Here is a 57,671-nt window from a genome sequence, read left to right on the forward strand (position 1 = left end):
CGGTGCTGGTGCCCGACGTAGAGGCGGCCGTCGAACTACTCCGGGGCGAACTGGCCCCGGGCGACGTCGTACTGGTGAAGGCGTCCCGAGGGGTGGCCCTGGAACGGCTCGCGGCCGCGCTGTTGGCGGACGCCGCCGGGGACGACGTGAGCAACGCGGAGGTGCACGGGTGAGGGCCATCCTCATCGCCGGCGGCATCGCCCTGGTGCTGTCGCTGATCGGTACGCCGCTCGCGATCCGGATCCTGGTCAAGCGTGGCTACGGCCAGCTGATCCGGGACGACGGTCCGGCCGGACACCACAGCAAGCGCGGTACGCCCACCATGGGCGGCGCGGTGATCATCCTGGCGGCGCTGGCGGGTTACGGCGGGGCCAAGGCGATCACGTTGGAGACACCGAGCGCGTCCGCGCTGCTGGTGCTGTATCTGATGGCGGGCCTGGGCCTGGTCGGCTTCGTCGACGACTTCATCAAGATCGTCAAGCAGCGCAGCCTGGGTCTGCGGGCCAAGGCCAAGCTGGCCGGACAGTCCTTCGTGGGCATCTCGTTCGCGCTCCTGGCGATCCAGTTCAAGGACGCGCGCGGGTTCACGCCGGCGTCGACGCACCTGTCCTTCGTGCAGGACACCGCGCTGGACCTGACGCCGGTGTTCTTCGTGATCTGGGCCTACATCCTGATCGCCGGGCACTCCAACGGCGTCAACCTCACCGACGGCCTGGACGGTCTCGCGACCGGCGCCTCGGTGATCGTCTTCGGCGCGTACACCTTCATCGGGGTCTGGCAGTACGGCCAGTCCTGCCTGAACGCGCCCGGTGTGGGCTGCTACGACGTGCGCGATCCGCTGGATCTGGCGATCGTGTCGGCGGCGATGATGGGTTCGTGTTTCGGCTTCCTGTGGTGGAACACGTCGCCGGCCAAGATCTTCATGGGCGACACCGGTTCGCTCGCGCTCGGCGGCGCGCTCGCCGGGCTGGCCATCCTCACCCGCACCGAGTTGTTGTCCGCGCTCATCGGCGGCCTGTTCCTGATCATCTCGCTGTCGGTGATCATCCAGGTGGGCTACTTCAAGATGACCGGCAAACGGGTGTTCAAAATGGCGCCGCTCCAGCACCATTTCGAACTCAAGGGCTGGACCGAAGTACTCATCGTGGTTCGGTTCTGGATCATCGCCGGCCTGTGCGCCATTCTCGGGATCGGCATCTTCTACGCGGGCTGGGTTACGGGAACGTAAAGAGACGTGAGTACCAAAGACCTGAGCACCTTCACCCATCACGGTGCGCCGTGGGCCGAGTTGTCGTTCTGTGTCGCGGGCACCGGGGTCACCGGCGCGTCCGCGGCCCGGGCGCTGCACGGCCTGGGCGCACGCGTCGTGGCCATCGACGGCTCCGACGACGACAACGCTCGGCGGCGCGCCGAGGAGTTGCGCGCACTGGGCATCGACGTGCGCCTGGGCGACGACGAGAGCCTGCCGGCGCGGGTGGACGTGCTGATCGCCTCACCCGGACTCCGGCCCACCAAGCCGCTGTTCGCCGCCGCGCGTGCGGCCGGCGTGCCGGTGTGGGGCGATGTGGAGCTGGCGTGGCGGCTGCGTCCGCGGGAGAACCCCGCGCCGTGGCTGGCGATCACCGGCACCAACGGCAAGACCACGACCGTGCGCATGCTCGCCTCGATCCTGGAGGCGTCCGGCAAACGGGTCGCGGCGGCCGGCAACGTGGGCACCCCCGTGGTGGACGCGGTGCTCGCCCGCGACGGGGACGGCGAACCCGCCTACGACGTGCTCGCGTTGGAGTTGTCCAGCTTCCAACTGCACTGGCTGCCGACCTGGGAGGAAAGCCCCAAGGACGACGCCGGCGCGCCGCGGATGCTGGCCGCGGCGGTGCTCAACATCGCGCCGGACCACCTGGACTGGCACGGCTCGCCGGAGGCGTACGCGGCGGACAAGGGCCGGATCTACGGCGGTTGCCAGATCGCCTGCGTGTACAACCTGGCCGACCCGCAGACCGAGCAGCTCGTGCACGAGGCCGAGGTCGAGGAGGGTTGCCGCGCGGTCGGCTTCGGACTCGGCCCGCCGGGGCTGTCGAACTTCGGCGTGGTCGACGACCTGCTCGCCGACCGGGCGTTCGTGCCCGACCGGCACAGCACGGCGGCCGAACTCGCCACGGTGGGCGATGTGAACCCGCCGGCGCCGCACAACGTGGCGAACGCGCTGGCCGCCGCCGCCCTGGCCCGGGCCTACGGCGTGCCGCCGGTGGCGGTGCGCAACGGGCTGCGCGCGTTCCGACCGGACGCGCACCGGATCGCGCACGTGGCCACCGTGGCCGGCGTCGACTACGTGGACGACTCCAAGGCCACCAACGGGCATGCCGCGGCGGCCTCGCTGGCCGCCTACCGGGACATCGTGTGGATCGCGGGCGGCCTGGCCAAGGGCGCCTCGTTCGACGACCTGGTCTCCGGCGCGAAGAACCGGCTGCGCGCGGTGGTGCTGATGGGCGCCGACCGCGCGGTGATCAGGGACGCGCTCGCGCGACACGCCCCCGATGTCCCCGTCGTCGAGGTGGCCGCGACCGACACTGGGGCCATGGAACTGGTCGTGCGGGAGGCGGCGGCGCTGGCGCGGCCCGGGGACACCGTGCTGCTCGCGCCCGCGTGCGCGTCGATGGACATGTACGCCAACTACGGAAAGCGCGGCGACGCCTTCGCCGACGCGGTCCGCGGACTCGACACAGCGGCCGGCTGACCGGGCGAGCGATGGCCGCCGGTCCGCAGACTCGCGAGGCACGCCCCACGCCCACCGCCGACAAGCGGCGGCCGTGGGGCGGTTCGCGGTTGCCCAAACCGCGGCCCGGCGCGTCGCGTCCGGCCGGATCGGCGCGCCGCGAACTGCGCCGGGCGCTGGACAGTCCGCTCACCGCCTACTACCTGCTGCTCGGCTCGGGTCTGCTGCTCACCGTGCTGGGCCTGGTGATGGTGCTGTCCGCGTCGCAGATCACCTCCCGGACGATCTACGGCTCCTTCGACGAGATCTTCACCAAGCAGCTGATCGCGGTCGCGATGGGCTTCCCGCTGATGTGGATCGCGTCACGTCTGCCGCTGCGCTGGTATCGCCGGCTGGCCTACCCGTTCCTGATCGGCTGCGTCGGTGCGCTGTGCCTGGTCCTGGTGCCCGGGCTGGGCATCGAGGTGAACGGCAACCGGAACTGGATCGGTTTCGGCTCGTTCCAGATCCAGCCCTCCGAGTTCGCCAAGCTGGGCCTGGTGTTGTGGGGGGCCGACGTGCTCACCCGCAAGCGCCGGCTGCTCGGCCGATGGCGGCACATGTTCGTCCCGCTGCTGCCCGGTGCGCTGGTGATCCTGTTCCTGGTGCTGCTCGGCGGCGACATGGGCACCGCGATGATCATCACCGTGCTGGTGCTCGCCCTGTTGTGGATCGCCGGTGCGCCGGGCCGGCTGTTCGCCATGGCGATCGCCGTGGTCTCCGTGCTGGCCACCGTGCTGATCGTGCTCAAGCCGCACCGGGCCGCCCGGTTCGCCGGATTCCTCGACCCGTTCTCCGACCCCAACGGCAGCACGCTCCAGGCCGCCCAGGGCATCTACTCGCTCGCCACCGGCGGCTGGTTCGGCAGTGGAATCGGGACGAGCTACGGCAAATGGGGCACTTTGCCCGAGGCGCATACAGACTTCATCTTCGCCGTCATCGGCGAGGAATTGGGTCTCGTGGGGACGCTGTCCGTACTCACCCTCTTCGCGGCCCTAGGCTATGCAGGTATCCGCGTCGCGAGTCGCACGAAAGACCAGTTCGTACGGCTCGCCGCGGGTGGCGCGACCGCGTGGATCATGGCCCAGGTCATGATCAACGTCGGGGCGGTGCTCGGCCTGCTGCCGATCGCCGGAGTGCCGTTGCCATTGGTGTCCTACGGAGGTTCCGCCCTGCTTCCGACCATGTTCGCCGTGGGCATGCTGTTGTCCTTCGCCCGAGGTGAACCAAAGGCCGAGGCGGCGCTCGCCGCACGCGGGCCCGGGGCGGTTCGTCGAGCGTTCGCGCGGATCCTGCCGCGCAGGGATGGGTGAATCAGGTGCATGTCGTCCTTGCCGGCGGAGGAACCGCCGGGCACATCGAGCCCGCTCTGGCATTGGCGGACGCGCTGCGCCGCCAGAACCCCGATGTGGGCATCACGGCGCTCGGCACGGCCAAGGGCCTGGAGACCAAGCTCGTTCCCGCTCGCGGCTACGAACTCGCGTTGATCCCGGCCGTGCCGTTGCCGCGCAAGCCCACGCCCGAACTGATGACCGTCCCCGGGCGACTGCGCGGCACCATCCGCGAGGCCGCGGCCGTGCTGGAGCGCACCAACGCGTCCTGCCTGGTCGGTTTCGGCGGCTACGTCGCCCTGCCGGGCTACCTCGCGGCCAAGCGCCAGGGTGTGCCCACGGTGGTGCACGAGGCCAACGCCCGGCCGGGCCTGGCCAACAAGATCGGCGCCCGCTACACCCGATTCGTCGCGGTGAGCACGCCGGACAGCAAGCTGCGCGGGGCGCGCTACATCGGCATCCCGCTGCGCCGGGCGATCGCCACCCTGGACCGCAACGCGCTGCGCGACGAGGCCCGCGCGATGTTCGGCCTGGACCCGATGCGCCCCACCCTGCTGGTGTTCGGCGGCTCGCAGGGTGCCCGGCGGCTGAACGAGACCCTCGCCGCCACCGCCCAGCAGCTGCTCGCCGAGGGTGTCCAGGTGCTGCACGCGGCCGGGCCCAACAACGAACTCACGATCAGCTCGCCGCCCGGCGGCCCGGCCTACGTCGTGGTGCCCTACCTCGACCGGATGGACCTGGCCTACGCGGCGGCCGACATGGTGCTGTGCCGGGCGGGCGCGATGACCTGCGCCGAGCTGGCTGCGGTCGGCCTGCCCGCGGCCTACGTCCCGCTGCCGATCGGCAACGGCGAGCAACGGCTGAACGCGCAGCCCGTGGTCAAGGCGGGTGGCGGCCTGCTGGTCGACGACGCCGACCTGACCCCGGACTGGATCCGCTCGTCGGTGCTGCCGGTGCTCACCGACGCACGCAAGCTGCACGACATGGGCAAGGCGGCGGCCGAGTTCGGTCGGCGCGACGCCGACGAGGAACTGGTCCGGATGGTCCACGAGGCGATCGCCGCCGCGCGGTTGCCCCAATAGGCGCGGGCCCAGGGAGCGTTCTTGCCCAAGACGAAGGAGCGCGCGCCGGGACGTCCGGCGAAGGCCGGGCGCGGTCCGCGGCGACGCTGGACCAACCTGCGCCCGCTCCTGGTCCTGGTGCTCCTCGTGCTGCTCGCGGTGACCGGATGGGGAATCGTCTACCACTCGCCGCTCCTGGACACCCGAACGGTGGCCGTCGGCGGGTCGGGCACGCTGCCCCGGGATCAGGTCGCCCGGGTCGCGGCGGTGCCCGTCGGTGAGCCGTTGGCCGGGATCGACCTCGACGCGATCCGGGCCCGGGTGGCCGCGATCCCGCGCGTGGCCTCGGTCCGGGTCGAGCGGGATTGGCCGCACACCGTGCGGATCTCGGTGCGCGAACGGGTGACCGCGCTGGTCGTGCCGGACGCGGGCCGCTACGCGGAGATCGACAAGGACGGCGTACGGTTCGGTACGGTGGACGCCGCACCGGCGGGCGTGCCGGTCGTCAAGGCCGACGCCGACACGGTGAGTCGGGAAACGCTACGGGGGGTGGTTCAGGTGGTAGCGGCATTGCCACCGCCGGTCGCCCAACGTGTACGGGACATCACCGCACGAACGCGCGACGACATCGTGCTCGTGCTCGACAAGGGCGAGACCGTGTTGTGGGGTGGGGCGGAGGCGTCCGACCGCAAGGCACTCGTGCTCGCGGCGCTGTTGCCGCGACCGGCGAAGTTCTACGACGTCAGCGCGCCCGACGCGCCGGTGACCCGAACCCAGCCGTTCCCCTCGGTCGCGCCGCCGGCGCCCGCCCAGTCGTTACCACCGGTCGCACCCGCCGCGGCGGTTTCGACCCCGACCACGCCGTGACAGGGGGCGGAAGCACCCCGCCACTGCGATAAAACAATAGGGACAGGTTCGGCGTGTTCGTTGAACCGTGTCCGATGGGGACCTAGTGTCGGCCTAGCCCCAGGTTGACAAAGCAGTAATCCGCACCGTTCGCATCGGCGGCGTTCGATGCGAATCGGTGTAACTCTATACCTGAGGGTGAGGGTTTTGGTGGCTCGCGGAAATCGCGTCCCGACCTCCCCAAGTCGGCAAATGTCGGCATGCCGGAACCACGGCACGCCGACCGGAACTCGAGGCGAGAGGCCTTCGACGTGGCAGCACCCCAGAACTACCTCGCAGTCATCAAGGTGGTCGGTATCGGCGGTGGCGGTGTCAACGCCATCAACCGGATGATCGAGGTCGGTCTCAAGGGCGTCGAGTTCATCGCGATCAACACCGACGCCCAAGCCCTCCTCATGAGCGATGCCGACGTCAAGCTCGACGTCGGCCGGGAATTGACCCGCGGCCTCGGCGCCGGCGCGAACCCCGACGTCGGCCGCAAGGCCGCCGAAGACCACCGCGAGGAGATCGAGGAGGTCCTCAAGGGGGCCGACATGGTCTTCGTCACGGCGGGCGAGGGCGGCGGCACCGGTACCGGTGGCGCCCCCGTGGTGGCCAACATCGCCCGCTCGCTCGGCGCGCTCACCATCGGCGTGGTCACGCGCCCGTTCACCTTCGAGGGACGGCGCCGCGCGAACCAGGCCGAGGACGGCATCGCGCAGCTGCGCGACGAGGTCGACACCCTGATCGTCATCCCCAACGACCGACTGCTCTCCATCTCCGACCGGCAGGTCAGCGTCCTGGACGCGTTCCGCTCGGCCGACCAGGTGCTGCTGTCCGGTGTGCAGGGCATCACCGATCTGATCACCACCCCCGGCCTGATCAACCTGGACTTCGCCGACGTCAAGTCGGTGATGTCCGAGGCCGGTTCGGCGCTGATGGGCATCGGTTCGGCGCGCGGCGACGACCGGGCGGTGGCGGCGGCCGAGATGGCCATCTCCAGCCCGCTGCTGGAGGCGTCCATCGACGGCGCCCGCGGCGTGCTGCTCTCCATCTCCGGCGGCTCCGACCTCGGCCTGTTCGAGATCAACGAGGCCGCGCAGCTGGTCAGCGAGGCCGCGCACCCCGAGGCGAACATCATCTTCGGCGCGGTCATCGACGACGCGCTCGGCGACGAGGTGCGGGTCACCGTGATCGCGGCCGGCTTCGACGGCGGCCAGCCGCCGTCCAAGAGCGAGTTGGGCAAGCCCGCGACCACGACCGCGGCCTCGCGGCCGGAGCCGGTGGGGCGGCCGACCCAGAACCAGGGTCCCGGTGTGCTGCACGAGCCCACCCCGCCGCCGACCACGTACCCGGCGCCGACCACTCCGAGCCCGCGCGCGCCGTTGGTGCCGGAGCCGATCAAGGACGACCTGGATCTCGACATCCCGCCGTTCATGAAGTCGTAGCATTCGCGGCAATATCCGCGAACGGCACGACAACGCAGAAAATCGACACAAGGGGTGGGTCCGACGTGTTCACGCGAAGGGCCGCTTCCGACGGCGCCCGTTTCGCCTTCACCGACCGGTGGGGCGGCACGGGCGCCGCGCCGTATGACGAGTTGAACCTCGGCGACCACGTGGGCGACGACCCGCGCGTGGTCGCCGCGAACCGCGCACGCACCGCCCGGGCGCTGGGCCTGTCACCCGAACGGGTGGTGTGGATGAACCAGGTGCACGGCAACACGGTCACCGTCGTCGACGCCGCGTCCGCCGAGCCGTTGCCCGCCACCGATGCCCTGGTCACCGCGACCGCGGGGCTGGCGCTCGCGGTTCTGGTCGCCGACTGCACTCCGGTCCTGCTCGCCGATCCGCAGGCCGGCGTGGTGGCCGCCGCGCACGCGGGCCGGCCGGGCCTGGCCGCGGGGGTCGTGCCGGCCGCCGTGCGGGCGATGTGCGAGCTCGGCGCCGATCCGGCCCGGATCGTGGCCCGGACCGGGCCGGCCGTCTGTGGCGCCTGCTACGAGGTTCCCGAGGCGATGTGCGAGGAAGTGTCCGCAGTTGTCCCGGCGGCCCGCGCACGCACCCGCGAGGGCACTCCAGGGCTCGATATCCCGGCCGGCGTGTGGGCGCAACTCGCCGCGCAGGGGGTTGCGTCGGGTGAGAAATCGCACATCTGCACGCGCGAGTCGAGCGACCATTTCTCCTATCGCCGGGACCGGAGCACGGGTCGGATCGCCGGCTACGTGTGGCTCGCCGAGGGCTGACCCCGCCCGGGCGTGTCCGGTCCCCGTCGGCGACGATGGACGGATGGAAACGCACGCTCAGCCGACCGCAGACGGTGCCCGTCGAGGTGCCGAACTCGCCGCCAACCTGGCCGCCGTCGAGGGCCGGATCGCCGCCGCGTGCGCGAGCGCCGGCCGCCCGCGCACGGACGTCACCCTCGTGGTGGTGACCAAGACGCACCCGGCGAGCGACGTGCGACTGCTCGCCGGACTCGGTGTCCGCGACGTCGGCGAGAACCGCGACCAGGAGGCCGCGCCCAAGGCGAAGGCCACCGAGGACCTCGACCTCACCTGGCACTACGTCGGCCAACTGCAGACCAACAAGGCCAAATCGGTGGCGGGTTACGCCGATGTGGTGCATTCGCTCGACCGGGTCAGGCTCGCCCGTTCGTTGTCCGCCGCGGCCGAGCGGCAACAGCGCACGATCACCGCGCTGTTGCAGGTCAGCCTGGACGAAGACCCGGCTCGCGGCGGGGTGTCCGCGGCCGATCTGGCCGAACTCGCGGACGTGGTGGCCGGTGCGCCGAACCTGATCCTCGGCGGTGTGATGGCGGTGGCCCCGCTCGGCGTCGAACCCGCTCGGGCGTTCGCCGGGTTGCGAGAAATCGCAACCCGCCTACGCGAAGCCCATCCGACTGCAAACATGGTTTCCGCGGGGATGAGCAACGACCTCGAAGCGGCCATCGAGGCCGGGGCGACACATGTACGCATCGGTACTGCGGTGCTCGGAGTCCGGCCTTCCCTCCGGTAGCGTCGCCGTGAAGTGGATCGCACGACCCACGGTGACCTCAGCCGATCCACCGTGAGACCGGAGGAAGCGGAACATGGCCGGCGCAATGCGCAAGATGGCGGTCTACCTCGGCCTCGTGGAGGACGATGTCTACGAGTATGACGATTACGATGAGGACGACATCGGCCAGGACGGCCGCGACCGGGTCGAGCGCACCGATCGTCGCGAGGAGCGGCGGGACGAGCGTCGTGAGGAGCCACGTGAAGTACGCGAGCCGCGTGGGGAATCGCGGGAACGTCGCGAGGATCTCGTTCGTGGAGCTACTGCCCTTCGCGAAGCGGGGGCCCTTCGCGACGAAGGCCGCCTTGAAGAACACCGCGCAACAGTGTCCGCCATGCCCGAACGCCGTCCCGAGAGCAGCACACCGGTGACCGTACACAAAGTCGTCAGCGAACGTGAGCCCTACCGCATCACGACGCTGCACCCGCGTACCTACAACGAAGCCCGCACGATCGGCGAGCACTTTCGCGAGAGCACGCCCGTGATCATGAACCTGACGGAAATGGAGGACACCGACGCCAAGCGCCTGGTGGACTTCGCCGCGGGTCTCGTGTTCGGCCTGCACGGCAGCATCGAGCGGGTCACCCAAAAAGTCTTCCTCCTGTCGCCTGCTAACGTCGATGTGACAGCCGAGGACAAGGCCCGCATCGCAGAGGGCGGGTTCTTCAATCAGAGCTGAGGTGTGCGAAAACTGAGGCTAGGTGCGGTCCTGACCAGAGGGACGGCACACGAGGGGGCAGGTAAATGAGCATCGCGCTGGAGATCATCCGCATCGTGCTCTACTGCTTTTTGATCGTGTTGTTCTTCCGCTTGGTGATGGACTACGTGTTCCAGTTCGCGCGGTCGTACGAGCCGCGCGGGGCCATGGTGGTATTGCTGGAGGCCACGTACTCCATCACCGATCCACCGTTGAAGTTGCTGCGCAGGTTCATTCCTCCGCTGCGCCTCGGGGGTGTAGCACTCGACCTGTCCTTCTTCGTACTGATGATCATCGTCTACATCCTGATCTCCGTCGTGGGCAGGCTGTAAGCGGTACCGTCTGTCCGATGCCGACGATCACGCTGAGGTGAAGAGATGCCGTTGACCCCCGAAGACGTGCGTAACAAGCAGTTCACGACCGTCCGTCTCCGTGAGGGCTATGACGAGGACGAGGTCGATGCGTTCCTCGATGAGGTCGAGGGCGAACTGACCCGACTTCTCCGGGAAAACGAGGACCTGCGAGCGAAACTCGCGGCGGCGACCCGTGCCGCCGCGCAGAGTCAGCAGCAGGCTCAGCAGCGCAAGGAGCGCGAACGCCCCGACGCACCCGTCCCGGCAGCCATATCCGGGCCGACCCCGGTTCCTCCGCCGCCCCAGATGGGCGGGCCGCAGGGGATGCAGGGCGGCCAGCACCAGATGCAGGGCGGCCCGCAGCAGCTCGGTCCCGGTGGACCGCAGCAGCACCCCATGGGGGGACCGCAGCAGCTTGGTCCGGGCATGAGCGGTCAGCACCAGCTCCAGGGCCCGCCGCAGCACCAGCTGCAGGGTGGCCCCGGCATGAGCGGTCAGCACCAGCTGCCCGGTCAGCAGCAGCACCAGCTGCAGGGCGGTCAGCACCAGATGCAGGGCGGCCCCGGGATGGGCAACCCCGGCATGAGCGGTCAGCACCAGCTCCAGGGCCCGCCGCAGCACCAACAACAACTTCAGCAGCACCAGTTGCAGGGCGGCCCGCCGCAGCTCGGTCCGGGCGGACCGCAGCAGCAGATGGGCAACCCCGGTGGCGACAGCGCCGCTCGGGTGCTCGCGCTGGCGCAGCAGACGGCGGACCAGGCGATCGCCGAGGCCCGCTCCGAGGCGAACAAGATAGTGGGCGAGGCGCGCACCCGCGCCGAGGGCATGGAGCGCGACGCGCGCTCCAAGGCGGACGCCCTCGAGCGGGACGCGCAGGAGAAGCACCGCGTTGCGATGGGCTCGCTCGAAAGTGCCCGCGCCACGCTCGAGCGCAAGGTCGACGACCTGCGTGCGTTCGAGCGGGAGTACCGCACGCGCCTGAAGTCGTACCTGGAGAGCCAGCTGCGCCAGCTGGAGTCGCAGGCCGACGACTCGCTCGCACCGCCGCGTACGCCGGCCACGGCCTCGTTGCCGCCGGCCATGTCGTCCGCGCCGGTACCGATGTCGCAGTCGATGTCGCAGCCGTCGTCGATGTCGCCCGCGATGACGCCGTCGATCGGGCAGCAGATGAGCCCGGCGATGACGCAGCAGATGTCGCCGGTGCGTCCGCAGGCGCCGCAGCCGCAGCAGATGCAGCAGCCCTCGCCGATGCGCGGGTTCCTGATCGACGAGGACCCCGACAACTGACCGGCCACTGAGCGTCGGTCGGCACATCCGAGAAGCGCCCGCCCCCTTCGGGGGGACGGGCGCTTCTCGGGTTTCCGGGCAATTCGCGCCGGTCTGGGGTGAATCGGGCAAGTCGGGGGACTCGGGGGCGGGACGGCCGAGACCGTCCCGCCCGCCGACTCACACCTTGCGCAGCCAGAACCGCAGGCCGAGCACCGGGTCGCCGTGCTCGAACAACTCCTCGTCCTCCGGCGCGCCCTGGGTGAACTGCGTGGCCAGCACCTCGTCGGCGACCTGCACGCCGTGCGCCAGCAGCGCCGACGTGGTCTCCTCCGACTCGTCCGCGGCCCACCACACCAGGATCCGGTCGGACACCTCCAGGCCGCTGTTCTTGCGCGCCTCCTGGATCAGCCGGACCACATCGCGGGCCAGGCCCGCGAGCCGCAGTTCGGGTGTGATGGTCAGGTCGAGCGCGACGGTGGCGCCGTCCTGGCCGGCCACCGTCCAGCCCTCGCGCGGGGTCTCGGTGACGATGACCTCCTCGGCCGCCACCTCGACCTCCTCGCCCTCGACCACGACCACCGCGGTGCCCGACTCGCGCAGCGCGGCGGACAGCGCCGACGCATCGGCGGCGGCGATCGCCGCCGCCACGATCGGGGTGCGCTTGGCGAACCGCTTGCCCAGCGCCCGGAAGTTGCCCTTCGCGCTGTACTCGACCAGGTCGCCGCCGGCCTCGGACAGCGCCGCGACGGAGACCACGTTGAGCTCCTCGGCGATCTGCTCGCGCAGTTCCCCGGACAGCTCGTCCCAGCCCGCCGCGCCGATCAGCGCACGGCCCAGCGGCTGCCGGGTCTTGACCCCGGAGTCGGCGCGGGTGGCCCGGCCCAACTCCACCAGGCGCCGCACCAGCGTCATCTGCCGGCCCAACTCCGGGTGCACCAGCGCCGGATCCGCCGTGGGCCACGCGGCCATGTGCACCGACTCGGGCGCGTCGGCGGTGACCGGGCGGACCACGTCCTGCCAGACCCGCTCGGTGATGAACGGCACCAGCGGCGCCATCAACCGGGTGACCGTCTCCAGCGCCTCGTGCAGCGTGGCCAGGGCGGCCGGCTCCGCGTTCCAGAACCGCCGCCGGGACCGGCGCACGTACCAGTTCGACAGGTCGTCCACGAACGCGGTGAGCGCCTTGCCCGCGCGTTGCGTGTCGTAGGCCTCCAGGGCCGCGTCCACGTCGCCCACGAGGGTGTTCAGCTCGGACAACAACCACCGGTCGAGCAGCGGGCGCTCGGCCGGGGCCGGGTCGCTCGCGCTCGGCGTCCAGCCGCCGGTGCGCGCGTACAGGGCCTGGAAGCTGACCGTGTTCCAGTAGGTCAGCAGGGTCTTGCGGACCACCTCCTGGATGGTGCCGTGCCCGACCCGACGGGCCGACCAGGGCGAGCCGCCCGCGGCCATGAACCAGCGCACCGCGTCCGCGCCGTGCCGGTCCATCAGCGGGATGGGCTCCAGGGTGTTGCCCAGGTGCTTGGACATCTTCCGGCCGTCCTCGGCCAGGATGTGCCCCAGGCACACCACGTTCTCGTAGGACGACTTGTCGAAGACCAGCGTGCCGATCGCCATCAGCGTGTAGAACCAGCCGCGGGTCTGGTCGATCGCCTCGGAGATGAACTGCGCCGGATAGGACTGCTCGAACAGCTCGCGGTTGCGGTACGGGTAGCCGAACTGGGCGAACGGCATCGAACCCGAGTCGTACCAGGCGTCGATCACCTCGGGCACCCGGGTGGCCCGCCCGCCGCACGCCGTGCCGTCGCCGGCCTTGGCCGGACAGTCGAAGACCACCTCGTCGATGAACGGCCGGTGCGGGTCCAGCCCGGACAGGTCGCGTCCGGTCAGTTCGGACAATTCGCCCAGCGAGCCGACGCAGGTGAGGTGATTCTCGTCGCAGCGCCAGATCGGCAGCGGCGTGCCCCAGTAGCGGTTCCGGGACAGCGCCCAGTCGATGTTGTTGTTCAGCCAGTCGCCGTAGCGGCCCCACTTGACCGTCTCCGGGTGCCAGTTGGTCCGCTCGTTCTCGCGCAGCAGCGCGTCCTTGACCGCGGTGGTGCGGATGTACCAGGACGGCTGCGCGTAGTAGAGCAGCGCGGTGTGGCAGCGCCAGCAGTGCGGATAGCTGTGCTCGTACTCCAGATGCCGGAACAGCAGCCCGCGCTCGCGCAGGTCCGCGACCAGCGCCTCGTCGGCCTTCTTGAAGAACTGCCCGCCCACCAGCGGCAGCTCCGGCTCGAAGGTGCCGTCCGGGCGGACCGGATTGACCACCGGCAGGCCGTACGCCCGACAGGTCTTGAGGTCGTCCTCACCGAAGGCGGGCGCCTGGTGCACGACACCCGAGCCGTCCTCGGTGGTGACGTAGTCCGCGAGCACGACGAAGTTCGCGTCCTCCAGCGGCAGCAGGTCGAACGGGCGCCGGTAGGCCCAGCGTTCCATCTCCCGGCCGGTGAACCGCTCGCCGGTGACCACCCAGCCCTCGCCGAGTGCCTTGCCCACCAGCGGCTCGGCGACCACCAGGCGCTCCTCGCCGTCGGTGGCCACCACGTAGGTCACGTCCGGGTGCACCGCGGCGGCGGTGTTGGAGACCAGCGTCCACGGCGTGGTGGTCCACACCAGCAGCGCGGCCTGCCCGGCCAGCGGCCCGGAGGTGAGCGGGAAGCGCACGTAGACCGAGGGGTCGACGACCGTCTCGTAGCCCTGGGCGAGTTCGTGGTCGGACAGCCCGGTGCCGCAGCGCGGACACCACGGCGCGACCCGGTAGTCCTGGGTCAGCAGCCCCTTGTCGAAGATCTGCTTGAGCGACCACCACACCGACTCGACGTACTCGGGATCCATCGTCCGGTACGCCTTGGACAGGTCGACCCAGTAGCCCATCCGGGTGGTCAGGTCCTCGAAGGCGCCCACGTGGGTCATCACCGACTCGCGGCACTTCGCGTTGAACTCGGCGATCCCGTACCGCTCGATGTCCGACTTGCCGGCGAAGCCGAGCTGCTTCTCGACGGCCAGTTCGACCGGCAGGCCGTGGCAGTCCCACCCGGCCTTGCGCGGCACGTTGTACCCGCGCATGGTGCGGTAGCGCGGGAACACGTCCTTGAACACGCGGGCTTCGATGTGGTGCGCGCCCGGCATGCCGTTGGCGGTCGGTGGGCCCTCGTAGAAGACCCAGCGCGGGCCGTCGGCATTGCGTTCGAGGGAGCGCTCGAAGATGTCGTTGTCCCGCCAGAACGCGAGGACCTCGTGCTCCATGGCGGGCAGGTCGACCTGCGCCGGTACCGGGCGGTACATGTGGCTTCCTTCCGCGGGCTGTGATGCGTGCCTACCGAAGGGACGAGACCGCCGTGTGCCGGCCCCGCGGTACCACCCTTCTTGGCCGCGCCCCCCGGTACGGCAACCGTGCCGGGGCGGGCACAACCCACTCGTATGCGCGAGGGCCGGTTCTACGGGCCGATCCGGGATCGCATCGACCTTTCCTCCGGCAGCTCCGGGGTGATCTTCACGGCGCGCACACCTCCGGGCTCACACCGTCCCCGGATCGCTGATGGCTGCGTGCGTCGCTACTCGTCCCCATCGACACCGTCTCGCTCTGCGGATTGTACGACCCGAACGGGTCCGTGCGCCGCCGAGTCGATCCGCCGCCAAGTGCGTAACGATCCGCTCGGGAACCGGTAACGAACGGGACACGTAGAAGAGGGATAAGCGTGGTTGCGTCTGGGCACAACCGATTTACGTCGCCGCCCCGGCGCAATCAGTGACGGGACGGCGCGTCCGGTTGTCCGGGGCGACCCATCCCTAAGCGAAACAAGGGGGCCGTGACCATGACGGATACAGAGAAGGCCAGTGGCGGGCGGACGCGACGTGCGACCGCGACGACGACGCCGCGAGCCTCGGTACGGGGAGGAACGGGACGCACCGTGAAGGCACCTGCACACGTGACTGCCGCGACCGCGACGACGCTGGCCACGCCGCCCGACGGCTTCCATGCGCCGGCGGTCTACATCGTCCGGCCCGGTGAGGATCCGTGGGACGACGCGGAATTGCGCGAGGTGCGGGAGGGGCTGATCGAGACCGCGCACGAGTTGCGGGCCGAGATCGCCGTCTCCGAGAACGGCATCGCCGATCTGCTGCGCGATTCGGGGGAGGGCGCGGGCGACGATCAGGCGGACACGGGGACCAAGAACTTCGAGCGCGAGCACGAGATGTCCCTGACCAACAACGCGCGTGGCATGCTGCTCCAGTCGGAGAAGGCGCTGCGTCGTCTCGCCGACGGCACGTACGGGGCCTGCGAGTCGTGTGGTTCGGCCATCGGCAAGGCGCGCCTGCAGGCGTTCCCGCGTGCGACCCTGTGTGTGACCTGCAAACAGCGCGAGGAACGCCGGTAACCGTCGAGGCGGCCGGCGGCGCGTCGAAGGACTGGAGCGAGCCATCGGCACCGGAGCGGAACGACGGGACGAGGCGGAGTCGCAGGCCCCCGCTGGGGAGCCGGACACCGAGGCGACCGAGAGCGGGGCGGGCGGCGAGGAGCCGACCGCGCCCGCCGGTTCGCGCACCCGTCGATACATCGCCGTCCTGCTCGGCGTTGCGGCCTTCGCCTACGCCCTGGACCTGATCAGCAAGCTGATCGTGGTGGCCAGACTCGAGTACCACGCGCCGATCGACATCCTCGGCGACTGGCTCCAGTTCCGGGCCACCCGCAACGCGGGCGCCGCGTTCGGCATGGGTCAGGGACTGACCATCGTGCTGACCGTGATCGCCGGCGCCGTGGTCGTGGTGATCCTGCGGCTCGCGCGCAAGCTGAACAGCCTGCCCTGGGCGATCGCGCTCGGCCTGCTGCTCGGCGGCGCGTTCGGCAACCTCACCGACCGGATCTTCCGGGCGCCCAGCGTGTTCGAGGGCCACGTCGTGGACTTCATCGCGCCCAAGCACTTCGCGATCTTCAACCTGGCCGACTCGGCCATCGTGATCGGTGGGTGTCTGATCGTGCTGCTGTCCTTCCTGGGCCTGCAGCCGGACGGCACCCGCGAGGGCGACGACGGGGACGAGACGACCGAGGACGAGACGGCGGCCGAGGCGGACCCGGCCGGCGAGACCTCGGCCGACGACGCCAAGGCGGACGACCGGGCCTCCTCGCCCGCGCCGGCCGGTGCCACCAAGGCCGTGGTCGAGCCGGTCCGGACCGAGCCCGCGCCGGCCGCGGAGCGGGCCGCCGAAGACCACGCCGTCGAGTCCGGCCCGGATGCCGGGCATACTCGTATCTCGTGACTGTCAATCCCGGCTCGCCCGAAATCCGTACTCTTCCCGTTCCCGATGGCCTCGAAGGCGAGCGGGTCGATGCCGCGCTCTCGCGGATGTTCGGCTTCTCGCGCACCAAGGCGGCCGAGCTGGCCGCCGCCGGGAAGGTGCAGCTCGACGGTCGGGCGGCCGGGAAGTCCGACCGCGTGAACGGCGGGGCCTGGATCGAGGTCGAGATGCCGGGGGCGCCCAGGCCCGTGCAACTCGTCGCCGAACCCGTGCCCGGCATGCGGATCGTGCACGACGACGACCACATCGTGGTGATCGACAAGCCGGTCGGCGTCGCCGCGCACCCCAGCCCGGGCTGGACCGGCACCACCGTGGTCGGCGGCCTCGCGGCGGCCGGCTACCGCATCTCCACCTCCGGCGCGGCCGAGCGCCAGGGCGTCGTGCACCGCCTGGACGTGGGCACCTCCGGGCTGATGGTGGTGGCCAAGTCCGAGCGCGCCTACACGCTGCTCAAGCAGCAGTTCCGGGACCGCACCGTGGACAAGCGCTACCACGCGCTGGTCCAGGGCCACCCGGACCCGCACACCGGCACCATCGACGCACCGATCGACCGACACCCCACCCACGACTACAAGTGGGCCGTGGTGATGGGCGGCAAGCCCAGCGTCACGCACTACGACACGATCGAGGCGTTCCGCGCCGCGAGCCTGCTGTCGATCAAGCTGGAGACCGGGCGCACCCACCAGATCCGGGTGCACATGGCGGCCCTGCGGCACCCGTGCGTGGGCGACCTGACCTACGGCGCGGACCCGACGCTGTCCAAGCGGCTGGGCCTGGAGCGGCAGTGGCTGCACGCGGTGAGCCTGGCCTTCGAGCACCCCGGCGACGGCACGTGGGTGCAGTACGAGAGCGGCTACCCGGCCGACCTGACCGCCACCCTGGAGCGGGTCACCGACAGGTGACACCGATGTCCGCCGATCGGTGATTCGGCGGCGATTCGGGGAACGCTCCAAGATCGAATCGCGGTCGATCGGTCTGGGGGCGGAGTGGGTCAGCTCACGCTGCTGTTCCTGTTGATGTTCGGCACGGTCGTGGTCGTGCCGCTGGCGGGCCGGTTGCGGCTGCCGTTTCCGGTGCTGCTGACGCTGTACGGCGTGCTGCTCGGGTGGCTGCCGTTCGTGCCGACCCTGCGGATCGATCCCGACCTGCTGCTGCCGTTGCTGCTGCCCCCACTGCTGTACGCGGCGGCACAACGTTCGAGCTGGCGCGAGTTCGCCGCCAACGCCCGGCCGATCCTGCTGCTCGCGGTCGCGCTCGTGTTGGTCACCACGGCCGCGGTGGCGGCGGTGGTGAACGCGATGGTGCCCGGACTGCCGCTCGCGGGCGCGGTCGCGCTGGGCGCGCTGGTCGCGCCGCCGGACCCGGTCGCGGCCACGGCGGTGGCCGGGACCCTGCGGCTGCCTCGGCGCCTGGTGTCGATCCTGGAGGGCGAGGGGCTCTTCAACGACGTCACCTCGCTCGTGCTCTACCAGGTCGCGGTCGCCGCCGCGGTCAGCGGGACGTTCTCGCCGGCCCGGGCGGTGGGCATGTTCGCGCTGTCCGCCGTGGTCGGCGTCGGGATCGGCCTCGCGGTCGGCCTGGCCGGTCGGCTGCTGCTCGGCAGGTTGGACGAGCCCAACCTGCAGACCCTGCTCACCCTGCTGGTGCCGTTCCTGTCCTACGTGGTCGCCGACGAACTGCACGGCTCCGGCGTGCTCGCGGTGCTGACCACCGCCTTCTACCTGGGCTCGGTCGCCGAGGACGCGGACAACGTGGTCGGCCGGCTCACCGGGCGCTCGTTCTGGGAGGTCGTGGACCTGGTGGTCACCGGCGTCGCGTTCGGGGTGATCGGCCTGGAGATGTGGGAGATCTTCCACGACCTGCACGGCGACCGGGTCCGGCTGTTCTGGGAGGCCGGCGCCGTGGTCCTGGTGCTGATCGTGGTCCGCGGCCTGTGGCTGTTCCCGGTCGCGGCGCTGGCCCGCCGATTGCACAACCGGCTGCCGACCGCCGGCGAGACGCAGACCCCGGACCCGCGCGAGACCGTCGTGGTGTGGTGGGCCGGGATGCGCGGCGTGGTGACCATCGCCCTCGCCCTGGCGCTGCCGCTGACCACCGACGCCGACGAGGCGTTTCCCGAGCGGCAGCGGCTGATCGCGATCGCGTTCTGCGTGATCGTGGTGACCCTGCTGCTCCAGGGGGTCAGCCTGCCCTGGCTGGTGCGCCGGCTCGGGGTCTCCGAGGCGGACGACGTGGACAGCCGCGAGGAGCGCCGGATCGCGGCCACCGCGACCAAGGCGGCGCTGCACCGGCTGCGCGAGCTGGAGGAGGAGCGCGACCTCCCGGACGAGATGGTGCAGCGGTTGCGGGCCCGACAGAAGGCGCTGCTCGCCGAGCTGAAGCCGGAGGGCGCGCCCGAGGAGTTGGCCGACACGGTCGTCGAGCGCTCCCGGCGGATCAAGCTGCTGCACGAGATCGAGGCGGAGATGACCGCCGCCGCGCGCCGCGAGGTGATCGCGGCCCGGGGGCGACGCGGCGTGGACCCGGCCGCCGCCGACCGGGTCCTGCGCCGTCTGGACCTGCGCAGCATGCGCTGAACCGGGCCGCGGCGGACGGTACCGTTGACCCTTTGTCCGATCCTTCGGCCGTCCGATCCCCTGTCGCATCCCGTCCTCGGAAGGACCCCCACGTGGCCCGCATCGTGCTCTTCCACTCCGCCTACGGGCTGCGCCCCGCCGTTCACGCCGCAGCGGAGCGGCTGCGCGCGGACGGGCACGAGGTGACCGTGCCCGACCTGTACGACGGGCGCGGCACCGAGTCGATCGAGGAGGGCATGGAGATCAAGGACGAGATCGGCGCGGACGAGCTGATCCGGCGCGCCGTGAAGGTCGCCGCCGGGCTCGGCCCGGGCCTGGTCTACGCGGGCTTCTCGCTCGGCGCCTCGATCGCCCAGAACGCCGCGTTCGCGGACCCCGCCGCGGCCGGGCTGCTGATGTTCCACGGCACCTCCGACCTGCGCGAGGACGCCGCGACCGAGGTGCCGGTGCAGTTGCACGTGGCCGAGCCGGACCCGTTCGAGACCGAGGACTGGCTCGGCACGTGGTACCTGGGGATGCGCCGGGCCGGGGCGGACGTGGAGATCCACCGCTACCACGGCGCCGGTCACCTGTTCACCGACCCGGACCTGCCGGACTACGACCGCGAGGCCGCCTCGCGGGCCTGGGCGATCGCCTCGGACTTCCTCAGCGAGATCGACTCGGCCGCGGCCGCCGCGGAGGCCAACGACTGAGGCTTCTTGGCCAGGTCCACGTACCTGCGCGGACCGGTCTGCGCGGGCACCTGCGGAGCCGGGCGCGCCTTGGCGAAGCGCCCGTTGCCGCTGTACGGACCCACCGCCTCGTTGCCCAGCGGCGCGGGCGCGGTGGCGATCCGGGGCAGGGCGTACGGGTGTTCGCAGCGCAGGTAGTCGAGCAGCTTCTCGCGCACCTCGCAGCGCAGCGTCCACAGGTCGTCGGAGTCGCGCGCGGTCACCACGGCCCGGACCAGGATCGTGGTCGGCGTGGTGTCGGTGACGTACAGGCTCCAGCCCTGGCCGTCCCACAGGCCGGTGTCCTTGAGGATGCGGTGCAGTTCGTCGCGCAGCTCGCCGACCGGCGCCGAGTGGTCCAGGTGCAGGAAGACGGTGCCGGTCATCCGGGTGTCGGTGCGCGACCAGTTCTCGAACGGCCTGGAGGTGAAGTAGGAGACCGGCATCACGATCCGGCGCTGGTCCCACGTGTTGACCACCAGGTAGGTCAGGGTGATCTCCTCGATCGTGCCCATCTCCTCGTTGACCACGACCGAGTCGCCGATCCGGACCATGTCGCTGAACGCGATCTGCAGGCCCGCGAACAGGTTGGCCAGCGCGCTCTGCGCGGCCAGACCGGCCACCACGCCGAGCAGACCGGCGGAGGCCAACAGGCTGGTGCCGATGGTCTTCATGCCCGGGAAGGTCATGATCATCGCGGCGAAGGTGATGATTCCGACGATGGCCACCGCGGTCCGGCGGATCAGCGCGATCTGGGTCTGGATCCGACGCACCCGGCCGGTGTCCGTCGCGTTCGCCGCGTAACGCTCGAAGGAGGTGTTCACCAGCAGGGTGACCGCGTGCACTATCAGCCACGCGCAGGCGGCGATCACCGCGAGCACCAGGATGTGCCGGATCATCCCGCGGCTGCGTTCGGGCAGGCCGGCGGCCGGTTCGGCGAGCAACAGAACCGATGCGCCGAGCGTGGCCACGATCGAGGCGCGTCCGCGCCGCATCATCGACCAGAGGGGTCCTGTCAGCGGCTTGCGGGTCTGTACTTCGCGGGCCAGGCGAGCCATTCCCCAGGTCACCAGACCCGTGAAGACGATCACCGAGACGAGCACGATCAACGGGCGAAGTATGTGCCACACGTCCACGTCGAGAGCCTCCTAGGGGGCTTGTGGTCAAACCCGTACCGTACCCGAGCAGAACGAGCCCACCCACGCGTCCGGTCCGCGCCGGCCGCGCACCGCAGCCCGCACGGGGCGCTAACGTGCGGGTCAGGCAGCGGACGGTACGGAGGACGCGCGATGTCCAAGTGGACCAGGATCGGCAAGGCCGGATTCGGCGCGCTGCGCCGCGGACAGCGCTTCCGCAGCGCGTCCCGGGCGGCGGCGGAACGTTCCGCCAACCAGGGCGCGACCGCCTTCGACCCGGACCTGGACACCCGGTTGACCCCACGCCAGGCCGCCCTGCTGATCCGCTATCTGGTGGGCAAGGTGGTGCTGGGCCGGTTGGAGTTCGTCTTCCTGCTCAAGTACCTGCTGCTCGTGACGGGCGTGCCGCTGCTCCTGCTGTTCCCACCGGCGGGCGTCGTGCTGCTCGTGCTCTTCGGCCTCGCCGCACTGGTGCAGTGGGTGATCGCGCGCGCGATCGGCCGGCTCGCCGCGTTCCACCGACTGGGCGCGGCGGAGAACGAGTTGACCGACGCGGCGACCGTGTGGTGGCCCAACCTCAAGCGGGAGAGTGCCCGGGTGGGCCTGCCGACCCGGCCGCTCGCCCTGCTCAAGGTGGCCGCCGCCCGGGCCACCCGGCGGTTGGACCCGGAGCGCGAGGCCGCGTTCGGGGCGATCGACTGGCGTGCGGTGATCCCGCGCGAGCAATGGCAGCGGGCCCGGGTCCTGCTCGCCGAGGAGGCGGGCGGCCGGCCGGGCGACGCGACCGCGTAGAGTCGTCCCGTCGTGTGTCACCCCACTCGGCCACTTGGCGCGAGGCGCGGGTCGAACGCCATCTCCACCACCTTCAGGACGACGCGCGGGGTCGGATGTACAAGCTGCCCGGAACGGACGAGCGGAGCGTGACCATCCCCGGCGAGCCCACGGCGGCCGATCCGTGCTTCACGGTGCGCGGACTGACCAGGACGTATCGCACCGGGCGTCGGCGGGATCGGCACGTGGTGACCGCGAACGACGCGATCGACCTGGACGTGCGCCGAGGCGAGATCTTCGGCCTGCTCGGCCCCAACGGCGCGGGCAAGTCCACCCTGGTCCGCCAACTCACCGGCCTGCTCCGGCCGGACACCGGCACGATCGACCTGCTCGGCCACGACCTGGTGCGCCGGCCCGAGATCGCCGCCCGCCTGGTCGCCTACCTCGGGCAGGAATCCGGCGCACTGGACGAGTTGACCGTCGCGCTGGCGATCGAGACCACCGCCCGGCTGCGCGCGCTGGACGCAGCCCGGGCCCGGGCGGAGCGGGACGCGGTGCTCGACGAACTCGAACTGGGCGCGATCGCGGACCGACCACTCAAGAAGCTCTCCGGCGGGCAGCGCCGGCTCGCCTGCGTGGCCACCGCACTGGTCGGCGCCCGCCCGGTGCTGGTCCTGGACGAGCCGACCACCGGCATGGACCCGGTCGCGCGCCGCGCGGTGTGGGCCGCGGTGGATCGCCGGCGGGCCGAGCAGGGCGCCACCGTGCTCCTGGTGACGCACAACGTGATCGAGGCGGAGACCGTGCTGGACCGGGTCGCCGTGCTCGACGAGGGCCGGGTGATCGCATGCGACACGCCCGGCGGACTCAAGGCCATGGTCGGCGACGAGGTCCGGCTGGACCTGGTCTGGCGGGCCGACCCGCCGATGGACGACCCGGCGGTGAGCATGCTCGCGCAGACCGCGGTGCGCACCGGCCGGCGCTGGAGCACCCGGATGGAACCGGGAGTGGCCCGCGAACTGCTCGCCGGCGTCACCTCCGGGCCCGCGTTCGAGGCGCTCGACGACTTCACGCTGTCCACGCCGAGCCTGGAGGACGTCTACCTCGCGCTCGGCGGGCGCCACCAGGGACTGGTCAAGGGATGAGGGTGTCGACCCAGTGAGTGCAGTGAGCATCGAGTCCGCGCCGGCGCGCCCGGTCGAGGCGGTTGTACCCGCGCCGGCCACATCGCTGGGCGCCGGGCTGCTGACCGTGTACCGCGCGCAACTCTCCCGGGTGCGGGTCTCCCGGGTCCCGCTGCTGTTCGTCGCGGTGTTCCAGTCGGTCGGGATCATGATCCTGATGCGCGGCGTGGTGGACACCGGCAGCGACAGCGCGCGCGAGGCGGTGGTGGCCGGGTCCAGCGTGCTCGTGGTCGCCTTCGTCGCGCTCAACCTGCTCGCCCAGCACTTCGGCAACCTGCGGGCGGCGAACGCGCTCGACTACTACCTGACGTTGCCGGTCCGCCCGGCCGCGGTGGTGCTGGGCATGGCCGCCGCGTACGCGTCCTTCACCCTGCCCGGCACGGTCGCCACGGCCGTGATCGGCGCGCTGATGTTCCAGCTGCCGCTGGCCAACCTGTGGGTGCTGCTGCTGGTCGTACCGCTGTCCGGCGCGGCCCTGGCGGGCATCGGCGCGGTCTTCGGCCTGCTCGCGCCGCGCCCCGAACTGGCCACCCTGCTGGGGCAACTGGGCATGTCGGCCGCCCTGTTGCTCGGCGTGCTGCCCGAGGACCGGATGCCCGAGGTGATCGTGCTCGCCCGCGACCTGTTGCCGTCCTCGTACGGGGTGGACGCGTTCATCGCAAGCTACGGCGATCCCGACTGGGCGGCGGTGGGGGGCAACCTCGCGGTCTGCGCGGGGGTCGGCGTGGTGATGCTCTCGCTGGCCACGTGGTCCTTCCGGCGCAGCACCCGGGCGTAGTCGCACGGCTTGTGTCGTGCCTTTGTCTCGGACCGCTGCCTTGTCTCGGACCCTGCCCTGTCTCGGACCGCTGCCTTGTCTCGGACCCCTGCCTTGCCTCGACCACCGGAGGTCCTGCGTGGACGACCGGAGGTCTTGCCTCGACGACCGGAAGTTTTCCTCGACCACCGGACACACCGCCGCGCGGGGTCACGCCGCCGGCTCGATTCGCACATGGGACGCTGACCAGATGACGTCTGCCGGGGATTTCGACCCCTACCCGTCGCCCGAGGGCGCGCATGTGGGCTTCGCGCCCGGGCCCGACGCGCCTCCCACGCTGTGGCAGCGCTACCGCACCGACGTGGTGGCCTTCGCCGTCGTGGTTGCGGCGTGCCTGGTCGTGGGCGCGATCGTGGGCGTGGTCTGGGAGCAGGTGACGCCGCGCGTACCGCTGCTCGCGACGAAGGAGGGGGTCTTCCAGACCTCGCCCGAGACCGAGACCTCGATCGCGCTGGACGGCTGGTTCGCGGTGTGCGGTGTGGTTGCGGGCATCGTGCTCGCACCTCCGGCGTTCTGGCGCTTTCGCCGCCAGGGAGTGGCGACGGCGCTCGCGCTGACGGTCGGCGGGCTGGCCGGGTCGTACCTGGCGTTCAAGATCGGCGTGCGGTTGGGCCCGGACGGGATCATGGAGCAGGTGAAGCGGATCGGGCTGGGCAAGCGGTTCGACCAGCCGCTCGATCTCAAGGCCAAGGGCGTGCTGTTGTTGTGGCCGATCGCGTCGATGGTGATCTTCCTCGGTCTGTCCGCGGGGTTCGCTCCGGCGGACAAGGAGTCGACGGCGGGGCCGTATGGGTGGCAGCCGGGGCAAGAGTTGCCGTGGGCGCAGCAGCAACCGGCTTCTCCTCCGGTCGATTTGACGAAGCGGGGGCGGGAGGAGGGGTGACGCACTCGGTTGGGCGGGGCTGGGTTGGCCTCAAGCGCCGGCCGGGCTGGTGTGCTTCAGGCGCCGCACGGGCTGGGTTCGCCTCAAGCGCCGGCGGGGCTGGGTGTGCTCAGGCGCCGCACGGGCTGAGTGGCCTCAAGCGCCGGCCGGGCTGAGGGTTTTGGCTGACCTTGGGTGTCGGTCGGGCTGGGTTGGCCTCAAGCGCCGGCCGGGCTGAGGGTTTTGGCTGACCTTGGGTGTCGGTCGGGCTGGGTTCGCCTCAAACGCCGGCGGGGCTGGGTGTGCTCAGGCGCCGCACGGGCTGAGGGGTTTTGGCTGACTTCGGGTGCCGGTCGGGCTGGGTTGGCCTCAAGCGCCGGCCGGGCTGAGGGTTTTGGCCGGCCTCGGGTGTCGGTCGGGCTGGGTTCGCCTCAAACGCCGGCGGGGCTGGGTGTGCTCAAGCGCCGCACGGGCTGAGGGGTTCGGCTGGGTGGGGGTCAGGTTCGGCTGAGGGGTGCTGTGGTGGCTTGGGTTTGGTGGATCAGGTCGGTGGGGGCTAGTTCGATTTCGAGGCCGCGGCGGCCGGCGGAGATGTAGATCGTCGGGTGGGTGCGGGCGGATTCGTCGACGACCGTGGGGTGCCGGCGCTTTTGGCCCAGGGGGCTGATTCCGCCCAGTACGTAGCCGGTGGCCCGTTCGGCCGCCGCGGGGTCGGCCATTGCCGCGCGCTTGCCGCCGACCGCCGCCGCGAGGGCCTTCAGGTCGAGTCGGCCCGCCACCGGGACCACCGCGACCGTCAGCGTGCCGTCCACGTCCGCCAGCAGCGTCTTGAACACCCGCTCGGCCGGGACACCGAGCACCGTGACGGCCTCCTCGCCGTAGGACGCCGCGTCCGGGTCGTGGGTGTACGCGTGCACCGTGTACGTGATCCCCGCGCGGGTCAGTGCGACCGTCGCCGGCGTGCCCTGCCCACCCTTGGCCCTGCTCTTCGCCATCTCGGCGGCCCCTCGATCGCTGGTCAGTTGGGTTCGATGCTCTGCCGCAGCAGTTCGACGGCGGGCAGCGACGGCAGATGGTCCAGCAGCGCCGCCTCCCGACGCAGCAGCTCGACCTCCGCGGTCAGCCGCACGGTGGCGTCCTCGGCCTCCAGGAGCCGCTGCTTGTCGTGCGGGTCCAGCACCACCGCGGCGGCCACCAGATAGGACAGCACCACCGGGTCGTCGGGCAGCTCGGGCAGGCTCATCGGGGTGCGCTGCTGGGCCGAGAGCAACCGGCGCTGATACTCGGCGAACGCCCGGGTCGCGGCCAGGCCGAGCACGTCGGCCCGCTCGCCGGGCGGGTCCTCCAGGTATTCCACCTCGGCGTACAGGTAGGGACCCGAGTCGTCCACGGACACCAGCCGGAACCGGGTCGCCCCGGTGGCCACCAGGTCGTAGCGGCCGTCCTCGTGCGTCTTGATCGTGGCGATCTCGGCGGTACAGCCCACCGGATGCAGGATCTCCAGCGGATCGCCCTGGATGTCGCCGACCTCGCGGCCGGTGCGCAGCGCGACCACGCCGAACCGCTGCTCCGCCTGGGGCAGCACCTCCAGGTCCCGGACCAGCGTGCGGTACCGCTCCTCGAAGATGTGCAGGGGCAGCACCAGACCCGGGTAGAGCACCGAGTTGAGCGGGAAGAGCGGAAGCCGGTCGGTCACGGTGACCAAGAGTAGGGCCTGACCGCCGGACCGCGTCGACCATTGATCTCAAGCGCGGTTGAGCACCCGACCGGCGCCCGCGGCGGCGGCACCGGCGAGCACCCAGCCGAGCAGGATCAGCGTGTAGGCGAGCCACTGGCCCACCCCGGTCGGCTTCCACGCGCTGTCCTGACCGAGCGTCACCACCGGCAGCAACAGGTCCAGGGTGTACCAGAACGGATTCCAGTGCGGCGCCTCGCCGGCCTTCAGCGGTGCGGGCGGGTCGGCCGCGAACACCGCCGTGCCGACCGCGACCAGCGCGACCAACCAGCCCAGGGCCCGCGCCGGGCGGTAGCCGTAGCCGATCGCCGCGTCCTGCACGTGGCCCCACAGCCGACCCGCCGGGCCCAGCCCGGCGCGCCGGCGCCGCTGCTTGGCGAGCAGCACGGAGCGGGCGTGCTCGTCCTCGCCGGCCGCGCGGTAGGCGCCGGCGAGTTGGTCGTAGGGCTGCGGGGTGTACTCCGGGGTGCCGCGCTCGACCCAGTCGATCCGCCGGCGCACGCTCACCGCCACCTCGGAGCGCAGCACCGTGTACCGGGTCCCGGCCAGCACCAGGTCACCGGGCGCGGGCCAGGTGTCCGGCGCGTCGGTCAAGGTGCCGATCGTCGCGTTGGCCAGCACGATCCGCCCGCACGGGGGCCGGGACAGCGCCATGTGCAGGCCGTCCGCGACCACCCGCCACATGGTCAACTGCTCGCCCGGGTTCGCACACACCAGCGCCCGGCTGAGCACGATGCCGCCGCCCACGCGGGCGTCGTTCATCCGGATCGAGCCGGTCGCGGTGAATCCCACACTCAGGTGCAGCGAGTGCTCGATCGTGATCCGGCCGAGATCCATGGCCAACTGCCCCGGGCGCTCCACCGTCGAGCCGTACAGGGTCACCCGACCGCCGAATCGACCGCCGTACAGGCTCACCTGCCCGGCGAAGACGGTGTTGTCCAGCGACGCGTCCGCGCCCACCTGGAGACCGTTGGCGTGCAACGCGCCGCCGCGCGGGTCCGGCCCGATCACGCAGTCGTCCATCCGCAGGTCGTTGTCCACCCGCGAGTCCAGGATCCGCACGCCGCCCGCCACCTCGCAGTGCCGCAACACCAGGTCGCCGTCCACCCGCATGTTGCGTCCGTGCAGCGCGGCGAGCACGCAGTCGCGCAGGTTGATCGTCCGGGTGGAGGCCACGTTCAGCACGATCGGGTCCTCGAAGCGGCAGCCGATCATCGAGAGGTAGACGTCCAGGCGCGCGCCGCCCAACTCCAGCGCGCCCACGATCCGGGCCCCGGTGATCCGCAGCGCGGTGCTGTGCCCGGGTTCGGCCTCCGGCGGCTGGAGCAGCACCTGCGCGAGCACCTGGGCCCGGACCGTGCGGTCCGGCCCCCAGGCCGCGCCCAGACGCGGATCGTCGTCCGCCGGCACGCCCGTGCCCAGATCCAGTCGTTCGCCCCGCCGATACGCCTCCCACACGCGTATCTCGGTCGCGCTCAGATGCCCCGGCGGTGTGCTCATCCGTGGTCCCCCGACACTGGAAGGCTGTTTCGTCCCGCCCATGATCGCGTGTCTCACTGTCCGACACACAGGGACGGCTTCGTCCGGGCCGTCTCTACACTGGGGCAGGTGATCTCCCGTATCGACCTGCGCGGTCCCGCCTCGCGGGCTGTCCTGGACAGCCCCGCCGCACTGCGCGACGTGTTGCCCCGAGCCGAACTCGACGTCGAGGCGGCCCTGGAGAAGGTGCGCCCGATCTGCGAGGACGTGCGTCATCGCGGCGTCGAGGCGCTGATCGAGATCACCGAGCGCTTCGACGGTGTGCGACTGACCGACATCCGGGTGCCCACCGAGGCGATCGCCGCGGCGCTGGACACCCTCGCGCCCAAGGTGCGCGCGGCCCTGGAGGAGTCCATCCACCGGGCCCGGCTCGTGCACCGCGAGCAGCGCAGGCGCGACGTCACCGTGCAGGTCGTGCCGGGCGGCACGGTCACCGAGCGGTGGGTCCCGGTCGAGCGGGTCGGGCTGTACGTACCGGGCGGCAAGGCCGTCTACCCGTCCTCGGTGATCATGAACGTGGTCCCCGCGCAGGAGGCCGGCGTCGCCTCGATGGCGATCGCCTCGCCGCCGCAGGCCGACTTCGGCGGGCTGCCGCACCCGACCATCCTGGCCGCGTGCGCGCTGCTCGGGGTGGACGAGGTGTACGCGGTCGGCGGCGCCCAGGCGGTCGCGATGTTCGCGTACGGCGCGGGCTCGTGTGCGCCGGTGCGCCTGGTCACCGGTCCCGGCAACATCTACGTCGCCGCCGCCAAGCGGCTGCTCAAGGGCCGGATCGGGATCGACGCCGAGGCCGGCCCGACCGAGATCGCCGTGCTCGCCGACGCCACCGCGGACGCCGGGCACGTCGCGGCCGACCTGATCAGCCAGGCCGAGCACGACACGCTGGCCGCGTCGATCCTGGTCACCGACTCGGAGGCGCTGGCCGACGCGGTGGTCGCGGAGCTCAAGCGTCGGGTGGACGCCACCCGGCACCGCGAGCGGGTCACCGAGGCGCTGGCCGGCCGGCAGTCCGGCATCGTGCTGGTCGACTCGGTGGACGACGGCCTGCGAGTGGTGGACGCGTACGGCGCCGAGCACCTGGAGATCCAGACCGCGGATGCGGCCGGGGTCGCCGCGCGCGTGCACAACGCGGGCGCGATCTTCGTCGGCGCGTTCGCGCCGGTCTCGCTCGGCGACTACTGCGCCGGGTCCAACCACGTGCTGCCCACCGGCGGTTGCGCATGCCACTCCTCGGGCCTGTCCGTGCAGTCCTTCCTGCGCGGCATCCACGTCGTGGACTACTCGCGCGCGGCGCTGGCCGACGTCGCCGAGCACGTGAGCGTGCTCGCCGACGCGGAGGACCTGCCCGCGCACGGCGAGGCGGTGCGGGCCCGGTTCGGGACGGGCGAGCTGGCCGGTCTCGCCGCCTGGGAGGAGGGCCGATGACCGACCTGGACAGCCTGCCGATCCGGGACGAACTGCGCGGTCAGTCGCCGTACGGCGCACCGCAGTTGAACGTCCCGGTCCGGCTGAACACGAACGAGAACCCGTATCCGCTCCCGGACGCCCTGGTGGCCCGGATCGCCGAGCGGGTCGCCGTCGCCGCGCGCGACCTGAACCGCTACCCGGACCGGGACGCGGTCGAGCTGCGCACCGCGCTCGCCGGATACCTCTCCCGGACCGGCGGCCACCCGCTGACCGCGGACCGGGTGTGGGCGGCCAACGGCTCCAACGAGGTGCTCCAGCAACTGCTCCAGGCGTTCGGTGGCCCGGGACGCACCGCGCTGGGCTTCGACCCGTCCTATTCCATGCACGCGCTGATCGCGCGCGGCACCGGTACCGGGTGGATCTCCGGCATGCGGGACGGGGACTACCGGATCGACCTCGACGAGGCGCTGGCGCGGATCGCCGAGCACCGGCCCAACGTGGTCTTCCTGTGCTCGCCGAACAACCCGACCGGCACCGCGCTGGCCCGCGAGGTGGTCGAGCGGGTCTACGACGCCGCGCAGGCCGCCCGGCCGTCGCTGGTGGTCGTGGACGAGGCGTACGTCGAGTTCGCGCACACCGACTCGCTGCTGCCGCTGCTCGTCGGCCGGCCGCATCTGGTGATCACCCGCACGATGTCCAAGGCGTTCGGGGCGGCCGGGCTGCGGCTGGGCTACCTGGCGGCGGACGCGGCCGTGGTGGACGCGGTCCAGCTGGTGCGCCTGCCCTACCACCTGTCGGCGGTCAACCAGGCCACCGCGCTGGCTTGTCTGGAGTTCGAGGACACCCTGCTCGGCTACGTCCGCGAGCTCAAGGGGCAGCGCGACCGGCTGGTCGTCGAACTGCGCGCGCTGGGCTGCGAGGTGACCGACTCGGACGCCAACTTCGTGCAGTTCGGCCGGTTCGAGGACCCGCACGCGGTCTGGGCGAGGATTCTCGAACACGGGGTCCTGGTCCGCGACAACGGGGTCCCCGGCATGCTGCGCGTGACCGCCGGCACGGACGCCGAGAACACGGCCTTCCTGGATGCGATGCGTCACGTCCTGAAGGACTGAGAGAAAGTCGGAATCACCGTCATGGCAAGAACCGGTCGCGTCGAACGCGCGACGAAGGAAACCTCCGTCGAGGTCGGGATCGACCTCGACGGCTCGGGGAAGGTCGACGTCGCGACCGGCGTCGGCTTCTTCGACCACATGCTCGACCAGCTCGGCAAGCACGGCCTGTTCGACCTGACCGTCAAGACCCGCGGCGACCTGCACATCGACGCGCACCACACGATCGAGGACACCGCGCTCGCGCTCGGTGCCGCGTTTCGCCAGGCGCTCGGCGACAAGAAGGGCATCCGCCGGTTCGCGGACGCGTCCGTGCCGCTGGACGAGGCGCTCGCGCAGGTCACCGTCGACCTGTCCGGTCGGCCGTACCTGGTGCACTCGGAGCCGGCCGGTATCGCGCCGATGATCGGTCCGGACTACGACACCACGATGACCCGGCACATCCTGGAGTCGTTCGTCGCCCAGGCGCAGATCTGCCTGCACGTGCACGTGCCCTACGGGCGCAACGCGCACCACATCGTGGAGGCCCAGTTCAAGGCGCTGGCCCGGGCGCTGTCCGACGCGTGCGTGCTCGACCCGCGCCGGGCCGGCGTGATCCCCTCCACCAAGGGCGCGCTGTGAGCACCGGGGCGATGGTCCTGATCGTGTTCGGGCTCTTCCTGGTCGGCGGGTGCATCTCGTTCGTCAAGCAGGGACTGCCCAAGAGTGTGATCGCCCTGCTCGCCGTCGGCGCGTTCTTCTCGATCGCGGCCGGCGTCCTGAAGATCGGATAGGCACGTGCCCAAGAAGGTCATCGTCCTCGACTACGGCTTCGGGAACGTGCGCTCGGCCGAGCGGGCGCTCGCGCACGCCGGCGCCGACGTCGAGATCAGCGCCGACCACAAGGCCGCGCTGAACGCCGACGGACTCCTGGTGCCCGGCGTCGGCGCGTTCGCCGCGTGCATGGAGGGCCTCAAGGCGGTCCGCGGCGACACCATCGTGGACAAGCGGCTCGCCGGCGGCCGGCCGGTGCTGGGCATCTGCGTCGGGATGCAGATCCTGTTCGCGCGCGGCGTCGAGCACGGCGTGGCCACCGAGGGCTGCGCGCAGTGGCCCGGCACGGTCGAGCGGCTGGCCGCGCCGGTGGTGCCGCACATGGGCTGGAACACCGTCGAGGCACCGGCGACCAGCGTGCTGTTCGAGGGCGCCGACGCCGACACGCGGTACTACTTCGTGCACTCCTACGCGGTGCGCACGTGGGAGATGCCGGTGGTCCAGGACGGCCCGCACATTCCGCCGGACGTCACCTGGAGCACGCACGGCACGCCGTTCGTGGCCGCCGTCGAGAACGGCGCACTCAGTGCCACCCAGTTCCACCCGGAGAAGTCCGGCGAGGCCGGCGCGCAACTGCTGCGCAACTGGCTCGCGACCCTGTAGCCGCGCCCGGGCGGTCCCGCCTCCCGGCCCCACCCGCCACGTTCCGTCGCGCCCGTGAACGCACCGTCCGTTACGAACAGTTGAGGATCGCAACCGCCATGACGCAGACCCACCGCCTCGAACTGCTGCCCGCCGTCGACGTCGCCGACGGCCAGGCCGTGCGCCTGGTCAAGGGCGAGGCCGGGTCGGAAACCTCCTACGGCGACCCGCTGGCCGCCGCGCTGGCCTGGCAGAGCGCCGGCGCCGAGTGGATCCACCTGGTCGACCTGGACGCCGCGTTCGGCAAGGGCAGCAACCGCGAACTGCTCGCCGACGTGGTCGGCCGGCTCGACGTCCGGGTCGAGCTGTCCGGCGGCATCCGCGACGACGCCTCGCTGGAGGCGGCGCTGTCCACCGGCTGCCGGCGGGTCAACCTGGGCACCGCGGCGCTGGAGTCGCCGGACTGGGTGCGCTCGGCGATCGCCCGGTACGGGGACCGGATCGCGGTCGGCCTGGACGTGCGCGGCACCACGCTGGCCGGGCGCGGCTGGACCCGCGAGGGCGGCGAGCTGTTCGAGACGCTGGCCCGCCTGGACGCGGACGGCTGCGCGCGCTACGTGGTCACCGACGTGAACAAGGACGGCACGCTGACCGGCCCGAACCTGCAGCTGCTGCGGGACGTGTGCGCGGCCACGGACCGCCCGGTGGTGGCCTCGGGCGGGGTCTCCTCGCTGGCGGATCTGCGTGCCATCGCCGAACTGGTGCCGCTGGGTGTGGAAGGCTCGATCGTCGGCAAGGCGCTGTACGCCCAGGCGTTCACCCTCGAAGAGGCGTTGGAGGCGGTGTCCCGGTGACGGGAAGCGACAACTCGGGCAACATCGAGCGATATTCGTCGGGCGGGCGGTGGGAGGAGTCCTTCGGCTACTCGCGCGCCGTCGCGGTCGGCGAATACGTACACGTGTCGGGCTGTACCGCGATCGTCGAGGGCAACCTCGCGCACGAGGGCGACCCGCACCACCAGACACTCGCGGCGTTCCGGATCGCGTTGGACGCGCTGGAGCACTTCGGGCTGGGCCCGGCGGACGTGGTGCGCACCCGGATGTTCATCACGCACGCCCGCGACGCGGACGACGTGGGCCGCGCGCACGGCGAGTTGTTCGCCGAATCCCCACCCGCCGCGACGATGGTCGTGGTGGCCGGCCTGATCGACTCGCGGATGCTGGTCGAGGTCGAGGTCGACGCGTACCGGGGGAGGACCTCGTGACCCTGGCCGTACGGGTGATCCCCTGTCTGGACGTGGACGCCGGCCGGGTGGTCAAGGGCGTCAACTTCCAGAACCTGCGGGACGCGGGCGACCCGGTCGAGATGGCCCGGGTGTACGACGCCGAGGGCGCGGACGAACTGGTCTTCCTCGACATCACCGCGTCCTCGGGCAACCGCGAGACCACCTACGACGTGGTGCGGCGCACCGCCGAGCAGGTGTTCATCCCGCTCACCGTCGGCGGCGGGGTGCGCGCGGTCGAGGACGTGGACAAGCTGCTGCGCGCGGGCGCGGACAAGGTGGGCGTGAACACCGCGGCCATCCAGCGCCCCGAGCTGATCGCCGAGATCGCGGACCGGTTCGGATCGCAGGTGCTGGTGCTCTCGGTGGACGCGCGCCGCCGCCGGGACGGCACTTCGGGCTTCGAGGTGACCACGCACGGCGGGCGCACCGGCACCGGCATCGACGCGGTCGAGTGGGCCGCGAGGGCGGCCGAGCTGGGTGCGGGCGAGATCCTGCTCAACTCGATGGACGCGGACGGCACCAAGGACGGCTACGACCTGGAGCTGATCCGACTGGTCCGGGCCGAGGTGGGCATCCCGGTGATCGCCTCCGGCGGCGCGGGTGCGCCGGAACACTTCGTGCCGGCCGTGGAGGCGGGTGCGGACGCGGTGCTCGCGGCCAGCGTGTTCCACTTCGGGATGTTGCGGATTCCGCAGGTCAAGGACGTGTTGCGGGCGGCGGGGCAGCCGATCCGCTGAGTGCCCGCGCCCGAGCGCTTGCCCGAGGAAGCCGACCGCACCCGCGGTCGGCTTTTTCGTCGGCGAATGCGAAGGCCTTCTTGCGAAAGACTTATTGCGAAAGCATATTTTCGAATCTAGGATGAGGCCATGAGCGAGCAGCCGCCGGTGCGCCGGATGATCAGGGACGTACAGACGCTCAAGGTGTTCACCCACCCGCTGCGGATCACGGTGTTGCGGATGCTGCACGCCGGCGGTCCGGCCACCGCGTCGATGCTGGCCAAGCGGGTCGACGCGACCCCGGCGCTGGTCAGCTACCACGTGCGCACGCTGGCCGGACACGGCTTCGTGGTCGAGGACCCCGAGCACGCCGAGGACGGGCGCGAGCGCTGGTGGAAGGTGGTCGAGGACCTCACCTTCTCGTTGGGCGACTTCGCCGAGGACCGGGTCGGCCGGGACCTCTCCGCGAGCATCGCTCGGGTGCTGGGTTCGCAGTCCGAGGACCGCTACCGGCGCTTCCTGGACGAGATGGAGTCCTGGGGCGCGGAGTGGTCGGGAGCGGCCTTCAGCGGCGCACCCACGCTCCGGCTGACCGCCGCCGAACTGCGCGAACTGGCGGGCGCCATCGGGGAACTCGTGGACGGCTACCGGAACCGGGAGAGCCCCGGCGCCGAGCACGTGGAGATCTACTACCGCGGCTTCCCGTTCCGCATGTGAGGGACCCGGAGCCGCCGGCACCTCCCGCGCACCACGACCGCACGGTTCGCGTGCACCAGGCGCAGCACACGCAGATCACGTCATCGGAACGGGGACGACCATGGCCGTCACGAGCACCGCCGCCGCGCCCGCGCGGCTCGCCCATCGCGACCCGCGCGTACTGGCCTGGCTCGGCGCCTACACCGCGTCCCTGATCGGTGATCAGGTCTGGTTCCTCGCGCTGTCGTGGACCGCGGTGCGCAGCGGCGACGCCACGCAGGCCGGTCTGGTGCTGGCCGCCGGGTCGCTGCCGCGGGCCCTGCTGATGTTGCCGGGCGGTGCGATCGTGGACCGGTACGGACCGCGCCGGGTGGTGATCGGCAGCGACCTGGTGCGCTGCGTGGTGATGCTGGTGGCCGCGCTCGCGGTCGCGGCGAGCAGTCCGGCGATCTGGCTGCTGGTGGCGATCGCGCTGGTGTTCGGCGCGGTGGACGCGTTGTTCATGCCCGCCGTCGGCGCGTTGCCGGTGCGGCTGACCACGCGCACCCAACTGGTCCGGGTGCAGGGGATGCGCTCGGTGTCCCAGCGGGTGGCCACGGTGGTGTCCGCGCCGATCGGCGGTGCGGCGCTGGCATGGGGCGACGCCGAGTCGGCCTTCCTGCTCGACGCGGCCCTGTTCGCGCTCTCCCTCGTGCTGCTGTGGCGACTTCGCCCGGGGCCCCTTCCGGAGGCCGAAACGGGCGTCGAGGAGCCCGAGTCGGGCCTGTGGGAGGGCCTGCGCTACGTGGCTCGGCATCCAGTGTTGCGCCCGCTGTTGGTGGTCACCGCGCTGATGGAGGCGGGCTTCGCCATCCCGATGAACATCGGCATCGTGCTGCTCGCCGACGACGCGGGCTGGGGGCCGGGCGGGATGGGCCTGGTGCTGGGCGCGTGGGGGATCGGCGCGGCGATCGGCGCCCTGGGACTGACCGTTGCCGGCCGGGTGCCGCGTCCCGGACTCCTGCTGCCGGTGGGCATGTCGGTGATGGCCACGAGCCTGGTCGGCCTGGGCTACGCGTCCCGGATCGGGGTCGGGGTGGCCTGCGCGGCGGTGCTGGGCATCGCCACCGGCGTGGTCGGCGGCTCCGGGAACGCCCTCGTGCAGACCGCCTGCGCACCCGGCGCGCTGGGCCGGGTCACCGCGATCCAGATGCTGGTCGGGGTCGGCCTGATCCCGCTGTTGTACCCCGTCGGCGGCCTCGTCGCCTCGGCCCACGGACCCTCGACGGTGTTCGCCGCGGGCGCCGGCGCGATGCTCGTGGGGGTGCTCGTGGCCGTGGTGAGCGGACCGTTTCGCCGGCGGTCCCCGGCCGGTGGAGGTGAAATCGGGTCACGGAAGGATTCCGGTCCCACAACGATCATCTGACTCGGAGTCAAGTAGTTGGGCCCGGTCGAGCGGTGGCTTCACCCGATCAGGCAGGCTAGGCACATGACGACGCCGCCATCACCCGGACAGGGTGGCTACCCCGGCTATGGACAGCAGCCAGGCCAGGGTTATCCGAGCAATCAGCCGTACCCGGGGCAGCAGTACCCGCAGGGCGGCCAGCAGTATCCGCAGGGCGGTGGGCAGTATCCGCCGCCGCAGAGCCCGTACGGCGGCTCCCCGCAATACCCGGGGGCCGGCGGCGGACCGCAGTATCCCGGCAACTACGGCGGCGGAGGCTACGGCGGCGGCATGCCGCCGGGGCCCAACCAGGGCGGCTCCGGCAAGGGCCCGCTGATCGCCGTGGTGATCGCCGCGATCGTCGTGGTCGGCGGCATCATCGCCACGCTGGTGGTGGTGCTGGGCGGCGACGACAAGAAGGACAAGACCGCCTCTCCCACGAACAGCGCGACCGGCTCGGCGAGTTCCTCGCCGTCGAGCAGTGCGAGCGCGAGTGCGCCGCCCACCACGCGCCCGACCACCTCGCGTCCGACCACGCCCCGGACCACCGCGTCCGGCACGGCGGACCCGGACCTGCCCTCCGAGGTGCAGTACGTGGACCTGTCCAAGGGCGACTGCGTCACCCTGGACACCACCTCGGGCACCATCGACAAGAAGTCCTGCACCAGCACGCACAACGGCGAGGTCATCATGACCTTCGAGCTGAGCGGCAGCACCTACCCGGGTGAGGCCTCGATCACGGATCAGACCGAGTCGAAGTGCACCCCGGCGATGAATACGGCGGTCGGCGGACGGTCCGACGCCTCGCAGTTCACCTTCACCTACACCTACCCCAAGCAGCCGGGGTGGGACATCGGCCGCCGCAAGGTGACCTGCATCGCGAAGTACAAGTCGGGGCAGACACTCACCAAGCCACTGCGCTGACCCGGGCGCTCGGCCCTTGGGGGAGGGATCGATCCGATGAGCACTCCCGGCGGATATCCCGGCGGTAATCAAGGCGGCGGCTACGGCGGGGGAGGGTACGGCGGAGGAGCCGGGGGCTATCCCGGCGGACCCGCGGGCCCACCGGCCGCAGGGCCACCCCCGGCGAACCCGCCCTACGACGGCCCGACGATCGGCGGCCCGCCGTACGGAGGCGGCGGCCCGCCGTACGGCGGTGGTCCGCCCTACGGCGGCCCTCCTCCCTACGGCCCGGGCGGCCCCGGCGGCCCGTCCGGCGGCCGCGGGAGCGGACGTGTGGTCGCGATCGTGGTGGTCGTCGCCCTGGTCATCGCAGGCGGCGTGATCGCCCTGGTGCTGAGCCTGGGCGGGGACGACAAGAAGGACGACAAGGCGGGCCCGGCGGACACCACGGCCGAGTCCACCACCAGCGCACCGCCGACCGTCCCGGAGCCGACCACGGACTCGCCGGAGCCGCCCTCCACCGAGCCGCCGAGCACGGAGCCTCCCGGAACTCCGGTGGCCACCAACTCCAACGGCAGCGTCGCGGTCAAGAAGGTCCCGCTCAGCCCGGGCGACTGCATCGCGTTCGTCACGGGCAGCACGGACGTGAACAAGGTCGCGTGCACGAGCCCGCACGACGGCCAGCACGTCAAGAACGTCGCGCTGCCGGACGGCACCTGGCCCGGCGACGCGGAGATGGACACGAAGGCGTCCGCGGTGTGCAAGCCGATCGCCGAGCCGGTGATCGCTCGGCAACCGCAGGCCGACGAGCTGACCTGGTTGTACATCTATCCGAAGGAATCCGGCTGGAGCGGCGGCGACCGCGAGGTCCAGTGCCTGGTCTCCTACACGGACGAGACCAAGAAGCTGACGGCACCGCTGAAATAGCGACCGGTACGGGAAACGTCCTCGAACGTCGGACGAGCCGGAATCGGCCCGTCCGGCGTTCGAGGACGACCGGCCGCGGGTCGGTTCAGCGAGGGGCCGTCTTCTGCTGCGCCATCCACGAGGCATGCAGCCGCGCATAGATCCCGCCGGCCGCGACCAGGCGGGTGTGCGGGCCGCGCTCGACCAGCTTTCCGGCGTCGAACACGAGCACCTCGTCGGCCGATTCGGCGGTGGACATCCGGTGCGCGATGAACACCGCGGTGCGGCCCCGGGTCAGCCCGTCCAGGGCCCGCCCGATCCGCACCTCGGTGGCCGGGTCGACGGCCGACGTCGCCTCGTCCAGGACCAGCAGGTCCGGGTCGGCAATGTAGGCCCGCACCAGCGCGACCAACTGCCGCTCGCCCGCCGACAACGACTCGCCGCGCTGCCCCACCGGAGTGTCCAGGCCCGCGGCCAGCCCGGCCAGCCAGTCGGCCAGGCCCAGATCGGTGAACGCGGTGCGAATGGCCGCGTCGTCCGCGTCCGGCCGGCCGTACCGCACGTTCTCGCGCAGCGTGGCGTCGAACAGGAAGCCCTCCTGCGGCACCATCACCACCCGGGCACGCAGCGACGAGAAGCGCACCCGGGGCAGTTCGACGCCGTCCAGGAGCACCCGGCCCTCGTCCGGATCGACCAGCCGGGTCAGCAGCTTGGCGAACGTGGTCTTGCCCGAACCGGTCTCGCCGACCACCGCGACCCGGGTCCTGGGCGCGAGCGTCACGTCCACGTCGTGCAGGATCCGCGGCCCGCCGGGATAGCCGTACGAGACGTGGTCGAACGCGACCTCGACCGGGCCGCGCGGGAGCACCTCGCCCGCCTCGCCCGGGTCGGCGATGTCCGGCTCCGCGTCCAGCACCTCCAGCACCCGACGCCAACCCGCGAGCGCGTTCTGCGCCTCGTTGAGGATCTCCACGCCCATCTGTACCGGGCCCACGAACAGCGTGACCAGGAACAGGAAGGCGACCAGTTCGCCGACGCTGAGCTGCCCGTCGATGCCCAACCACACGCCCACCACGACCACGAGCCCGTTGGCCAGGCCGACCACGAACTCGCCCATCGGGAAGGTCAGCGCGACGAACAGCTGGGCGCGGGTCTGCGCGTCCCGGTGCGCGTTCACCGACTCGTCGATGCGATGCGCGGTGCGCTCCTCGATGCCGTGCGCACGCACGATCGCGGCGCCCACGACCGGCTCCGCGATGGCGCCGAGCATCCGGCCCATGGCCACCCGTACGTGCGAGTAGGCCGCGGCGATGCGCTTTTGCACCGCCCGCATGAAGAAGTACAGCGGCGCGAAGCACACCCACACCAACAGCGTGAGCTGCCACGAGTAGACGAACATCAGCACCGTCACCAGCGCGATCTGCCCGACGCTGACGATCAGCAACAGACCGCCGAACTGGATGAACCGGCTGATCGTGTCCACGTCGCCGGTCACCCGCGAGACCAGCGAGCCACGCTTCTCGGACTGCTGGTGCAGCGTGGACAGGTCGTGGATGTGCCGGAACGCGGCCACCCGCAGGGTGGACAGGCCGCGCTCGCTGGTGCGGTACAGGCGCACGTTCATCGCGTACGCGGACACCGCGGTGACCACCACCGCGAGTGCCGCGACCGCGGCCATCGTGCGCACCACGGTCAGGTCGGGACCGGCGTCGGCGCGCAGCCCGCGGTCGATGGTCTGCTGCACGGCCAGCGGCACCACGATCCGCCCGGCCGTGCCGACCACGGCGAGCAGCAGCGTGACGATCAGGCCCTCGGTGAACTCCGGGGTCATGCGCAGGCCGCGGCGCAGCACGGCGAGGCCGGACTCGGCGGGCCCGACGGAGTCGGGGTCGGCGCCGATGCGCGACCCGGGTTTTTGGTTCGGCTCGGGCGCCTTGCGCACGACGGTGGCGATACTCATGAAGCCGTGGCCTCCTCGGCCTCGCTGACGTCGATGTCGATGTCCTCGTCCACGCCCTCGCGCGCGGCCCGCTCGTAGGCGTTGACCAGCCGGCGGTAGCCCACCGAGCGGTCCAACAGCTCGTGATGCGGGCCGCGATCGAGCACCCGGCCGGCCTCGACGTAGATCACCTCGTCGGCGAGCGCGATGGTGGCCTTGCGGTAGGCGACCACGACCACGGTCGCCGGTCCCGCGTCGCGCAGCCCGTGCAGGATGGCCGCCTCCACCCGCGGGTCCACGGCCGAGGTCGCGTCGTCCAGGACCAGCAGGCGCGGCCGGCGCACCAGCGCCCGGGCCAGCGCGATCCGCTGGCGCTGCCCACCGGAGAGCGTGGTCCCGCGTTCGCCCACCTGGGTGTCCAGGCCCTCGGGCAGCGCGGTCACGAAGTCGGCCTGGGCGATCCGCAGCGCCTCGTGCACCGCCGCGTCGTCCAGGTCCAGACCCAGGGTGATGTTGTCGCGCACGCTGTCGTCGAACAGGAACGCCTGCTGCGGGACCAGCGCGGCGGTGGCCGCGACCCCGCCGCGCCGATAGTCGCGCAGGTCGGTGCCGTCCAGCAGGACCCCGCCGTCGAGCGGATCGACCAGGCGCACCAGCAGCGACACCAGCGTGGACTTGCCGGAGCCGGTCGGCCCGACGATCGCGATGGTGCGCCCGGGCTCGACGTCGAAGGCCACGTCGTGCAGCACGTCGGTGTCGTCGGTGTAGCCGAAGCGCACCGCGCGGGCCTCCAGACGGGCCGGACCGGCCGCGGAGTTGCCGCCCGCGATCGTGCCGTAGGCGTGCTCGCCCTCCGCGTCCAGCACCCCCTTGACCCGGTCGAAACCGACCACCGAGCGCGGCATGTCGCCCAGCAGCCAGCCGATCGCCCGGACCGGGAAGGCCAACAGGGTGAACAGGTAGGCCACCTGCACCAGATCACCGGGAGCCAGGTTCCCGTGCGAGACCCGCACCGTGCCGACCACGAGCACCAGCAGCACACCGAAGCTCGGCAGCGCCTCCAACATCGGGTCGAACAGGGCCCGGACCCGGCCCACCGCGATGTTCGCGTCGGCCAACTCGCGCGAGGCGGCGGCGAAGCGGGTGGTCTCCTCGGTCTCCCGACCCAGCGTCTTGACCACCAGCGCACCGTCGAAGCTTTCGTGCGCGATCTCGGCGACGTCGGCGCGCAACTCCTGCGCGCGCATCGCCAGCGGACCCTGCTTGCGCTGGTAGATCACGTTGAGCACGGCGATCGCCGGGAAGATCACGAAGCCGACCAGCGCGAGCGCCCAGTCGGTGAGCACCATCGAGATCGCCGCGACGAACAACATCACCACCACGCCGGTGGCCATCGGCAGCGGCGCGACCGGGTTCCAGGCCGCCTCGACGTCGGCGTTCGCGTTGGACAGCAGCGTCCCGGTGGGGTGGCGGTGGTGCCACGCGAGCGGCAGACGCAGGTACTGCCGGGTGACCCGGCGCCGGTAGGTGGCCTGAAGGCGGTACTGCATCACGCCCGCCCACAACCGGCGGCCGATCACCCCGAACGCCTTGAGCAGCGCGATCCCGAACACCGCCGCGAACGCGCCGACCAGCGCGCCGGCCGTGGTCCGACCGTCCCGGAAGGCCGGGATGATCACGTCGTCGGTGACCCGGCCGAGCACCAGCGCCGAGCCGACGGTCATCACGCCGTACACCGCGCTCGCACCCACCGCGGCGGCGAAGATCCTGGGTTCCTCGCGGATCGCCACGCCGAGTACGCGCAGTCCTTGTCGCAGCACGACCTTGTCCGCCACGGGGCTCACTTTCACGGGAATCCGGCCGCCGCGAACGGGGCAGTCCGACAGGGTTGTCCAAAGATGGTTGTCCAATGAAAGTACAAGGCGCCCACGACGGTCCCGATTCCCGTCCGGACCCTCGATTCGACCCGGATCGATCGGCGCGCCTCGGCTTGGAGTGGATCTTTCCCGCATGTCACCCTGTTTCGGGCGCTCCCGCCGGACCGGCCGGAGTGTGCCCCGCCCACGCAACCGAACCCCGGGCCGGCCGCGTCTTTAGGGCGTGCCCTGACCATGATCGACAGACCGAGGACGCCGCTGTGGGCCTCACCAGCCTCAAACTGATAATCCTGCTCGGCGTCGTCGCGTTCGCGGCAGCCGCCGCCGCCGTGTTCTTCTGGCCCAAGTTGTCCCGCCAGGGGGTGCTGCCGATCCTGGGACGGATCGGCATCCTGCTGAGCACGCAGGTGTTGCTGATGGCCACCGTGGCGGTGATCGGCAACCGCTACTTCGTCTTCTACACGACCTGGGACGACCTGCTCGGGCACACCGGCAAGCCCGTCGTGAACTTCGGCGCCGCCGGCCCCGGCGACGTGCCCAAACTGGTCAAGGAGAACGGGACCGAGACGATCGACGTCCCGCAGGGCAAGAACCCGCAGGCCGCGGGGCAGATCATGCAGGTCGACGTGGCCGGCCGGCGCAGCGGCATGGGCTCCCCGGCGCTGGTGTACCTGCCGCCGCAGTACTTCCAGGCCCAGTACAAGGACCGGCGCTTCCCCGTCGTGGTCGTGCTCACCGGCTACCCCGGCAACGAGCGCAACCTGGTCACCCGTCTGGAACTGCCCAAGTTCGCCGCGAACGAGATAGCCGCGGGTCGGGTCCAGCCCACCATCTACGTGATGATGAGACCGAGCGCCGGCGCCAACCGCGACACCGAGTGCACCGACGTGCCCGGCGGACCGCAGGTGGGCATGTTCTTCAGCCAGGACCTGCCCGAGGCGATCAGCCAGGCCTACCGGGTCGCGCCCGGAGCGCGCGGCTGGGCCATGCTCGGCGACTCCACCGGCGGCTACTGCGCCGCCAAGCTGGCCATGCTCAACTCGGACCGGATCGGCGCGGGCGTCGCACTGTCCGCCGACTACGGCGCGCCGATGGACGGCGACACCGGCGACCTGTACGGCGGCAGCAAGGCGTACCGCAACCAGAACGACCTGATGTGGCGGCTGAGGAACATGCCGATGCCGCCGGTCAGCCTGCTGCTCACCAGCAGCGAGAGCGGCGAGCCCAACCTGCCCGAGACCAGGGAGTTCCAGCGGTTGGCCAAAGCGCCGCTGAAGGTGGACACGCTGGTGCTGCCCACCGGCGGACACAACTTCAAGACCTGGCAGGCGGTGCTGCCGGACGCGCTGCGCTGGCTGAGCGCGCAGCAGAAGAGCGATCAACCCAAGGATTCCGCCCCGGTGGCCGCCTCGCCCTGACACCCGCGCCGCCACGATCCGCCGGATCGCGACCCGGTTGTCTTGACCGCGCCCGGTGCGGGCCGAAGGATCGGCACATGCCGACATCCCACGCTCGCACCGAACGCGCCGCACTCGCCGAACTGCTGCGCGTCCTGGGCCCGGACGCACCGACCCTGTGCGCGGGCTGGACCACCCGCGACCTCGCGGCCCACCTGGTGGTCCGCGAGCACCGCCCCGACTCGGCGCCGGGCATCATGCTCGCGCCGCTCGCGAGCCACACCGAGAAGGTCCGGCTGCGGCAGGCGGCCAAGCCGTACGAGCAGAGCGTGCGGCAGGTCGCGGACGGCCCGCCGAAGTTGTCCGTGTTCGGCATCCCCGGCGTGGACGCGGCGGCCAACACGATGGAGTACTTCATCCACCTGGAGGACGTACGCCGGGCCCAATCCGGCGGCGCCGAACCGCGCGAACTGGACCCCGAACTCACCGAGATCCTGTGGAAGCGGGCCAGGGGCGCCGCACGGATGGCGCTGCGCGGCGTCCCGGTGGGCGTGGCGCTGCGCCGCACCGACACCGCGACCGGGCAACCCGCGCAGACCGTGCACAAGGGCACGCCCGTGGTGACGCTGAGCGGACACCCCGGCGAGCTGCTCCTGTACCTGTTCGGCCGCAAGGACCAGGCCCGGGTCGAGATCGAGGGCGAAGCGGCCGCGATCGAGACCCTGCGTACGGCCCGTACCGGCCTGTGAACGCCCGACCGAGCGGCCCGCGTCGGTCTGCGACAATGCGCGCATGACCGGTGCCCCCCACCCGCCCGCGCGGCCGTCCGACCTCGACCCGACCATCGCCGCGCGCCTCAAGCGCGACCCCGACGGCCTGATCGCCGCCGTGGCGCAGGCCGCCGACACCGGCGAGGTGCTGATGGTCGGCTGGATGGACGACGAGGCGCTGCACCGCACGCTGACCACCGGCCGATGCACCTACTGGAGTCGCAGCCGGCAGGAGTACTGGGTCAAGGGCGACACCTCCGGCCACGTGCAGAAGGTCCGCTCGGTCGCGCTCGACTGCGACGGCGACGCCGTGCTCGTGCGGGTCGAGCAGACCGGCGCCGCGTGCCACACCGGCGACCGCACCTGCTTCGACGCGGACGTCCTGCTCGTCTCCGACTGACCGCCGCCGGTGCCGGGCCCGTGTGGCCCCGGCTCCGCCCGACCTCGCCGCCCGGGAGATTGCGCACGCCATGACCACCGGAACCGTCACCCCCGACCTCGACACCTTCCGGACGCTCGCGCGCGACCGGCGGGTCATCCCCGTCACCCGGCGCTTCCTGGCCGACGGCGACACCCCCGTGGGCCTGTACCGCAAGCTCGCCGCCGAGCGGCCGGGCACCTTCCTGCTCGAATCCGCCGAGAACGGCCGTTCGTGGTCGCGCTATTCGTTCGTGGGCGTGCGCAGCGCGGCGGTGCTCACCGAGGCGGCCGGGCGGGCCCGCTGGCTGGGCACCCCGCCGGTGGGCGTGCCGGTGGACGGCGATCCGCTGGAGGTGCTCCGGGCCACCGTGGCCGCGTTGCACACCCCGCACGGCGTCCCGGGCCTGGAACTGCCGCCACTGACCGGCGGGATGGTCGGCTACCTCGGCTACGACGTGGTGCGCCGGCTGGAGCGGCTGCCGGACTCGGCCGTGGACGACCTGCACGTGCCCGAGTTGATGATGTTCCTGGCCACCGACCTGGCGGTGCTCGACCACGTGGACGGCAGCGTGCTGCTGATCGCCAACGCGATCAACCACGACAACCGCGCGTCCGGCGTCGACGACGCCTATCACGCGGCGGTGGCCCGGCTGGACGCGATGACCGCCGACCTGGCCCGGCCGACCGGTTTGGCCGCGGCGGCGTTCGAGCGCGGCGCGGTCGCCGAGGCGGTCGGCCCGTGGGGCTCGACCGCCTATCGCAAGGCGGTGGAGGCGGCGAAGGAGGAGATCCGGGCCGGCGAGGCGTTCCAGATCGTGCTGTCCCAGCGCTTCGAGATGCCCACCGAGGCCGGTGCCCTGGACGTGTACCGGATCCTGCGCGCGACCAACCCCAGCCCGTACATGTACCTGTTCCGGCTGCCGGGTCCGGACGGCGGCGCCGAGGGCGGCTTCGACGTGGTCGGCTCCAGCCCCGAGGCGCTGGTCAAGGTCGAGGACGGGCGCGCGATGCTGCACCCGATCGCGGGCACCCGTCCGCGCGGCGCCACCCCGGCCGAGGACGCCGACCTGGCCGAGGAGTTGCTCGCCGACCCCAAGGAACGCGCCGAGCACCTGATGCTCGTCGACCTGGGCCGCAACGACCTGGGCCGGGTCTGCGCGCCCGGCACGGTCGAGGTGATCGACTTCATGTCGGTCGAGCGGTACAGCCACGTGATGCACATCGTGTCCACCGTGGTGGGCGAGTTGGCCCCGGGCCGCACCGCGTTGGACGTGTTCGCCGCGTGCTTCCCGGCGGGCACCCTGTCCGGCGCGCCCAAGCCGCGCGCGATGGAGATCATCGAGAACTTCGAGCCCACCCGGCGCGGCCTGTACGGCGGTTGTGTGGGCTACGTCGACTTCGCCGGCGACCTGGACACCGCGATCGCGATCCGTACCGCGCTGATCCGCGACGGCGTGGCCTACGTCCAGGCCGGAGCGGGTGTGGTCGCCGACTCCTCGCCCGAGGCCGAGGACGTGGAATGCCGCAACAAGGCGGCCGCGGTGCTGCGCGCGGTGGCCATCGCGGCGACGCTCGAACCGGCGCACGACGTCCGGCCCGGGTAGGCCCGCGAACCCCGGGTCGGGCCGCCGCGAGGCGTGGGTCATGCTGGTGACATGAGCGACGCGAGGACCGAGGCCGGCGCAGCGCGCGCCGGCACCGAGACCGACGACCGAGCGGCCGGCGAACCGGCGGGCGCTGCCGCGGGGCGGGCGGCGGAGCCGGGCGAGGCACAATCCGTCGAGGCGGGGTCGGTCGAGGCGGGGCCGGTCGAGGACCGGGCGCTGCGCGAGCGCAGGGCCGCCCGGCGCGAGTTGACCGTCACGGTCCTGCTCGCCCTGGTCGGCGCGGCCCTGGTGCTCTCGGTGGCCGGCCGCACCTGGGCCGAGGGCACCGCACCGGTGCACGGCTCGCGGATCGCGGTACACGCGAGCGGCAACGCGATCAACAAGGCGACCTCCGCGTTGGCCCTGCTCGGGCTCGCGGGCGGCCTCGCGGTGCTCGCCACCCGGACGATCGGCCGGACCGCGATCGGTGCCCTGGTGACCCTGGCCGGGATCGGTGTCACGGTGCTGGCCGTGCGGGGCGCGGGCGACACGTCGGCGGTGAACTCCGAGGCGGCGGGCAAGGCGGCCGTCGAGGGGGTCCGCGCGGTGGACGTGAGCCACACGATCTGGCCGTGGTTCGCGGCCGTGGGCGGCGTGCTGATCCTGCTCGCGGGCCTGCTCGTGGTGCTTCGGGGCCGGCGCTGGCCCGGTATGTCCAACCGCTACGAGGCCCCGGCGGGCAAGGCGGTCGCCGCCAAGCGCGGCCCGGCCACCAACGCCGACCTGTGGAACGCGTTGGACCGGGGCGAGGACCCCACGCGCTGAGCACTGCTCCCGACGGGTGACAATAAGAATCGCGCGGTTGTGATCGCGGCGCCCCGAACGGCGTCACGGCAACCGCGCCCACGCGTGTGAAATGTGAAGCCGAAGGAGTTGAGCGATGTCGTCGCAAGCCGGAAACCACGGCAGCACCCCCGCCGCCTGGACCGTGACCATACTGGCGCTGATCGGCTGCACGATCTCCGGCGTCGCGATGATCGCGGCCAATGTGATGTTGTTCTGGGCCGGTGCGGCCGTGGTCCTGGTGGGCTGCGTCGCCGGTGCGGGCATGCGGATGGGTGGTCTGGGCGCGGCACCCGCGCGTCGCTGACGTCCGGCTTCGGCCTCGCGTGTGGCCGGGCCGGACCATCCGGCCTCGAGCGCCGGCCCGGCCGATTCGGCTTCGAGCGTCGGTCGGGCCGGTGGGTTCGCCCGGTCGGCGTTTGCGGCGGTGGGCTCGGTGCTGTTCTAGGGTGGGCGTGCCGTTGCGGCGCTACGCCGAGGGGGGAATGTGGCCTACGGCTACCCGGGGGCTCCCGGTGGCGGTGAGGAGCGTTCGGATCGGACGCGGGAGTGGAACGCGCCGGCCCGGCCGTTCGGGCACGCCATGCCGTACGGGCCGCCGACCACGCCGCCGCCCGCCGGTCCGCCGCCCGGCCCACCGGAGAACTACCTCGCGTGGGCGATCGTGGCGACCGTCTTCTGCTGCTTCCTCGCGGGTGTGCCCGCGCTGCTCGCGGCGACCAGTGTCAACGAGCGTTGGCACCGCGGCGACGTGGCCGGTGCCCGGCTCGCCTCGTTGCGGGCCCGCAACTGGACCATCGGCACGGTCCTGCTCGGCGTGATCTTCTGGACCACCTGGATGGTCGGCGTCTTCCTTCTCGGCTGGAAAGACACGCTGGGTGACCTCTGACGGCGCACCCCGACGGCACAATGGGCCGATGACCACCCCGGCCCGCCCCGCGCCCGGCACCGGCTTCCGGCTGCGCAACCTCGGTCTGCCCGCCGCGAGCCTGGCCCTGCTCGCCGCCGCGACCACCTGGGTGGGACTGGTCGATCCGCGCGAGAGCGGCCACTATCCCCCCTGTCCGTATCTGGTGGTCACCGGCCTGGCCTGCCCCGGCTGCGGCGGGTTGCGGTGTGTGCACGCGCTCACCCATCTCGACCTGTCCGCCGCGCTGGGCTACAACGCGCTGGCGGTCGCGCTGTTCCCGCTGATCGGCCTGTTGTGGCTGCGCTGGGCGGTGCGTACCGCGCGCGGCGAGCCGCGCCGGGGGTTGGCCGATCCCCGGGCGCTGTGGGGCCTGCTCGTGGTCGTGCTGCTCTTCTGGGTCGTCCGGGACCTGCCGTTCGGCGCCCCGCTCGCGCCCTGACGCACAGTGACGACCGGTGATTCGCCGGCCGGACCGTGCGCACGAACCCACCGTGCGACGCCGTATGCTGCCCCCACCTCTTCGGCGGTGCGGCGTGGACGGGTCTGTTCGAATCGGCCTATACCATCGGAGAGCCGGGGGAGCAGGTTCTCCGGACAAACGAGGGGATGTAGGGCGTGACGGTTCTCGACGAGATCATCGACGGTGTCAACGCCGACCTCGCCGAACGACAGGCCCGCGTTTCCCTTGACGAGATCAAGGAACTCGCGGCCCAGGCGCCGGCGCCCCGCGACGCGGAGAGCATCCTGCGCGGCGACGGCATCGCCGTCATCGCCGAGGTCAAGCGCTCCAGCCCCTCCAAGGGCGCGCTCGCCGCGATCGCCGACCCGGCCGGCCTGGCCGCCGACTACGAGTCCGGCGGCGCCTCGGTGATCAGCGTGCTCACCGAGCAGCGCCGATTCGGCGGCTCGCTCGACGACCTCGACGCCGTTCGGGCCGCGGTCGACGTCCCGGTCCTGCGCAAGGACTTCATGGTGACGAGCTACCAGCTGTGGGAGGCCCGCGCACACGGCGCGGACGTGGCCCTGCTGATCGTCGCCGCCTTGGAGCAGAACGCGCTGATCTCGCTGATCGAGCGGTCCCGCTCGATCGGTCTCACCACGATCGTGGAGGTCCACGACGAGGAGGAGACCGCCCGCGCGCTCGACGCCGGCGCCACCGTGATCGGCGTCAACGCGCGCAACCTCAAGACCCTGGAAGTGGACCGCAACAACTTCGCCCGGATCGCCCCGCTGATCCCGGACTCGTGCGTGCGCATCGCCGAGTCCGGCGTGCGCGGTCCGCACGACCTGATCGCCTACGCCAACAACGGCGCCGACGCCGTTCTGGTGGGCGAGTCCCTGGTCACCGGTCGCGACCCGCGCAGCTCGGTCGCCGACCTGGTCGCCGCGGGCGCCCACCCGGCGATCCGGCACGGACGCGGCTGAGGACGCGAGCGGCATGAGCATGGACCCGCGACTGGCCAGGGGCTGCAAGCCCCGGGGCTGCCGCGCGCCCGCCCGTCGGGCCCGGGGACGCCGGGTGCGCTACGTGATCGGCTGCGAGCCCGGCCAGGTGCCGGGCAGCCGATGGCGCGGACACGTTTCCTGACCCACCCGTCAGCAACGTGCCGTCCGCACGGCATGCCACACCGACAAGGACCTCGCATGTCCAGCAAAGCCCAACTGCCGGACCCCTCCGGCCACTTCGGCGTATTCGGCGGGCGTTTCCTGCCCGAGGCGCTGATCGCCGCACTCGACGAACTGACCTCCGCCTACGACAAGGCCAAGGACGACCCGGAGTTCCAGGCCGAGTTCACCGGCCTGCTGCGCGACTACGCCGGGCGCCCGAGCATCATCACCGAGGCGCCCCGCTTCGCCGAGCACGCCGGCGGCGCGCGGATCCTCCTCAAGCGCGAGGATCTCAACCACACCGGCTCGCACAAGATCAACAACGTGCTCGGCCAGGCCATCCTGACCAAGCGCATGGGCAAGACCCGGGTGATCGCCGAGACCGGCGCCGGCCAGCACGGTGTGGCCACCGCGACCGCATGCGCCCTGCTCGGCCTCGACTGCGTCGTCTACATGGGCGAACTCGACACCCAGCGCCAGGCGCTGAACGTGGCCCGGATGCGGGTGCTCGGCGCCGAGGTGATCCCGGTGGCGATCGGCTCGCGCACCCTCAAGGACGCGATCAACGAGGCCCTGCGCGACTGGGTCGCCAACGTCGACAACACCCACTACCTGCTCGGCACCGCCGCCGGCGCACACCCCTTCCCGGCGATGGTCCGCGACTTCGTCAAGGTCATCTCGGTGGAGGCCCGGCAGCAGGTGCTCGACCTGACCGGCAAGCTGCCGGACGCGGTCTGCGCGTGCGTGGGCGGCGGCTCCAACGCGATCGGCGCCTTCCACGCGTTCATCCCCGACGAGGGCGTGCGCCTGTACGGCTTCGAGGCGGGCGGCGACGGCGTGGAGACCGGCCGGCACGCCGCCTCGATCACCGGCGGCTCGATCGGCGTCCTGCACGGCGCGCGCACCTACCTGCTCCAGGACGAGTACGGGCAGACCATGGAATCGCACTCGATCTCGGCCGGCCTGGACTACCCGGCGGTCGGGCCCGAGCACGCGTGGCTGCACCAGACCGGCCGGGCGATCTACCGGCCGATCGACGACGCCCCCGCGATGGAGGCGTTCCGGCTGCTGTGCCGCACCGAGGGCATCATCCCGGCGATCGAGTCCGCGCACGCCCTGGCCGGCGCGATCGAGGTCGGGCGCGAACTCGGACCGGACGCGACCATCCTGGTGAACCTCTCCGGGCGCGGCGACAAGGACATGCACACCGCCGCCAAGTACTTCGATCTCCTCGACGCGGAAGCGGAGCAGTCGTGACCGGCACCGGCACCACCACCAGGCTGACCGAGGTGCTGGCCGCGGCCCGCGCCGAGAACCGCGCCGCGCTGGTCGGCTACCTGCCGGCGGGCTACCCCTCCGCCGAGGGCTCCGCCGCCGCGATGCGGGCGATGGTCGAGGGCGGCTGCGACATCATCGAGGTCGGCCTGCCCTACAGCGACCCGCAAATGGACGGCCCCGTCATCCAGCGCGCCGTCGAACACGCACTCGCCCACGGCACCAACACCCACCACGTGATCGACAACGTGCGCGCCGTCGCCGAGACCGGCGCCGCGACGCTGGTCATGTCGTACTGGAACCCGATCGAGCGCTACGGCGTCGAGCGGTTCGCGAGCGAACTGGCCGCGGCCGGCGGCAGCGGGGTGATCACCCCCGACCTGATCCCGGACGAGGCACACGACTGGATCGCCGCCACCGACCGGCACCACCTGGACCGGATCTTCCTGGTCGCCCTGTCCTCCTCCGACGAGCGCGTCGCCTACACCACCCGCCACTGCGGCGGTTTCGTCTACGCCGCGTCCGTCATGGGCGTCACCGGGGCCCGGGCCTCGGTGAGTTCGCTCGCCGGCGACCTGGTCGCGCGTGCCCGCAAGACCACCGACCTGCCGATCTGCGTCGGCCTGGGCGTCTCCACCGCCGCCCAGGCGGCCGAGGTCGCGGCCTACGCCGACGGCGTCATCGTCGGCTCCGCGTTCGTGCGCGCCCTGCTGGACGCGCCGAACGAACAGGCCGGCCTGGACGCCGTCCGTGCCCTGGCCGCGGAGCTCGCCGAGGGTGTCCGCAAGCGCTGACGCCCACGGAAAGCCACCGGTCCGTGTAAAAACGCGCCGAAAGGTACATCGGCTCATCAACGGCCGCCGCAGCACCCCCGCGGCGGCCGTTGCCATGTCCGCGTCATCCCGCCCCCATCCCCATCCGCATCCACATCGGAGGAACCAGCGTTGAGCACCAAACCCGGGACCAACCGAACACCCGTCATCCTGGCCGTCGTCGGCGTGCTCGTGGTCGCGGTGCTGGCCGCCGTCCTGGGCGTGGTGTTCACCGTCGGCCACGACGACAAGGACGACGACTCCGACAACGCCAAGGGGTCGAACGCGGCCAAGTCCGCCATCCGCGACGTCGACCCGGCCACGCTGCCCGCCACCGTGCAGGCCGACGGCACCATCCGGGTCGGCAACCCCTCGGCACCGGTCACCGTCACCGTGTTCGAGGACTTCCGCTGCCCGTTCTGCAAGCGCTTCGAAGCCGGCTTCGGCCCGCTCCTGGCCGACTACGCGGAGGCCGGAAAGATCAGGGTCGACTACCACATCGCCTCCTTCCTGGACGGCAAGCTCGGCGGCACCGGCTCGGTCAAGGCGGCGAACGCCGCACGCTGCTCGGTGGACGCGGGCAAGTTCGCCGCCTACCACGCGGTGCTGTTCCGGAACCAGCCCGAGGAGTCCGAGGACGGCTATACCGCAGCCCGGCTGCTCGACCTGGCCGGCCAGGTTCCCGGCCTGCGCGGCGAGGTGTTCGACGCGTGCGTGAACACCGACGCCAACGCCGCGTGGGTGGCCGCCGCCGAGAGCGCGTTCGAAAGCTCCGGCGTCTCCGCCACGCCCGCCGTCGCGGTGGACGGAAAAATTCTGGACGGCGGGAACTCGGCCATGCGTTCGCCCGACAACCTTCGTGAACTGCTCGACCAGCGCCTGGAGAACCCCGGGAGTGGTAAGGCGGCACTCGGACAGGAACCTAAGGCGCCTTCCGCCGGTTAGACAGGACATGTGCCGGTCCGGGGTGCGGGGGACCACCGGACCGGGGTCCCCGCGCCTCACCCGTCGTGACGGAGGTCAGACCTTGGAAGGCAAGACGATCGAGCAGGTGGCCGACCGGTGACCGCGACGGCCACCCCCAACGGCACCGCACCCGCCGGCCCGCTCGCGAGCCTGCGCAGGGTCGCCCCCTGGATCGGCCTCGCCGCCCGACTGGGCCTGGCCTTCGTCTGGGCGTACGCGGGCTGGGAGAAGGCGCTCGACCCCGACCAGGCCGCATACGCGGTCCGGGGCTACGACGTTCTGCCCGACGACCTCGTCGAGCCGGTCGGCTACGCCCTGCCCTACCTGGAACTGGGCCTGGCCCTGCTCCTGGTGGTCGGGATCGGCACCCGCCTGGTCGCGTCCTTGTCCGCGCTGCTCCTGCTCGTGTTCATCGCGGGCATCGCCCAGGCCTGGGCGCGCGGTCTGGCGATCGACTGCGGCTGCTTCGGCGGCGGCGGGCCGGTCGAACCGGACAAGACCGCCTACCTCGAGGAGATCCTGCGGGACTGCGGCTTCATGCTGCTCGCGATCTGGCTGATCGTCTTCCCGCGCACCCGTCTGTCCGCGGACGCCTGGCTGTTCCCCGAGGAACCGCCGTACGACCGCTACCGGGACGACGACGGGGACGACGAGGACGAGCGGGACACGGACGCGGACGAGTACCGCGGGGACGCGAACCGGAACCCCGGAAACCGGGAACTGAAAGGCCCTGAGATCACGTGAGCTCGAAGAATTCCGAAGGCAAGCGCACCGCGCGCGAGCGGATGGCCCAGGAGCGCGCCCGGCAGCAGGCGATCGACAAGCGCCGGCGCGTGCTGGTCATCGCCGGCGCGGTGGTGGCCGTCCTCGCGGTGGTCGCCATCATCGGCGTGGTCGTCGGCATGTCCAAGACCAACAAGAAGAAGGGCCCCTGGAAGGACGCGCTCGCCAAGCCGTTCAGCGCCCCCGCGAACCTGTCCGCGGACGGTCTGGGCGTCCCCGTCGGCAGCAACCCGAACGCCCCCTCGTTGATCATGTACGAGGACTTCCGCTGCCCGATCTGCCACGAGGTGGAGAAGGCACTCGGCCCCACCCTGCGGCAGATGGCCGACGCCGGCACCATCAAGATCGACTACCACATCGCCTCGTTCCTGGACGGCAAGCTCGGCGGCAACGGCTCCAAGTACGCGGCCAACGCCGCCGGCTGCGCGCAGAACGCGGGCAAGTTCGCCCCGTACCACGACACGCTCTTCGCCAACCAGCCGAACGAGCTGGACGACAAGTTCGCCAGTCGGTCCTACCTGCTCGACCTCGCGGGCAAGGTGGACGGCCTGCGCACGCCCACCTTCGACGCCTGCGTCAACGACCTGAGCGTGGCCGGCTGGGTCGACAAGGTCGAGGACGCGTTCCAGAACGCCAAGATCGGCGACACCCCGGTCACCGGCACCCCGACCGCGGGCATCAACGGCAAGACCATCGACCTGATCGTCAAGGGCCGCGGCCTGGCCACCCCCGACGAGGTGCGCGCGCAGATCCTGGCTGCGATCAAGTAGTCACCCTCCGTTTCGCCGACGCGCGGGCGCGGCACCGTTTCCCCGGTGCCGCGCCCGTTCGCATGTGCCCGCCGGCACACGTTCGCCCCCACACCCGGTAGCGTCGTACCCGCCATGGACCTCGCATTCATTCCCAGCCCCTCCCGCGGCCAGATCGACCTAGGTCCGATCCCGCTGCGCGGCTACGCGCTGTGCATCATCCTCGGTGTCGTCCTCGCGATCTGGCTCGGCGAGCGACGCTGGGTCGCCCGAGGCGGCCGCGCCGGCACCGTCGGCGACATCGCCGTGTGGATGGTGCCCTTCGGCCTCGTCGGAGGCCGCCTCTACCACGTCATCACCACGCCGGGACCGTACTTCGGCGACGGCGGCGACCCCATGCAGGCGTTCGCCGTCTGGAAGGGCGGCCTCGGCATCTGGGGCGCCATCGCGCTCGGCGGGGTGGGCGCCTGGATCGGCTGCCGGCGCCGGGGCATCCCGCTGCCCGCGCTGGCCGACGCGCTCGCCCCGGGCATCGTGCTCGCCCAGGCCGTGGGCCGCTGGGGCAACTGGTTCAACCAGGAGCTCTACGGCCGCGAGAGCGACGTGCCCTGGGCGGTGAAGATCGACGGCGACCACAACGTGATCGACCCCGGTCAGGCCGGCACCTTCCACCCGACGTTCCTGTACGAGTCGCTGTGGTGCGTGGGCGTCGCGGCACTGGTGATCTGGGCCGACCGCCGATTCAAGCTGGGCCACGGCCGGGCCTTCGCGCTCTACGTCGCGGGCTACACGGTGGGCCGATTCTGGATCGAGTACATGCGCGTCGACGACGCCGAACACGTGCTGGGCATGCGGCTGAACAACTGGACCGCGATCCTCGTGTTCGCCGGCGCGATCGCCTACATCTGGATCTCGGCACGCAAGCACCCCGGCCGCGAGGACCCGGCCACGCTGCGCGGCCACGACGCGGAGCCGGAGACGGACGCGAAGGACGCGAAGGCGGCGCGGGATCCGGAGGACGCGAAGAGCGCGACGGAAGCCGACGCCGACGCGGATGCGACCGCGGATGCGCGTCGCGACGCGGACGGGCCCGACGCCGACGCCGATGCGGTCGCCGACGCCGAGCCCACCCCCGTGGCCCTGCGCAAGCCCGCCGACAAGGGCTGACCCCGCCACACCGGAGGCTGCCCCGAACCCGTCACACCACGGGTTCGGGGCAGCCTCCTCGGGTTCGGACAGGCTTTCCTGGCCGGCGGCGGTTCGGGCCGAAACGGTAGCGTCCAGGTCCCAGCGTGACGAGAGGGCCGAACGACCTTGAAGACCACCGACACAGCCGCCGAGGTCCCCGACGCAGGCCCGACGCTCGGGCACCGGGACGGCATCGACCACACCCACCGCGACATCGGCGGCGGTTGGCTGCGCCCGGCCGTGTTCGGCGCGATGGACGGACTGGTCTCCAACTTCGCGCTGATCGCCGGCATCGTCGGCAGCGACGCCACACCCAGGACCGTCGTGGTCACCGGACTGGCCGGACTGGCCGGCGGCGCCTTCTCGATGGCGGCGGGGGAGTACACCTCGGTCGCCTCGCAGGCCGAGCTGGCCCGCGCCGAGGTCGAGGTGGAGCGCCGCGAACTGTGCCGCAGCCCCGAGGCCGAACAGCGCGAACTCGCCGAGCTCTACATCGCCCGCGGCCTGGACGAGGACCTCGCCGTCGAGGTGGCCCGCCAACTCTCCCGCGACCCCGAACTGGCCCTGGAGATCCACGCCCGCGAGGAACTCGGCGTCGACCCGCACGACCTGCCCTCGCCGTGGCTCGCCGCCGGCTCCTCGTTCGCCTTCTTCGCCATCGGCGCGCTGCTCCCGCTGCTGCCCTACCTGCTCGGCGCCGGCACGTTGGCGCCCGCCCTGGTGCTGACCGCGCTCGGCCTGTTCGGTGCCGGCGCCGTGGTCTCGCGGGTGACCGCGCGCCCGTGGTGGTTCGGCGGCACCCGCCAGTTGGTCCTCGGCGCCGCCGCGGGCGGGCTGACCTACCTGCTCGGCCTGCTGATCGGCCGACAGGTGTGACGGGTGAGGCATACGTAACACGGGTGTAGCGCCGCGACCCCACCCGGAAACGATCGATTCCCACGGGTCGGACACCCAGTTTCGGTACCGGGATGGTCGGGAATGAGGCAGCTGACATGCCGAGGCGACCGGCGCGGCGCAGTGTCCGTGAACCACCGGTCCACCCTGGTGACCGCATGGTGAGACGGGTTTGTCCCGGGTTCCGGATACACGTACCGATCGTGTAACCTGCACGAAATCGCAGAGGGCCAACGTCGTCCCTGTTGCGCACCACACGCCACGACGACGACGGGAGCGCCCATGCCTCCTGCCATGCCCGCAACTCCGGGCCCCCTCTTCTCCGCGCTTCCCGCGGCACAGGGGTTGTACGACCCCCGTAACGAGCACGACGCCTGCGGTGTCGGATTCGTGGCCACGCTCACCGGCGAGCCCAGCCACGACATCGTCGACCAGGCCCTGACCGTCCTGCGGAACATGGAGCACCGAGGCGCCACCGGCGCCGAGCCCGACACCGGCGACGGCGCGGGCATCCTGATCCAGGTCCCGGACACCTTCCTGCGCGAGAGCGTCCGCTTCGAGCTGCCCGCCGCGGGCGGCTACGCCGTCGGCATCGCCTTCCTGCCCGACGACGACGTGCACGCCGGCCGCGCCAAGTCCTCCATCGAGCGGATCGCCGCCGAGGAGAACCTGCGCGTGCTCGGCTGGCGCGAGGTGCCCACCACGCCCGGCCTGGTCGGCTCGATGGCCGCCGAGACGATGCCGCGCTTCGCACAACTGTTCGTCGCCGGCGTCGACGACACCGTCACCGGGATCGCCCTCGACCGGCTCGCCTTCGCGCTGCGCAAGCGCGCCGAACGCGAGGTCGAGGTCTACTTCGCCTCGCTGTCCGCGCGCACCCTCGTCTACAAGGGCATGCTCACCACCGGGCAACTGGAGCCGTTCTTCCCGGACCTGTCCGACCGGCGCCTGGCGTCCGCGATCGGCCTCGTGCACTCACGGTTCTCCACCAACACCTTCCCGGCCTGGCCCCTCGCCCACCCGTACCGCTTCATCGCGCACAACGGCGAGATCAACACCGTCAAGGGCAACCGCAACTGGATGGCCGCGCGCGAGTCGATGCTCGCCACCGACCTGATCCCCGGCGACCTGAGCCGGCTGTACCCGATCTGCACGCCCGACGCGTCCGACTCGGCGTCCTTCGACGAGGTCCTGGAACTGCTCCACCTGGGCGGCCGGCCGCTCCCGCACGCCGTGCTGATGATGATCCCCGAGGCGTGGGAGAACCACGCCACGATGGACGCCGCCCGACGCGCCTTCTACAAGTTCCACGCCACCGTGATGGAGCCGTGGGACGGACCGGCCTGCGTCACCTTCACCGACGGCACCCTGATCGGCGCCGTCCTGGACCGCAACGGCCTGCGACCCTCGCGCTACTGGGTCACCGACGACGGCCTGGTCGTGCTCTCCTCCGAGGTCGGCGTCCTGGACATCGACCCCGCCAGGATCGTGCGCAAGGGCCGACTCCAGCCCGGCCGGATGTTCCTCGTGGACACCCACGCCCGGCGGATCGTCGAGGACGACGAGATCAAGACCGCGCTCGCCGCCGAGCACCCCTACCAGGAATGGCTGCACGGCGGCCTGATCAACCTGGAGGACCTGCCCGAGCGCGAGCACGTCGTGCACACGCACGCCTCCGTCTCCCGCCGCCAGCAGACCTTCGGCTACACCGAGGAAGAGCTGCGCGTCATCCTGGCGCCGATG

Annotated in this window: 57 protein-coding genes and 1 pseudogene (2 of these 58 running past the window's edge); 51 read left to right on the top strand and 7 right to left on the bottom strand. The window is 71.6% G+C overall.

All coding sequences use genetic code 11. The annotated features are described in order from the left end of the window. The 12 genes from murF to ACIBM5_RS06155 form a co-directional block, all read left to right on the top strand. Positions 1–173 carry the final stretch of a UDP-N-acetylmuramoyl-tripeptide--D-alanyl-D-alanine ligase gene (gene murF, locus ACIBM5_RS06100; RefSeq protein WP_396005619.1) on the top strand. 1,249 nt of this gene lie to the left of the window's left edge, so the window shows 173 of its 1,422 coding nt (coding positions 1,250–1,422); the start codon falls outside the window, past its left edge; its stop codon occupies positions 171–173. Next, complete coding sequence (mraY, locus tag ACIBM5_RS06105) at positions 170–1,228, top strand: phospho-N-acetylmuramoyl-pentapeptide-transferase (RefSeq protein WP_355537423.1); 1,059 nt, start codon at positions 170–172, stop codon at positions 1,226–1,228. The genes murF and mraY overlap by 4 nt, the downstream gene beginning before the upstream one ends. Before the next feature lie 6 nt (positions 1,229–1,234). Further along, positions 1,235–2,734 carry a UDP-N-acetylmuramoyl-L-alanine--D-glutamate ligase gene (gene murD / locus ACIBM5_RS06110; protein WP_396005620.1) on the top strand — a complete coding sequence of 500 codons (1,500 nt, stop codon included), beginning with the start codon at positions 1,235–1,237 and terminating at the stop codon, positions 2,732–2,734. An 11-nt stretch (positions 2,735–2,745) separates the two neighbouring features. Next, on the top strand, positions 2,746–4,065 hold the full coding sequence (ftsW, locus tag ACIBM5_RS06115) for a putative lipid II flippase FtsW (protein WP_391582633.1): 1,320 nt from the start codon (positions 2,746–2,748) through the stop codon (positions 4,063–4,065). A 5-nt stretch (positions 4,066–4,070) separates the two neighbouring features. Continuing rightward, positions 4,071–5,165: an undecaprenyldiphospho-muramoylpentapeptide beta-N-acetylglucosaminyltransferase gene (murG, locus tag ACIBM5_RS06120; RefSeq protein ID WP_391583068.1), complete on the top strand. Its 1,095-nt coding sequence runs from the start codon at positions 4,071–4,073 to the stop codon at positions 5,163–5,165. A 21-nt stretch (positions 5,166–5,186) separates the two neighbouring features. Beyond that, entirely contained in the window at positions 5,187–6,011 is an 825-nt protein-coding gene (locus ACIBM5_RS06125; protein WP_391582632.1) for a cell division protein FtsQ/DivIB, read from the top strand. 290 nt (positions 6,012–6,301) lie between these two features. Continuing rightward, on the top strand, positions 6,302–7,477 hold the full coding sequence (gene ftsZ, locus ACIBM5_RS06130) for a cell division protein FtsZ (RefSeq protein WP_396005623.1): 1,176 nt from the start codon (positions 6,302–6,304) through the stop codon (positions 7,475–7,477). Between the two features lie 65 nt (positions 7,478–7,542). Continuing rightward, the gene (gene pgeF / locus ACIBM5_RS06135) at positions 7,543–8,274 is read left to right on the top strand and encodes a peptidoglycan editing factor PgeF (RefSeq protein ID WP_396005625.1); all 732 of its coding nucleotides are present in this window, start codon (positions 7,543–7,545) and stop codon (positions 8,272–8,274) included. Positions 8,275–8,317: 43 nt separating this feature from the next. Then, positions 8,318–9,043, top strand: a complete 726-nt coding sequence (locus tag ACIBM5_RS06140; RefSeq protein WP_396005627.1) for a YggS family pyridoxal phosphate-dependent enzyme — start codon at positions 8,318–8,320, stop codon at positions 9,041–9,043. Positions 9,044–9,116: 73 nt separating this feature from the next. Next, the gene (locus tag ACIBM5_RS06145) at positions 9,117–9,761 is read left to right on the top strand and encodes a cell division protein SepF (protein WP_026218733.1); all 645 of its coding nucleotides are present in this window, start codon (positions 9,117–9,119) and stop codon (positions 9,759–9,761) included. A 65-nt stretch (positions 9,762–9,826) separates the two neighbouring features. Further along, entirely contained in the window at positions 9,827–10,111 is a 285-nt protein-coding gene (locus tag ACIBM5_RS06150; RefSeq protein ID WP_020552920.1) for a YggT family protein, read from the top strand. A gap of 45 nt (positions 10,112–10,156) precedes the next feature. Continuing rightward, positions 10,157–11,419 carry a DivIVA domain-containing protein gene (locus ACIBM5_RS06155; protein ID WP_391582628.1) on the top strand — a complete coding sequence of 421 codons (1,263 nt, stop codon included), beginning with the start codon at positions 10,157–10,159 and terminating at the stop codon, positions 11,417–11,419. Positions 11,420–11,578: 159 nt separating this feature from the next. On the opposite strand, the gene ileS is transcribed toward ACIBM5_RS06155, so the two are convergent. Continuing rightward, the gene (ileS, locus tag ACIBM5_RS06160) at positions 11,579–14,728 is read right to left on the bottom strand and encodes an isoleucine--tRNA ligase (protein ID WP_396005630.1); all 3,150 of its coding nucleotides are present in this window, start codon (positions 14,726–14,728) and stop codon (positions 11,579–11,581) included. Between the two features lie 626 nt (positions 14,729–15,354). Here ileS and ACIBM5_RS06165 point away from each other — a divergent pair. The 5 genes and pseudogenes from ACIBM5_RS06165 (at position 15,355) to ACIBM5_RS06185 (ending at position 20,009) form a co-directional block, all read left to right on the top strand. Next, a complete protein-coding gene (locus ACIBM5_RS06165) occupies positions 15,355–15,822 on the top strand; it encodes a TraR/DksA family transcriptional regulator (RefSeq protein ID WP_396005631.1) in 468 nt (155 codons plus the stop codon). Between the two features lie 43 nt (positions 15,823–15,865). Further along, positions 15,866–16,471, top strand: a pseudogene (gene lspA / locus ACIBM5_RS06170) (signal peptidase II); the annotation flags it as partial. A 227-nt stretch (positions 16,472–16,698) separates the two neighbouring features. Further along, positions 16,699–17,643 carry an RluA family pseudouridine synthase gene (locus ACIBM5_RS06175; RefSeq protein WP_391582625.1) on the top strand — a complete coding sequence of 315 codons (945 nt, stop codon included), beginning with the start codon at positions 16,699–16,701 and terminating at the stop codon, positions 17,641–17,643. Positions 17,644–17,727: 84 nt separating this feature from the next. Beyond that, a complete protein-coding gene (locus ACIBM5_RS06180; RefSeq protein WP_396005632.1) occupies positions 17,728–19,317 on the top strand; it encodes a Na+/H+ antiporter in 1,590 nt (529 codons plus the stop codon). A gap of 92 nt (positions 19,318–19,409) precedes the next feature. Beyond that, entirely contained in the window at positions 19,410–20,009 is a 600-nt protein-coding gene (locus ACIBM5_RS06185) for a dienelactone hydrolase family protein (protein WP_396005634.1), read from the top strand. Here the strand turns inward: ACIBM5_RS06185 and ACIBM5_RS06190 are convergent. Then, entirely contained in the window at positions 19,913–21,157 is a 1,245-nt protein-coding gene (locus ACIBM5_RS06190; protein WP_391583067.1) for a mechanosensitive ion channel family protein, read from the bottom strand. The two genes, ACIBM5_RS06185 and ACIBM5_RS06190, sit on opposite strands and share 97 nt — an antisense overlap. A 159-nt stretch (positions 21,158–21,316) precedes the next feature. Here ACIBM5_RS06190 and ACIBM5_RS06195 point away from each other — a divergent pair, with 159 nt between their 5' ends. The 4 genes from ACIBM5_RS06195 (at position 21,317) to ACIBM5_RS06210 (ending at position 24,818) form a co-directional block, all read left to right on the top strand. Next, the gene (locus tag ACIBM5_RS06195) at positions 21,317–21,955 is read left to right on the top strand and encodes a hypothetical protein (RefSeq protein ID WP_396005635.1); all 639 of its coding nucleotides are present in this window, start codon (positions 21,317–21,319) and stop codon (positions 21,953–21,955) included. A gap of 173 nt (positions 21,956–22,128) precedes the next feature. Then, on the top strand, positions 22,129–23,079 hold the full coding sequence (locus ACIBM5_RS06200; RefSeq protein WP_391583066.1) for an ABC transporter ATP-binding protein: 951 nt from the start codon (positions 22,129–22,131) through the stop codon (positions 23,077–23,079). Positions 23,080–23,092: 13 nt separating this feature from the next. Continuing rightward, on the top strand, positions 23,093–23,896 hold the full coding sequence (locus tag ACIBM5_RS06205) for an ABC transporter permease (protein ID WP_391582621.1): 804 nt from the start codon (positions 23,093–23,095) through the stop codon (positions 23,894–23,896). A 229-nt stretch (positions 23,897–24,125) separates the two neighbouring features. Beyond that, positions 24,126–24,818 carry a hypothetical protein gene (locus ACIBM5_RS06210; RefSeq protein WP_396005637.1) on the top strand — a complete coding sequence of 231 codons (693 nt, stop codon included), beginning with the start codon at positions 24,126–24,128 and terminating at the stop codon, positions 24,816–24,818. Between the two features lie 476 nt (positions 24,819–25,294). Here the strand turns inward: ACIBM5_RS06210 and ybaK are convergent, their stop codons facing one another. From ybaK to ACIBM5_RS06225, 3 genes are read right to left on the bottom strand one after another with little or no spacing between them, the layout of a single operon-like run. After that, on the bottom strand, positions 25,295–25,792 hold the full coding sequence (ybaK, locus tag ACIBM5_RS06215; protein WP_396005638.1) for a Cys-tRNA(Pro) deacylase: 498 nt from the start codon (positions 25,790–25,792) through the stop codon (positions 25,295–25,297). Positions 25,793–25,815: 23 nt separating this feature from the next. Beyond that, positions 25,816–26,502, bottom strand: a complete 687-nt coding sequence (locus ACIBM5_RS06220; RefSeq protein WP_396005640.1) for an LON peptidase substrate-binding domain-containing protein — start codon at positions 26,500–26,502, stop codon at positions 25,816–25,818. Between the two features lie 39 nt (positions 26,503–26,541). Further along, positions 26,542–28,032 carry an oxidoreductase gene (locus ACIBM5_RS06225; RefSeq protein WP_396005641.1) on the bottom strand — a complete coding sequence of 497 codons (1,491 nt, stop codon included), beginning with the start codon at positions 28,030–28,032 and terminating at the stop codon, positions 26,542–26,544. A 108-nt stretch (positions 28,033–28,140) separates the two neighbouring features. On the opposite strand from ACIBM5_RS06225, the gene hisD reads away from it, so the two are divergent. From hisD to ACIBM5_RS06285, 12 genes are all read left to right on the top strand, one after another. Continuing rightward, a complete protein-coding gene (hisD, locus tag ACIBM5_RS06230; RefSeq protein WP_396005643.1) occupies positions 28,141–29,496 on the top strand; it encodes a histidinol dehydrogenase in 1,356 nt (451 codons plus the stop codon). After that, positions 29,493–30,590: a histidinol-phosphate transaminase gene (locus ACIBM5_RS06235; protein WP_396005644.1), complete on the top strand. Its 1,098-nt coding sequence runs from the start codon at positions 29,493–29,495 to the stop codon at positions 30,588–30,590. Before hisD ends, ACIBM5_RS06235 begins: the two co-directional genes overlap by 4 nt. Before the next feature lie 21 nt (positions 30,591–30,611). Next, entirely contained in the window at positions 30,612–31,208 is a 597-nt protein-coding gene (gene hisB / locus ACIBM5_RS06240; protein ID WP_396005645.1) for an imidazoleglycerol-phosphate dehydratase HisB, read from the top strand. Further along, positions 31,205–31,360: a hypothetical protein gene (locus ACIBM5_RS06245; protein WP_170222315.1), complete on the top strand. Its 156-nt coding sequence runs from the start codon at positions 31,205–31,207 to the stop codon at positions 31,358–31,360. Before hisB ends, ACIBM5_RS06245 begins: the two co-directional genes overlap by 4 nt. A gap of 4 nt (positions 31,361–31,364) precedes the next feature. Next, complete coding sequence (gene hisH / locus ACIBM5_RS06250) at positions 31,365–32,003, top strand: imidazole glycerol phosphate synthase subunit HisH (protein ID WP_391582613.1); 639 nt, start codon at positions 31,365–31,367, stop codon at positions 32,001–32,003. Between the two features lie 98 nt (positions 32,004–32,101). Further along, positions 32,102–32,836 carry a bifunctional 1-(5-phosphoribosyl)-5-((5-phosphoribosylamino)methylideneamino)imidazole-4-carboxamide isomerase/phosphoribosylanthranilate isomerase PriA gene (priA, locus tag ACIBM5_RS06255; RefSeq protein WP_391582612.1) on the top strand — a complete coding sequence of 245 codons (735 nt, stop codon included), beginning with the start codon at positions 32,102–32,104 and terminating at the stop codon, positions 32,834–32,836. After that, positions 32,833–33,246 carry a RidA family protein gene (locus ACIBM5_RS06260; RefSeq protein ID WP_391582611.1) on the top strand — a complete coding sequence of 138 codons (414 nt, stop codon included), beginning with the start codon at positions 32,833–32,835 and terminating at the stop codon, positions 33,244–33,246. Before priA ends, ACIBM5_RS06260 begins: the two co-directional genes overlap by 4 nt. After that, positions 33,243–34,004 (top strand): imidazole glycerol phosphate synthase subunit HisF, encoded by a 762-nt coding sequence (gene hisF / locus ACIBM5_RS06265; protein ID WP_396005647.1) that lies wholly within the window; start codon positions 33,243–33,245, stop codon positions 34,002–34,004. Before ACIBM5_RS06260 ends, hisF begins: the two co-directional genes overlap by 4 nt. Before the next feature lie 129 nt (positions 34,005–34,133). Next, positions 34,134–34,700: a helix-turn-helix domain-containing protein gene (locus ACIBM5_RS06270; RefSeq protein ID WP_396005648.1), complete on the top strand. Its 567-nt coding sequence runs from the start codon at positions 34,134–34,136 to the stop codon at positions 34,698–34,700. Between the two features lie 100 nt (positions 34,701–34,800). After that, a complete protein-coding gene (locus ACIBM5_RS06275) occupies positions 34,801–36,084 on the top strand; it encodes an MFS transporter (RefSeq protein WP_396005650.1) in 1,284 nt (427 codons plus the stop codon). Between the two features lie 63 nt (positions 36,085–36,147). After that, complete coding sequence (locus tag ACIBM5_RS06280) at positions 36,148–37,026, top strand: septum formation family protein (RefSeq protein WP_391582607.1); 879 nt, start codon at positions 36,148–36,150, stop codon at positions 37,024–37,026. A 312-nt stretch (positions 37,027–37,338) separates the two neighbouring features. After that, positions 37,339–37,932: a septum formation family protein gene (locus tag ACIBM5_RS06285; RefSeq protein ID WP_396005651.1), complete on the top strand. Its 594-nt coding sequence runs from the start codon at positions 37,339–37,341 to the stop codon at positions 37,930–37,932. A gap of 85 nt (positions 37,933–38,017) precedes the next feature. On the opposite strand, the gene ACIBM5_RS06290 is transcribed toward ACIBM5_RS06285, so the two are convergent. Beyond that, a complete protein-coding gene (locus tag ACIBM5_RS06290) occupies positions 38,018–39,871 on the bottom strand; it encodes an ABC transporter ATP-binding protein (RefSeq protein WP_396005652.1) in 1,854 nt (617 codons plus the stop codon). Further along, positions 39,868–41,685 (bottom strand): ABC transporter ATP-binding protein, encoded by a 1,818-nt coding sequence (locus ACIBM5_RS06295; protein ID WP_396005653.1) that lies wholly within the window; start codon positions 41,683–41,685, stop codon positions 39,868–39,870. Before ACIBM5_RS06295 ends, ACIBM5_RS06290 begins: the two co-directional genes overlap by 4 nt. 302 nt (positions 41,686–41,987) lie before the next feature. Here ACIBM5_RS06295 and ACIBM5_RS06300 point away from each other — a divergent pair, with 302 nt between their 5' ends. From ACIBM5_RS06300 to gltB, 18 genes are all read left to right on the top strand, one after another. Continuing rightward, entirely contained in the window at positions 41,988–43,145 is a 1,158-nt protein-coding gene (locus tag ACIBM5_RS06300; protein WP_396005655.1) for an alpha/beta hydrolase, read from the top strand. A gap of 77 nt (positions 43,146–43,222) precedes the next feature. After that, positions 43,223–43,873, top strand: coding sequence for a TIGR03085 family metal-binding protein (locus ACIBM5_RS06305; protein WP_396005657.1), 651 nt, complete (start codon positions 43,223–43,225; stop codon positions 43,871–43,873). A 43-nt stretch (positions 43,874–43,916) separates the two neighbouring features. After that, positions 43,917–44,294: a phosphoribosyl-AMP cyclohydrolase gene (hisI, locus tag ACIBM5_RS06310; RefSeq protein ID WP_396005659.1), complete on the top strand. Its 378-nt coding sequence runs from the start codon at positions 43,917–43,919 to the stop codon at positions 44,292–44,294. Positions 44,295–44,364: 70 nt separating this feature from the next. Further along, on the top strand, positions 44,365–45,918 hold the full coding sequence (locus ACIBM5_RS06315) for an anthranilate synthase component I (protein ID WP_396005660.1): 1,554 nt from the start codon (positions 44,365–44,367) through the stop codon (positions 45,916–45,918). A gap of 51 nt (positions 45,919–45,969) precedes the next feature. Further along, entirely contained in the window at positions 45,970–46,725 is a 756-nt protein-coding gene (locus ACIBM5_RS06320; RefSeq protein ID WP_396005662.1) for a TIGR02234 family membrane protein, read from the top strand. A gap of 115 nt (positions 46,726–46,840) precedes the next feature. Further along, positions 46,841–47,050 (top strand): HGxxPAAW family protein, encoded by a 210-nt coding sequence (locus ACIBM5_RS06325; protein ID WP_391582598.1) that lies wholly within the window; start codon positions 46,841–46,843, stop codon positions 47,048–47,050. A 180-nt stretch (positions 47,051–47,230) separates the two neighbouring features. Further along, entirely contained in the window at positions 47,231–47,632 is a 402-nt protein-coding gene (locus ACIBM5_RS06330) for a CD225/dispanin family protein (RefSeq protein ID WP_396005663.1), read from the top strand. 28 nt (positions 47,633–47,660) lie between these two features. Beyond that, positions 47,661–48,092 carry a DUF2752 domain-containing protein gene (locus tag ACIBM5_RS06335; RefSeq protein WP_396005664.1) on the top strand — a complete coding sequence of 144 codons (432 nt, stop codon included), beginning with the start codon at positions 47,661–47,663 and terminating at the stop codon, positions 48,090–48,092. A gap of 176 nt (positions 48,093–48,268) precedes the next feature. Continuing rightward, positions 48,269–49,078, top strand: coding sequence for an indole-3-glycerol phosphate synthase TrpC (gene trpC / locus ACIBM5_RS06340; protein WP_396005666.1), 810 nt, complete (start codon positions 48,269–48,271; stop codon positions 49,076–49,078). Between the two features lie 13 nt (positions 49,079–49,091). Beyond that, a complete protein-coding gene (trpM, locus tag ACIBM5_RS06345) occupies positions 49,092–49,241 on the top strand; it encodes a tryptophan biosynthesis modulator TrpM (protein WP_391582594.1) in 150 nt (49 codons plus the stop codon). Positions 49,242–49,297: 56 nt separating this feature from the next. Beyond that, positions 49,298–50,518: a tryptophan synthase subunit beta gene (trpB, locus tag ACIBM5_RS06350; protein WP_396005667.1), complete on the top strand. Its 1,221-nt coding sequence runs from the start codon at positions 49,298–49,300 to the stop codon at positions 50,516–50,518. Further along, the gene (gene trpA / locus ACIBM5_RS06355) at positions 50,515–51,330 is read left to right on the top strand and encodes a tryptophan synthase subunit alpha (RefSeq protein WP_391582592.1); all 816 of its coding nucleotides are present in this window, start codon (positions 50,515–50,517) and stop codon (positions 51,328–51,330) included. The genes trpB and trpA overlap by 4 nt, the downstream gene beginning before the upstream one ends. 150 nt (positions 51,331–51,480) lie before the next feature. Then, positions 51,481–52,293: a DsbA family protein gene (locus ACIBM5_RS06360; protein WP_396005668.1), complete on the top strand. Its 813-nt coding sequence runs from the start codon at positions 51,481–51,483 to the stop codon at positions 52,291–52,293. A gap of 117 nt (positions 52,294–52,410) precedes the next feature. Beyond that, the gene (locus ACIBM5_RS06365) at positions 52,411–53,058 is read left to right on the top strand and encodes a MauE/DoxX family redox-associated membrane protein (protein WP_396005669.1); all 648 of its coding nucleotides are present in this window, start codon (positions 52,411–52,413) and stop codon (positions 53,056–53,058) included. Continuing rightward, positions 53,055–53,867 carry a DsbA family protein gene (locus tag ACIBM5_RS06370; RefSeq protein ID WP_396005670.1) on the top strand — a complete coding sequence of 271 codons (813 nt, stop codon included), beginning with the start codon at positions 53,055–53,057 and terminating at the stop codon, positions 53,865–53,867. The genes ACIBM5_RS06365 and ACIBM5_RS06370 overlap by 4 nt, the downstream gene beginning before the upstream one ends. Positions 53,868–53,981: 114 nt before the next feature. Further along, on the top strand, positions 53,982–55,013 hold the full coding sequence (gene lgt, locus ACIBM5_RS06375) for a prolipoprotein diacylglyceryl transferase (protein WP_396005671.1): 1,032 nt from the start codon (positions 53,982–53,984) through the stop codon (positions 55,011–55,013). Positions 55,014–55,160: 147 nt separating this feature from the next. Further along, complete coding sequence (locus tag ACIBM5_RS06380; RefSeq protein ID WP_391582587.1) at positions 55,161–55,910, top strand: VIT1/CCC1 transporter family protein; 750 nt, start codon at positions 55,161–55,163, stop codon at positions 55,908–55,910. 312 nt (positions 55,911–56,222) lie between these two features. Next, positions 56,223–57,671: the start of a glutamate synthase large subunit gene (gene gltB, locus ACIBM5_RS06385; protein WP_396005738.1), read on the top strand. The gene runs 3,102 nt beyond the window's last position; the window shows 1,449 of its 4,551 coding nt (coding positions 1–1,449); its start codon is at positions 56,223–56,225; the stop codon falls past the right edge of the window.

The organism is Embleya sp. NPDC050493 (assembly GCF_044458105.1).
In the GTDB taxonomy this organism is placed as follows: domain Bacteria; phylum Actinomycetota; class Actinomycetes; order Streptomycetales; family Streptomycetaceae; genus Embleya.

Coding starts and splice junctions, on each gene's coding strand:
- ACIBM5_RS06325 (WP_391582598.1), top strand. CDS start 46,841: ATGTCGTCGCAAGCCGGAAACCACGGCAGCACCCCCGCCGCCTGGACC.
- ACIBM5_RS06320 (WP_396005662.1), top strand. CDS start 45,970: ATGAGCGACGCGAGGACCGAGGCCGGCGCAGCGCGCGCCGGCACCGAG.
- ACIBM5_RS06270 (WP_396005648.1), top strand. CDS start 34,134: ATGAGCGAGCAGCCGCCGGTGCGCCGGATGATCAGGGACGTACAGACG.
- hisB (WP_396005645.1), top strand. CDS start 30,612: ATGGCAAGAACCGGTCGCGTCGAACGCGCGACGAAGGAAACCTCCGTC.
- hisI (WP_396005659.1), top strand. CDS start 43,917: ATGACCGGTGCCCCCCACCCGCCCGCGCGGCCGTCCGACCTCGACCCG.
- ACIBM5_RS06335 (WP_396005664.1), top strand. CDS start 47,661: ATGACCACCCCGGCCCGCCCCGCGCCCGGCACCGGCTTCCGGCTGCGC.
- ACIBM5_RS06195 (WP_396005635.1), top strand. CDS start 21,317: ATGTCCAAGTGGACCAGGATCGGCAAGGCCGGATTCGGCGCGCTGCGC.
- ACIBM5_RS06280 (WP_391582607.1), top strand. CDS start 36,148: ATGACGACGCCGCCATCACCCGGACAGGGTGGCTACCCCGGCTATGGA.
- ACIBM5_RS06315 (WP_396005660.1), top strand. CDS start 44,365: ATGACCACCGGAACCGTCACCCCCGACCTCGACACCTTCCGGACGCTC.
- ftsW (WP_391582633.1), top strand. CDS start 2,746: ATGGCCGCCGGTCCGCAGACTCGCGAGGCACGCCCCACGCCCACCGCC.
- ACIBM5_RS06235 (WP_396005644.1), top strand. CDS start 29,493: ATGACCGACCTGGACAGCCTGCCGATCCGGGACGAACTGCGCGGTCAG.
- ACIBM5_RS06155 (WP_391582628.1), top strand. CDS start 10,157: ATGCCGTTGACCCCCGAAGACGTGCGTAACAAGCAGTTCACGACCGTC.
- trpB (WP_396005667.1), top strand. CDS start 49,298: ATGTCCAGCAAAGCCCAACTGCCGGACCCCTCCGGCCACTTCGGCGTA.
- ileS (WP_396005630.1), bottom strand. CDS start 14,728: ATGTACCGCCCGGTACCGGCGCAGGTCGACCTGCCCGCCATGGAGCAC.
- ACIBM5_RS06140 (WP_396005627.1), top strand. CDS start 8,318: ATGGAAACGCACGCTCAGCCGACCGCAGACGGTGCCCGTCGAGGTGCC.
- ACIBM5_RS06305 (WP_396005657.1), top strand. CDS start 43,223: ATGCCGACATCCCACGCTCGCACCGAACGCGCCGCACTCGCCGAACTG.
- lgt (WP_396005671.1), top strand. CDS start 53,982: ATGGACCTCGCATTCATTCCCAGCCCCTCCCGCGGCCAGATCGACCTA.
- ACIBM5_RS06225 (WP_396005641.1), bottom strand. CDS start 28,032: ATGAGCACACCGCCGGGGCATCTGAGCGCGACCGAGATACGCGTGTGG.
- ACIBM5_RS06290 (WP_396005652.1), bottom strand. CDS start 39,871: ATGAGTATCGCCACCGTCGTGCGCAAGGCGCCCGAGCCGAACCAAAAA.
- ACIBM5_RS06150 (WP_020552920.1), top strand. CDS start 9,827: ATGAGCATCGCGCTGGAGATCATCCGCATCGTGCTCTACTGCTTTTTG.
- ACIBM5_RS06145 (WP_026218733.1), top strand. CDS start 9,117: ATGGCCGGCGCAATGCGCAAGATGGCGGTCTACCTCGGCCTCGTGGAG.
- ACIBM5_RS06275 (WP_396005650.1), top strand. CDS start 34,801: ATGGCCGTCACGAGCACCGCCGCCGCGCCCGCGCGGCTCGCCCATCGC.
- trpM (WP_391582594.1), top strand. CDS start 49,092: ATGAGCATGGACCCGCGACTGGCCAGGGGCTGCAAGCCCCGGGGCTGC.
- ACIBM5_RS06210 (WP_396005637.1), top strand. CDS start 24,126: ATGACGTCTGCCGGGGATTTCGACCCCTACCCGTCGCCCGAGGGCGCG.
- ybaK (WP_396005638.1), bottom strand. CDS start 25,792: ATGGCGAAGAGCAGGGCCAAGGGTGGGCAGGGCACGCCGGCGACGGTC.
- priA (WP_391582612.1), top strand. CDS start 32,102: ATGACGCAGACCCACCGCCTCGAACTGCTGCCCGCCGTCGACGTCGCC.